40 protein-coding genes and 1 pseudogene (1 of these 41 only partly in view) are annotated in these 40508 nt (G+C 67.5%); 13 read left to right on the forward strand and 28 right to left on the reverse strand.

What is annotated here, in order from left to right:
- The 3 genes in view from ACJH7A_RS02365 to ACJH7A_RS02375 are tightly spaced (each overlapping or abutting the next) and all read right to left on the reverse strand, a layout consistent with a single transcriptional unit that may run on beyond the window.
- A protein-coding gene (locus ACJH7A_RS02365) for an ATP-binding protein (RefSeq protein WP_061001013.1) crosses the window boundary here: on the reverse strand, window positions 1-1716 show its 5' portion. The gene continues 1563 nt to the left of window position 1, outside the view; 1716 of the gene's 3279 nt are visible here — the first part of the coding sequence; it begins with the start codon at window positions 1714-1716; its stop codon lies beyond the left edge, outside the window.
- Window positions 1709-2320: a DUF4194 domain-containing protein gene (locus ACJH7A_RS02370; protein WP_234785328.1), complete on the reverse strand. Its 612-nt coding sequence runs from the start codon at window positions 2318-2320 to the stop codon at window positions 1709-1711. The genes ACJH7A_RS02365 and ACJH7A_RS02370 overlap by 8 nt, the downstream gene beginning before the upstream one ends.
- Window positions 2317-3771: a DUF3375 domain-containing protein gene (locus ACJH7A_RS02375; RefSeq protein WP_061001015.1), complete on the reverse strand. Its 1455-nt coding sequence runs from the start codon at window positions 3769-3771 to the stop codon at window positions 2317-2319. The genes ACJH7A_RS02370 and ACJH7A_RS02375 overlap by 4 nt, the downstream gene beginning before the upstream one ends.
- A gap of 101 nt (window positions 3772-3872) precedes the next feature.
- Here ACJH7A_RS02375 and ACJH7A_RS02380 point away from each other — a divergent pair, with 101 nt between their 5' ends.
- Together ACJH7A_RS02380 and ACJH7A_RS02385 are read left to right on the forward strand one after the other, a co-directional pair.
- Window positions 3873-4112 carry an AbrB/MazE/SpoVT family DNA-binding domain-containing protein gene (locus ACJH7A_RS02380; RefSeq protein ID WP_061001016.1) on the forward strand — a complete coding sequence of 80 codons (240 nt, stop codon included), beginning with the start codon at window positions 3873-3875 and terminating at the stop codon, window positions 4110-4112.
- Window positions 4109-4534, forward strand: coding sequence for a type II toxin-antitoxin system VapC family toxin (locus ACJH7A_RS02385; protein ID WP_061001017.1), 426 nt, complete (start codon window positions 4109-4111; stop codon window positions 4532-4534). The genes ACJH7A_RS02380 and ACJH7A_RS02385 overlap by 4 nt, the downstream gene beginning before the upstream one ends.
- Window positions 4535-4795: 261 nt before the next feature.
- Here ACJH7A_RS02385 and ACJH7A_RS02390 read toward each other — a convergent pair whose 3' ends face one another.
- The 8 genes from ACJH7A_RS02390 to ACJH7A_RS02425 all read right to left on the reverse strand — a co-directional run bounded on the left by ACJH7A_RS02390 (window position 4796) and on the right by ACJH7A_RS02425 (window position 9898).
- A complete protein-coding gene (locus tag ACJH7A_RS02390; RefSeq protein ID WP_406801367.1) occupies window positions 4796-5272 on the reverse strand; it encodes a DIP1984 family protein in 477 nt (158 codons plus the stop codon).
- A 119-nt stretch (window positions 5273-5391) separates the two neighbouring features.
- Window positions 5392-5682: a hypothetical protein gene (locus tag ACJH7A_RS02395; protein WP_406801368.1), complete on the reverse strand. Its 291-nt coding sequence runs from the start codon at window positions 5680-5682 to the stop codon at window positions 5392-5394.
- Window positions 5683-5691: 9 nt separating this feature from the next.
- Window positions 5692-5913 (reverse strand): hypothetical protein, encoded by a 222-nt coding sequence (locus ACJH7A_RS02400; protein ID WP_406801369.1) that lies wholly within the window; start codon window positions 5911-5913, stop codon window positions 5692-5694.
- An 80-nt stretch (window positions 5914-5993) separates the two neighbouring features.
- Complete coding sequence (locus ACJH7A_RS02405) at window positions 5994-6620, reverse strand: dihydrofolate reductase family protein (protein ID WP_406801370.1); 627 nt, start codon at window positions 6618-6620, stop codon at window positions 5994-5996.
- A gap of 78 nt (window positions 6621-6698) precedes the next feature.
- On the reverse strand, window positions 6699-7751 hold the full coding sequence (locus tag ACJH7A_RS02410) for a hypothetical protein (RefSeq protein WP_406801371.1): 1053 nt from the start codon (window positions 7749-7751) through the stop codon (window positions 6699-6701).
- Window positions 7706-7972: a hypothetical protein gene (locus tag ACJH7A_RS02415; RefSeq protein ID WP_406801372.1), complete on the reverse strand. Its 267-nt coding sequence runs from the start codon at window positions 7970-7972 to the stop codon at window positions 7706-7708. Before ACJH7A_RS02415 ends, ACJH7A_RS02410 begins: the two co-directional genes overlap by 46 nt.
- Before the next feature lie 9 nt (window positions 7973-7981).
- Window positions 7982-8863 carry a class A beta-lactamase gene (gene bla, locus ACJH7A_RS02420; RefSeq protein ID WP_406801373.1) on the reverse strand — a complete coding sequence of 294 codons (882 nt, stop codon included), beginning with the start codon at window positions 8861-8863 and terminating at the stop codon, window positions 7982-7984.
- Between the two features lie 117 nt (window positions 8864-8980).
- Window positions 8981-9898 (reverse strand): alpha/beta hydrolase family protein, encoded by a 918-nt coding sequence (locus ACJH7A_RS02425; RefSeq protein WP_406801374.1) that lies wholly within the window; start codon window positions 9896-9898, stop codon window positions 8981-8983.
- Window positions 9899-10030: 132 nt separating this feature from the next.
- On the opposite strand from ACJH7A_RS02425, the gene ACJH7A_RS02430 reads away from it, so the two are divergent.
- Window positions 10031-10885, forward strand: a complete 855-nt coding sequence (locus tag ACJH7A_RS02430) for a helix-turn-helix transcriptional regulator (protein ID WP_406801375.1) — start codon at window positions 10031-10033, stop codon at window positions 10883-10885.
- A gap of 41 nt (window positions 10886-10926) precedes the next feature.
- Here the strand turns inward: ACJH7A_RS02430 and ACJH7A_RS02435 are convergent, their stop codons facing one another.
- Window positions 10927-11532, reverse strand: coding sequence for a TetR/AcrR family transcriptional regulator (locus tag ACJH7A_RS02435; RefSeq protein ID WP_406801376.1), 606 nt, complete (start codon window positions 11530-11532; stop codon window positions 10927-10929).
- Between the two features lie 148 nt (window positions 11533-11680).
- Here ACJH7A_RS02435 and ACJH7A_RS02440 point away from each other — a divergent pair, with 148 nt between their 5' ends.
- Window positions 11681-14848, forward strand: coding sequence for an arabinosyltransferase domain-containing protein (locus tag ACJH7A_RS02440; protein WP_406801387.1), 3168 nt, complete (start codon window positions 11681-11683; stop codon window positions 14846-14848).
- A 3-nt stretch (window positions 14849-14851) separates the two neighbouring features.
- On the opposite strand, the gene ACJH7A_RS02445 is transcribed toward ACJH7A_RS02440, so the two are convergent.
- From ACJH7A_RS02445 to serA, 3 genes are read right to left on the reverse strand one after another with little or no spacing between them, the layout of a single operon-like run.
- Window positions 14852-15421, reverse strand: coding sequence for a hypothetical protein (locus ACJH7A_RS02445; protein ID WP_406801377.1), 570 nt, complete (start codon window positions 15419-15421; stop codon window positions 14852-14854).
- 13 nt (window positions 15422-15434) lie between these two features.
- Window positions 15435-16445, reverse strand: a complete 1011-nt coding sequence (locus ACJH7A_RS02450; protein WP_029118453.1) for a 3-isopropylmalate dehydrogenase — start codon at window positions 16443-16445, stop codon at window positions 15435-15437.
- Complete coding sequence (serA, locus tag ACJH7A_RS02455) at window positions 16442-18028, reverse strand: phosphoglycerate dehydrogenase (protein ID WP_061001149.1); 1587 nt, start codon at window positions 18026-18028, stop codon at window positions 16442-16444. Before serA ends, ACJH7A_RS02450 begins: the two co-directional genes overlap by 4 nt.
- 76 nt (window positions 18029-18104) lie before the next feature.
- Here serA and ACJH7A_RS02460 point away from each other — a divergent pair, with 76 nt between their 5' ends.
- From ACJH7A_RS02460 to ACJH7A_RS02470, 3 genes are read left to right on the forward strand one after another with little or no spacing between them, the layout of a single operon-like run.
- On the forward strand, window positions 18105-19535 hold the full coding sequence (locus ACJH7A_RS02460; protein ID WP_406801378.1) for a phytoene desaturase family protein: 1431 nt from the start codon (window positions 18105-18107) through the stop codon (window positions 19533-19535).
- Window positions 19536-19549: 14 nt separating this feature from the next.
- A complete protein-coding gene (wrbA, locus tag ACJH7A_RS02465; RefSeq protein WP_406801379.1) occupies window positions 19550-20149 on the forward strand; it encodes an NAD(P)H:quinone oxidoreductase in 600 nt (199 codons plus the stop codon).
- A gap of 47 nt (window positions 20150-20196) precedes the next feature.
- Entirely contained in the window at window positions 20197-20526 is a 330-nt protein-coding gene (locus ACJH7A_RS02470; RefSeq protein WP_212811949.1) for a hypothetical protein, read from the forward strand.
- 67 nt (window positions 20527-20593) lie between these two features.
- Here the strand turns inward: ACJH7A_RS02470 and ilvC are convergent, their stop codons facing one another.
- The 3 genes from ilvC to ACJH7A_RS02485 form a co-directional block, all read right to left on the reverse strand.
- A complete protein-coding gene (gene ilvC / locus ACJH7A_RS02475; protein WP_171024507.1) occupies window positions 20594-21595 on the reverse strand; it encodes a ketol-acid reductoisomerase in 1002 nt (333 codons plus the stop codon).
- 65 nt (window positions 21596-21660) lie between these two features.
- The gene (ilvN, locus tag ACJH7A_RS02480; protein ID WP_318985942.1) at window positions 21661-22167 is read right to left on the reverse strand and encodes an acetolactate synthase small subunit; all 507 of its coding nucleotides are present in this window, start codon (window positions 22165-22167) and stop codon (window positions 21661-21663) included.
- A gap of 5 nt (window positions 22168-22172) precedes the next feature.
- A complete protein-coding gene (locus tag ACJH7A_RS02485; protein ID WP_406801388.1) occupies window positions 22173-23951 on the reverse strand; it encodes an acetolactate synthase large subunit in 1779 nt (592 codons plus the stop codon).
- A 330-nt stretch (window positions 23952-24281) separates the two neighbouring features.
- Between ACJH7A_RS02485 and ACJH7A_RS02490 the strand changes: the two genes are divergently transcribed.
- Window positions 24282-24692, forward strand: a complete 411-nt coding sequence (locus ACJH7A_RS02490; protein ID WP_318985940.1) for a PH domain-containing protein — start codon at window positions 24282-24284, stop codon at window positions 24690-24692.
- Window positions 24693-24726: 34 nt separating this feature from the next.
- Here ACJH7A_RS02490 and ACJH7A_RS02495 read toward each other — a convergent pair whose 3' ends face one another.
- Window positions 24727-25632: a DoxX family protein gene (locus ACJH7A_RS02495; RefSeq protein WP_406801380.1), complete on the reverse strand. Its 906-nt coding sequence runs from the start codon at window positions 25630-25632 to the stop codon at window positions 24727-24729.
- A gap of 139 nt (window positions 25633-25771) precedes the next feature.
- Between ACJH7A_RS02495 and ACJH7A_RS02500 the strand changes: the two genes are divergently transcribed.
- Window positions 25772-26947 (forward strand): PQQ-dependent sugar dehydrogenase, encoded by a 1176-nt coding sequence (locus ACJH7A_RS02500; protein WP_217267685.1) that lies wholly within the window; start codon window positions 25772-25774, stop codon window positions 26945-26947.
- 26 nt (window positions 26948-26973) lie between these two features.
- Window positions 26974-28083, forward strand: coding sequence for a hypothetical protein (locus tag ACJH7A_RS02505; protein ID WP_406801381.1), 1110 nt, complete (start codon window positions 26974-26976; stop codon window positions 28081-28083).
- Here ACJH7A_RS02505 and gatB read toward each other — a convergent pair.
- Entirely contained in the window at window positions 28080-29576 is a 1497-nt protein-coding gene (gatB, locus tag ACJH7A_RS02510; protein ID WP_212811952.1) for an Asp-tRNA(Asn)/Glu-tRNA(Gln) amidotransferase subunit GatB, read from the reverse strand. The genes ACJH7A_RS02505 and gatB overlap by 4 nt on opposite strands.
- A gap of 58 nt (window positions 29577-29634) precedes the next feature.
- Between gatB and ACJH7A_RS02515 the strand changes: the two genes are divergently transcribed.
- Window positions 29635-30636 (forward strand): glycerophosphodiester phosphodiesterase family protein, encoded by a 1002-nt coding sequence (locus ACJH7A_RS02515; protein ID WP_406801382.1) that lies wholly within the window; start codon window positions 29635-29637, stop codon window positions 30634-30636.
- Here ACJH7A_RS02515 and ACJH7A_RS02520 read toward each other — a convergent pair.
- Genes ACJH7A_RS02520 through gatC form a run of 3 tightly spaced genes read right to left on the reverse strand, consistent with a single transcriptional unit; the run spans window position 30633 to window position 33504 of the window.
- On the reverse strand, window positions 30633-31664 hold the full coding sequence (locus ACJH7A_RS02520) for an ATP-dependent 6-phosphofructokinase (protein ID WP_029105781.1): 1032 nt from the start codon (window positions 31662-31664) through the stop codon (window positions 30633-30635). The genes ACJH7A_RS02515 and ACJH7A_RS02520 overlap by 4 nt on opposite strands.
- A gap of 59 nt (window positions 31665-31723) precedes the next feature.
- Window positions 31724-33208 carry an Asp-tRNA(Asn)/Glu-tRNA(Gln) amidotransferase subunit GatA gene (gene gatA, locus ACJH7A_RS02525; protein ID WP_212811954.1) on the reverse strand — a complete coding sequence of 495 codons (1485 nt, stop codon included), beginning with the start codon at window positions 33206-33208 and terminating at the stop codon, window positions 31724-31726.
- Complete coding sequence (gene gatC, locus ACJH7A_RS02530) at window positions 33205-33504, reverse strand: Asp-tRNA(Asn)/Glu-tRNA(Gln) amidotransferase subunit GatC (RefSeq protein ID WP_212811955.1); 300 nt, start codon at window positions 33502-33504, stop codon at window positions 33205-33207. Before gatC ends, gatA begins: the two co-directional genes overlap by 4 nt.
- A gap of 113 nt (window positions 33505-33617) precedes the next feature.
- Here gatC and ACJH7A_RS02535 point away from each other — a divergent pair, with 113 nt between their 5' ends.
- Window positions 33618-34283, forward strand: coding sequence for an amino acid-binding protein (locus ACJH7A_RS02535; RefSeq protein WP_318985936.1), 666 nt, complete (start codon window positions 33618-33620; stop codon window positions 34281-34283).
- 3 nt (window positions 34284-34286) lie between these two features.
- On the opposite strand, the gene ACJH7A_RS02540 is transcribed toward ACJH7A_RS02535, so the two are convergent.
- Genes ACJH7A_RS02540 through ACJH7A_RS02550 form a run of 3 tightly spaced genes read right to left on the reverse strand, consistent with a single transcriptional unit; the run spans window position 34287 to window position 39068 of the window.
- The gene (locus ACJH7A_RS02540; protein ID WP_318985935.1) at window positions 34287-34991 is read right to left on the reverse strand and encodes a hypothetical protein; all 705 of its coding nucleotides are present in this window, start codon (window positions 34989-34991) and stop codon (window positions 34287-34289) included.
- A 17-nt stretch (window positions 34992-35008) separates the two neighbouring features.
- Entirely contained in the window at window positions 35009-37066 is a 2058-nt protein-coding gene (gene ligA, locus ACJH7A_RS02545; protein WP_318985934.1) for an NAD-dependent DNA ligase LigA, read from the reverse strand.
- A 28-nt stretch (window positions 37067-37094) separates the two neighbouring features.
- On the reverse strand, window positions 37095-39068 hold the full coding sequence (locus tag ACJH7A_RS02550) for an alkaline phosphatase family protein (protein WP_346415715.1): 1974 nt from the start codon (window positions 39066-39068) through the stop codon (window positions 37095-37097).
- Between the two features lie 111 nt (window positions 39069-39179).
- Here ACJH7A_RS02550 and ACJH7A_RS02555 point away from each other — a divergent pair, with 111 nt between their 5' ends.
- Window positions 39180-39575: an MmcQ/YjbR family DNA-binding protein gene (locus tag ACJH7A_RS02555; RefSeq protein WP_029105782.1), complete on the forward strand. Its 396-nt coding sequence runs from the start codon at window positions 39180-39182 to the stop codon at window positions 39573-39575.
- Here ACJH7A_RS02555 and ACJH7A_RS02560 read toward each other — a convergent pair.
- Together ACJH7A_RS02560 and ACJH7A_RS02565 are read right to left on the reverse strand one after the other, a co-directional pair.
- Window positions 39553-40194 (reverse strand): class I SAM-dependent methyltransferase, encoded by a 642-nt coding sequence (locus ACJH7A_RS02560; RefSeq protein ID WP_406801383.1) that lies wholly within the window; start codon window positions 40192-40194, stop codon window positions 39553-39555. The genes ACJH7A_RS02555 and ACJH7A_RS02560 overlap by 23 nt on opposite strands.
- A gap of 108 nt (window positions 40195-40302) precedes the next feature.
- Window positions 40303-40508, reverse strand: a pseudogene (locus tag ACJH7A_RS02565) (HNH endonuclease); the annotation flags it as partial.

A 40508-nucleotide genomic window follows, 5' to 3' on the forward strand; every position in this document is an offset into this window, starting at 1 on the left:
CGCGTCGGCAACACGGCGGTAGTCGAATCGGGATACGAGTTCGAAATGCAGCCAGTGCTGCCATGGCCCCTCGGCGATCTGGAGCACATTCACGATCGAATCGGCATCGACAGCCGAAATCCGGTGTGTGCGATGCACATCCACGCGCCGCCACACCAGCCGCGTACCCAGATGGGCAGCATCGACGGCAGCGGCGACATCAGCGGCGTGCTCGTCGGCGACCAGCATTGTGCGGCCCAGCCCGCCGAGCACCCGCTCGGCGGCGCCCGCCCAATTCGCATCGATGACGTCGATCAACTCGCCGGCGAACGGCAACGATCGCGCCGGCAGCCCGGTCGCGCGCATGACCAGCTCACGAGCCGCCAGCAGCTTGTGGTCCAGGTTCGACTTCTGCCCGGCGAGCGAAGAGATCTGCTGTTTGAGGTCGGTAACCTGTTCGTCGGCGCGCGCGGCAGCGAGGATCAGGGCGCTGTGGGCGGCGTCGTGCGCACCGGCTCCAGCCTCTAGTTCAGCTGCCTCCCTTGCGATCTGCGAGCACATGGTGGCGAAGCCTTCGGCGGTATCGGGAACGGTCGTGTCCCAGGACCGCAAAGCCACACCTAATCGGGCGCGCTGCGTGACCACCCGACGGACCGCTTCGTCGGCGCTATCCAGGGCATCGGTGAGCTCACGCAGGGACTGATTTCCGTCACGCGCACGCTCGGCGTCCTTCAGCGCGGTGGCAGCACGATGACGGGCCGCACTCGCGTGTTCGTCACGCGTGACGGCGTCAGCGAGCGCGGCCTCAGCGTCGGCGTGCCAACCCTGCGCCAGGTGCAGCTCGAAGCGCGCGGCGAGGCCGTCGAGCGCTGTCTGCTCCTCCCCGAGTTCCTGAGTCCGTTGCGCCTCTCGGTCCCGCGTTTCGGTCCACTCCTCCAGCGGTGTCAGTGCGGCGATCTGCTCACGCGTCTGCACGACCCTGCGATGCGCCTCGTCGAGGTCGGCGAAGAACTCGACGGCGCGACGAGCTTCGGCAAAAGTGTCGGGTTCGTCGAGCATGTAGTCGCGGAACAGCCGGTCGAGGCTGTCGAGCCCTTTGGCAGACATCGCCCGGTGCAGCAACAGTTGCGCGTTCTCGTCGGCGATTCCCAACCGGGCACGGAGCCGCTGACCAAACTGGGGGTAGCTCTTGTTGTAGAGAACATCGGGCCAGCGCTTCTTCAACCCGCGGACGTCGATGCCGTCAGACACCACGTGTCTGAGTTCGGTGATGTCCAGGTCGTGGTCGAAAAGCAGGAACGCGCGGCCCGATTCGCCAAGATCATTGCTGCCGCGTTTGAGGTGGAACAGCGCGACCAAGGTGGTGACGGTATCCCCATCAGGATCGGCAGTGGCCATCGTCAACCCGACGGCGCTCCAGGTCGCACCTTCCCGCAGGTAGCGCGACCGCAATTCGCGGGTGTCCGTGTCGGATCCGCGCGCATACGCACCTCGGATATAGGAGGCCACGGTGCGGCCGCGGCCCTGCGCGGCCGCATTGAAACTGAGCTTCGTCGGGGGCACCAACACCGTGGAGATCGCGTCCAACAACGTGGACTTACCCGAGCCCGAGGGACCGGTGATCAGGAAGCCCCGGCGCGCCACGGACAGGTCGTGATAGCCGTCATAGGTGCCCCAATTGAACAGCTGAACACGTGCCAGGCGGTGCTGACCATGCCGGAACACGTCCTCACTCATCGTCGGCCTCGGTATCGGAGTCCTGGTCGCTACCGGCGTCCAAGAGCCGCTGGTACTCCGCCTCGACCAGGGCAACCTCGTCCGCGTCGAACAACTGACGGAGCACGGGCGATACTTCGAACCGGCCCGCGGTGTCAGCGGCGGCGATCAGCGAGTACTTCTTCATCTTTTCCCATGACGCGTTGATCCGCTTCCGGAAGCCGCCCGCATCGGTGGTGTAGCGCCCGCGGTAGGGCTCCATGTCGGCGGCGATGTCGTCGTAATCGACGATCACCCGTTGTCCAGGCGGTGCCACGAGCAACTGGTAGCGCAACGCGAGTACCACCAGCGTGTCCATGAAGGTCAGCGTCTCTGTCCGAAGTACCTGCGGTGGAGCGAATTTGGGGTCATCGGGTGCGGGCTGCGGCCGGGTGAACGCGATGCCGTCGTCCTCGTCGAGGACGAGGTCGAGGAACACGTCGGCCAGTCGGCGTTCGATTTCGCTGCGGTGGGCGAGAATTGCCGACCATTGCTGTCGATGCGCATCATGCGTCACCACCGGACCGCGGAGCAGTTGGACCAGCGCACGCTTTGCCTCGAACGGAAAGGTCTCTTCGGGATTCACCGGTGATCCTCGAATGCATCGGGGCTGAAGGTGATGGTCGGAAGCACAACGGTGCGTCGGTCCATGGCGACCCGTTCGCTGGTGTCGGCGGAGACGGCACCGTGCTCAGCGCCGAGAACCATCAGGCCGACGATGCTGGCGAGGCCCTGGGTGGCAGGGAACTCGGCCAGGACCTGCCCTGCGGTGACCGGTCCAGCCGACCGGCTGAGGCTGGCGACGATGTTGCTGCGGAGTTCCTCGAAATCGATGTCGGATTCATGTGCCTGCGCAGCGAGTTCGGCGAAGTCGACCTCGTCGGTGTCATGCCGATCGAACTCCGTAGGCACCCGGCCTTCGCCCGGGTTGTGCAGCTTGAGGGCGGCGATCGAACGAACCTGCATGCCAATTCTGGTGAGTTCCAAGTTCATTGACTTCTCGGGTCGGTGCTGTGCACTCACTCGCACAGCCAGCGACTGGCAGCGCTGAATCAGTTGGCGGAGCCGCCGATGTTCTTCGTATTGGCGCGAGAGCACGAAATGTCGCAGCGATCGCGATAGCAGGATCATGGTCTGGCGTACCGTGGCTGCTTCGTTCTCCAGCCGGGTGAGGAGAGTGCTCAGGTCCGTACGCGTCTGAGGGGTCAACTCGGCTGCGAAGTCCCGTGACAGGATGGCGGTGATCGCTTCCTGAAGACGGGTCGACTGTTCGGCATCGAGGATCACGTCGTAGAAGCCGTTCACGGAACGTCCGGCTTCTGAGTCCGCCAACAGATCAACCCCGCGAAAAACGTTGCTCAACGTCGCACCGCCCTCAGCGGTGTCGTCAAGGATTTTGGCCCGGAGGTCCCGGCTCAATTCTTCGATGGTCGACCGCACCCGGGCGAAATCCACGGGTATCTCCTGCGCCAGGCCGAGCGTCTCGGCGACCCGCTCCTTTGCCGTCTCCGCGTCGAGCACAGCGAACTCGCCGCGTTCGACTTCTTCAATGCGCTGCTCGACGGCCTTGCGTTCGGACTGCAGCAGTGCCAGCCGCGATGCCGAAACCGGGTCTGAATCACGTTGCAGTGCAATGAGGTTAGCGGCAATCGACCCCAGCCGTGACGCCGACGCGGCGCGCTGCGGCGCATCGATTCCGTTCACCACTGCGGCAGCGTTCAATGCTGCCGCCGATGGCACCAACGTTTCGGTCCCCCGCGTCTGGCCGGGACGCCGGACCAAGTAGCCGTCGTGCACCCATGCGGCGACGTATCCTGTTGCCGTCGATTCGAATTCAGCTCCGGTCTCGCGGAGGAGTTCGAGATCATGATCGAGTTCGGCTACCACCTCGGCCGCCGGGCGTATACGACGTTCCGGCGGAAAGTAGTCCTGGACCACGGCGATGATGAGCCCGGCGTTTCGGGCCCTCAGCAGCGACCATTCCGGCGCCTCCTGCTGTAGACGCCGGAAGCGCAGGACCGCGGACGTTATCGCCACGCTGCGAGACTAGCCGGAAGGGCTGACAAGGCTCTCCACAGTGTCGAGCGCTTCTGCACAGCGCAAACTCAAAAATGGGATTTCACTGGTACCATAGTCCCATGGAAGCGGTAATCGACTCGGGCGGCCGCATCTTGGTGCCCAAGCAACTCCGCGACGCGTTGGGACTGACGCCCGGTTCGACGGTCGATATTTCGGCATATGGCCCTGGACTGCAGATTGTCCCCGGCGGCCGCTCCGCGCGCCTCGTGCGAAACAAGGACGGACGCCTCGTCGCCAACGCAGACACAGTCGTCACCGATGAAATGATGTTCGCGCTCATCGATTCGGGGCGACGCTGACGTCGCAGCAGGTCACGGCAATCGATACCAGCGTCGCGGTGCCCTTGCTTGTGTCCTCGCATCCGCAGCACGTCGCGGTCTCGCAATGGGCAATGGGCCGACGTCTTGGGCTCAGCGGGCATGCGCTGGCCGAGACATACTCGGTTCTGACGCGTCTGCCCGGCGATGCTCGTGTCGACCCTGCCGACGCGGTGGCGTTGATCGACGACAACTTCCCGGAGCCCCTTCAACTGGGTGCCGACACGGGACGCGGTGCCCATCACGAATTCGCCCGTTGTGGCGTCGCGGGCGGCGCCACCTATGACGGCTTGGTCGCGTTGGCCGCTCGTGAGCACGGTGCAGTCCTGGTCACTCGCGATGCCAGAGCCAAGGCAACCTACGACGCCCTCGGGGTAAACGCGGAAGTGCTGGCCGGCGCCTGACCTGTCTTTGGCGAACGGGCGCGGCCCGACCAGAACCTGGCACTGAAATCGCGGTGTAACCCCGCACCCACCCTCGTTGTCGTAGATCTGCACGTGGTGATGCGTTGTGCCTCGTGCTCTGTCACCTGTGCGCATTGCTGGGCTGCGGTGTGCGCGTGGGAATCGAACCCGTTGCACTGCCCTCCGTGCGCCTGAACGGTTGGAGCCGTTTGCGGTTTTGTGCACGCCTCCGCGACAACTACCTGCTACACCATGCTGCTGTCAGTCCAGCAGCTCGATCTCCCAGTTCGCCTTCTGGATTCGGACGTCGAGCTCGCGCAACTCCTGCGCCACCTGGTCGGCCCGCGCCCGCAGATCGCCAACGGACAAGGCGGACAACATCTTCAGCTCCGAACGCAGCTGCCGCGAGTAGCCGTACTGGCCCGCGCCCGCGCCCGCGGCTGCATCCGCGGCCGTGGTCAGGACGTGGTACCGCAAGCGCAGCGCATCGCGCCGCCCGAGGGCGTCCGTCAGCGTGCCGTCCGCACCGACCGAATTGGCCGCGTTGGTCAGGTTGATCCGCCGGATCAGGGATTCGTATTCGTCCAGCGCGCCGTCGATTTCGACGAGTAGCGCTGCGGCGTCCTCGGCAGGCTCTTCGCCCTCCTGGAACCGGGCATTACCCACAACACGCACGCGCAACTGCTCGATCCGGCGAACCGCGTTCGCACGCAACGACAAAGCCTCTGCCAACTTCATGATTTCACCTCGCTTCTCGTGGCACGGGCCGAGAACATCCGTTTCTCGGCCCGAACCATGATGAGCGCAAAAAGGTTGGCCGGCAACGCATTTTCCGGCGCTCGGCCCGCCGGCCGCGATCAGTTCTGAGCGCCGACAAAGAACAGCACGAGCACCGCAACCAGACCGAACAGGGCGGCGAAGAACGCGCCGCATGCCACGTCGTCAAACCGTGGCCGCACCGTCGCAACCAGCACCGCCGCCGCGGCGACCAGTAATGCGCCTGCCGGCGCGAACAGCCAGTAATACAACAACGGCGCCGGCGACATCACGACCAGGCCGAGCGCGTAGCCACCGAACAGATATCGCGGATCAACGTCCCGCTCGATCCGTGGATCGAGCGTGCTTTCATGCTCGAAGGACATCCCCACCTCCTCTGGTCAGCGACTCATCGTCACCGTGGCAACGGCCTGCAGGTACAGCAGGCCGACAATGAACCAAACGCTCGCGGGTGCGACCACCAGTGCCACGGCAACGCTGGTGAGTACTCGTGCGCGCAACAACAGCGCCGCAATCAGTAGGCATAGCAGCGAAAGACTCACCGCTACCGACAGATTCGTGCCATCGACCCGGTCGAGGTGCGGATCATCACCCGGGCCCATGGCTCCGACCGCCAACAGGCCCCAGCCGACTCCCCCTAAGACCGCGCCGGCGAGTACGCCGCGCGTCAAGTCCCTACCAGTCAAACGTCCCCCCGATCCGGTGCACTCATATCCCCCGTCGCCGGCACGCCCTCGGCCAGCCCGTACTGCAGGTACACGATGCCGGCCGGGCTGGATACCGGGGCCTTGAGCAGCGTCAGATTGGACGGCACTGCGCCGCCGTCGAACACTTTCTTGCCGACCCCCAGCACAATAGGATGCACCCAGAGGTCCATCCGATCAAACAGTTTTTCGCGCAACAGGGTCTGTACGAAGTTCAAACTGCCGACCACCTTCACATGCTCGTGGCGGTCGCGGATTTCCCGCACCTCGGCCACCAGATCCGCGCCGATCTGCGACGAACCCGACCACGACAGGTCCGGCTTGCCGCGCGAGGCGACGTACTTGGGGATGCGATTGAACATCTCGGCGAATTCGTCATCCTGGTGCGGCCAGTACCCCGCGAAGATGTCGTACGTCCGCCGGCCCAGCAGCAGCGCATCGGTGCCCTCGTACGCGGCGCCCACCTGCTCCCCCGACACCTCGTCGATCAGCGGTGCCTGCCATCCTTCGAACGGAAAACCGCCGTCGGCATCTTCTCCGGGACCGCCGGGCGCCTGCCCGACGAGGTCGAGCGTGGCGAACAACGCGAGGTGAATCTGGCCCATTTCTAGCTCCTGACGAGTCGGTGGTGTCTGTCAGTGAGGTAGACCGTCGGGCTCGGCGAAACTCATCGGAGCGGCCGGCTACTTTCCGGACAGCACCCGGTATTGCGCCGAAATCTGTTGGTCCACAGCGGTTTCGTCGTCGGCGAAGACCTGGAACACGAATCTGTCGGTACGCGCGAGGCAGCTGTAGTGCCACCCCAGGATGCGCCACGTCACGGTGGCGTCCGGGCGCGCGAAGTCGCGCAGGTGCTCGAAGCACCGCGCACCGGGGAATCCCGGCACCGGCCCCGCCATCTGCACGTCGGAATCCTTCATGATCAAGACGCTGGTGGCGTCCAGCAGCTGCGCTGCCGAATCGGCGTTGGGCGCCTGGTAGACCCGGCCCCACCGCTGCGTCACCCACTGCACACCGGCACGCTCGAACTGGGTGGTCATGCTCACCGGATCGGCTTCGAAATGCAGCCACGCCCGCGGTCGCCACGTCCCGATCAGGACGCCCTGCTGCCGATCGGGAGTGGTGATCGTCTTCGACAGCAACTGGTCGTCGCTCGGATCTTTGGGCAGGTCAGCGAGTTTCGCCGGTTCGGTCGGCACGAAGCTCTTGATGAGCGATTGCTGCCTGCCGAGCAGGTCCGAGGTCAGCAGCTGAGCCCGCAGCGGTGCCCTGGTCGACTTGGTGGCTTTGGCACTCACGAACTGGTACAGCACGAAGCGTCCCTGCGCGGTGTACGCGGCGACACCGCTGGCCCCCGTGCCGTAGTCCACACCGAGCGCCGGCACCGTGCCGACGCCCACCGAGATCGGGACGGGATACGTCGGGAACGGAGTGGCGACGATGGGGCCGAACTGCGCGGTGAACTCACCCGCGGCCGCCGCCGCTTGGGCGTCGTCCGGGAACATCAGTACCGCGTTCTGGATTTCCAGGTCAGAGTCCTTGGACCCGGATGACCGATACGATCCGAAACCGGCGACCAGGTTGTGCGCCCGGGCAATGCCCTGCATCACATTGTCTTTGGACACCCCGAGGATGTTGTCGACGCCGAACTCGGATGTCATGGTGCCGGTCCCGATCGCGCCCGGCTTCGTCACCGACGCATCGATTTCCCAAGGCCCGACGACGTATTCGGCCATCCGGGTCGACTCGACGATCGACTGGGTGAGCGATTGGGGCCGGCGCTGAAGAACGGGGTGCTCGGCTTGATCTGGTAGTTACCGGTCCGGAGCTGGCTGACGTCGGGTTCCGGGTCGCTCAGTGAGCCGCCGAACCGCGCGGTGCCGGTCGTGGTCGTCGAACAGCCCGCGACCACGCACACGCACGTGACCACGGCCAACGCCAGTTTCCGGATCCCCACGATCCAACACTAACTGTGGCCGAGACGCGCCAGCACCGATCGCACGCACTCCGCGACCGCCTCGTTGAACGGCCCGGCATCCCGCCGCACGGTGCGGGTGCGGATCAACACCGTGAGCATGACCCGCTCGCGTTTGGGTCCGATCAGCATTCCGGCGTCGTTGGTCGATCCGTAGTCACCGCTGCCGGTCTTGTCCGCGCTGGTCCAGCCCGCGGGCACGCCCGCGCGAAAACGCCTGGTCGACGTGGCCGTCTCGCCCATCCACCGTTGCAGCTGAAACTGCGCCGCACCCGGCAACGCGTCGCCGACGAGGATGGCGCGGTACCCGCCGCACAGGGCCCGTGGCGTGGTGGTGTCGCGGAGGTCGCCGGGCGCCGCCTCGTTGAGGTCCGGTTCCCAGCGATCCAGCCGCGTCTGCGAATCGCCGATCGAGCGGGCGAAATCGGTCAGGGCGGACGGCCCGCCGATGGTCCGCAACATGATGTTGCCTGCGGCGTTGTCGCTCTGGGTCAGGGCCGCCGCACAAATGTCCCGGAGCGGCATCCGCGCCCCCACCGCGGGGCCCAGCACCGGCGAGTTGACCACGATGTCCGCGGCGGTGATGGGCACCATGGCATCGAGATTCGCCTGACCTGCCTTGGCCATCTGCAAGATGCGTGCCGCCGCATACGCTTTGAACGTCGAGCAGATCGCGAACCGTTCGTCGGGACGGTGTTCCACCGTTGCCGAAGACTCCAAATCAACTGCGTAGACGCCGATTATCGCCTGGTAGCGATCTTCCAGTTCTTCGAAGCTGGTCGGCTCGTCCGCCTTGGTGGGCCGGCACCCGGCCAGCACGCCCGTGGCGGCCAACCCGACGATGAAATCCCGTCGGCTCAGCGATACCCCCACGCATCCCAGCCAACCATGTATCGACGAAAGACGCCAACGCGGGGTGCCCTCCCGGCACCCCGCCGGCCTGCAGTGCGTTGGGGCCCAACAGATCCCGCGGTGTCGGCAAAGATGACGTCAGGCGATGTGCTTGTCGAACCATTCGATGGCCACCTCGGGGTGGACACCGAAGTAGTTGTAGCCGTCGAATCGCCTGTTGGTTCCTTCGATCCAGTGCAGGCTCTTGTCGGCGACCGGAATCGCATCGTAGATGTCCTGCACATCCTGCGGGCGCGTCATCGTGTCGTCGCGGACCTGGGCGACGAGCGTCGGCACGGTCACGGCCTTGACGTGTTCGAGCGGTGACTGCTCGGCGATCCGGAATCCCGTTCGTTCGTGCACGGCCTGATCGAACTTCGCGTAGCCGTCGGCCATCCCGACGGCCTTGACGAACTCCTCGACGATGTAGCGACCCGACACCGGTTGCAGCATCACCATGGCCTGGATTTCCGCGAACTCCGCGGGGTGCTTCGACCAGGCCACGGCCGTCGAATCAGCGCCCAGGCACACCGAAAGCAGCACCTTCTTCATCGTTTTCGTGTCCGGCCGACTGGCGGCGTACCGCAAGGACCCGATGACGTCGCGGTATTCGGTCAGGCCGATACCGGCGATGCCGCCGTTGCCCTGCCCACTGCGGCCGTGATTACGGATGTCGTACGCGAGAACGTTGTAGCCCGCATCATGCAGGGCCTTGTACTCGGGCAGAAAATTCACCTCGAAGCCGCCGAGGCCGCCGAATTCGGGCAGGTGCCCGGGATAGCCGTAACGGTTTCCGGGAAGAAAGTGGTTATGGATGACGAGCCGGTCGGAGTCGGCCGGGATGAACCAGCCCTCCAGCGGGACGCCGTCCATCGATGGGAAGAACACGTCTTCGTAATCCAATCCGACCTCATCAGGGCGCCGGAGCACCGGCGCGCGCCGCCCGCCCGTGGTCCCGGTGGTCCACATGGCGACGAAGCCGTCGAACGCTTCCTGGGCTGCGGTGTCGTCGGACATGAGCGGTTCCTTCCGTCGAGAGCTGGTGTCAGAGACGACGGTAGGCCGGGCGTGGTCCGGTAGGCAGGGCCGAGTTGTCCAGGGTCCAGCAAACCCTCTCTCGGGGCCGCCGGGCCCATTACTGTCGAAAACGTGGACCAGCGCAAGGACATCCGGGAATTCCTCACGTCCCGGCGCGCCCGCATCACTCCCCAGCAGGCCGGCCTTCCCGACTACGGCGCCAAACGACGGGTCCCCGGCCTCCGCCGGGAAGAGGTCGCACTGCTCGCCGGGGTCAGCGTCGACTACTACACCCGCCTCGAACGCGGCAATCTCACCGGCGTCTCCGACTCGGTGCTCAACTCGGTGGCCACCGTCCTGCAACTCGACGAGACCGAACGCGCGCACCTGTTCAACCTGATCAAAGTCAGCCAAGGGCCGCGGCGGACCCCACGCAAGACCGGCAACAGGATTCGGCCGAGTGTCCAGCTGATCCTCGACGCGATGGTCGGTGTGCCGGCCTGGGTCAGCAATGACCGGCTCGACATCCTGGCCACCAACGCCGTCGGCGCCGAGCTCTACCGCGATGCCATCGATGGAGCCGACGGACGGGCCAACATCGCGCGTTTTCTGTTCCTCGACCACGGGGCCCGGGAGTTCTTCGTCGACTGGAACCAGCAGGCGGACAACGCCGTCGCAATTCTGCGCAGTGCCGCGGCCCGTGATCCGTACGACGACCGGCTGACCCAGCTCGTCGGCGAATTGAGCACGCGCAGTGACGAATTCCGGATCCGCTGGGGCGCCCACATCATCCGGGCGCATGAGTCAGGCCCCAAGGTGTACAAGCACCCTGCGGTCGGCCGGCTCGACCTGACTTTCGACCGGCTCGAGCTCGCCGCCGATCCGGGGCTGACGCTCTATGTCATGACGGCGGAACCCAATTCACCGACGGCAGACCGACTGAAGTTGCTCGGCACCCTGGCGGCAACGCGTCAGTCACACGGCTGACTGCCTACCTGAATGCGCGTATTGCGCTGTCCCCCAAACCGTTACGCCCGTTCATCCGGCTCAGTGGCAGCGAAGGGCGCGAGCAGGAACTCGTCGACGAATCGGGTGAACGTGTCGTCGACAAAGGCCGGGTCGGGTGCGGTGAAGTACTCGATGATCAAGCCCTGGAAGGTGGCCAGCGCGATCCGCGAGCGGGTCTCGGCGACGTGGTCGGGCATCCCCAGGGCGAGCAGGCGCGCCTTCGAATTGCGCGTCAGCAGCGACAGGGTGTCCCAGGTGTAATCCCGGTAGGGACTGTCCACCCCGCAGGCGGCGCCGAAGATCTGCAGCACGATGCGCAGACTGTCGCGGCGGTCTCCGCGCGTGCACTCATACCAGTCGTCGAAGCACCATTGCCGATGTGCGGCAACGGAATCCGGTAGGTCCAGCTCCTCGGTGGCCGGTATCGCCGCGCGCTGTTGCCGGTTCAGGACCTCGAGCATGAGGTTCTCTTTGGTACCGAAGTAGTACACGAGCATCCGCGCACTGGTCCCGAGCTGAGATGCGAGCTCGCGCAGCGAGGTGTCGACCACCCCGGTGCGCGCCAAAATCGCGCCGGCAGTGACCAACAGCTCTTCGCGTTTCGCGTGGTCGAATGGCCTCGGCACGCTTGACTGTAACAGTTGCTTCGGATACTGATGGTGTGGTGGGTGCGAACACGAGGGCGGGGGGCGCTCGGTGAGCCTGGTGCGCGATGACGCCGACTCGGTGACCAACGACGAGACCGAAAACCCACCGACCGGTACCGGCAGGCCGATGCGCCGAACCCGGTGGGTGGCGATCGTGGCCGGCTTGGTGGGATTCGTTGCCAGCGTGCTGATTCCGGTGCTACCGGTCGTGCAGACGACCGCAACGCTGAACTGGCCGCAGGGCGGACAGCTGGGCAACGTCAGCGCACCCCTGCTCTCGTTGACGCCGGTATCGCTGACGGCATCGGTGCCGTGCACGCTGATTCGCGAAGTGCCGGCCGCTGGCGGCCTGATCCTGGGGACCGCACCTGCGGCAGGTAAGCAGGCGATGCTCAACGGGCTCTTCGTCACTGCCACCGAACAGCGCATCGACGTGGTCGCCCGCAACATCGTCATCCTCAGCGTGCCGCGCAGCCGCTTGAACGACCCGCAATGCCGGCAGTTACAGCTCTCGTCGTCGACGGCGGGCACCTTCGCCGCGATCACCGGCCTGAGTGATCCCGACACCGGCGCGCCGCTACGCGGCGGTTTCACCGACCCGAACCTGCGACCCCAGATCGTCGGCCTGTTCACCGATCTGACCGGTCCGGCCCCGGACGGGCTCGCCTTCTCGGCCACCATCGACACCCGGTTCACCAGTTCCCCCTCGGCATTGAAAGCGGCGGCGATGCTGGCCGGTATCGCGGGCACAATCGTTGCGCTACTGGCGTTGTGGCGCCTGGATCGCCTCGACGGCCGTCGGGCCCGGCGGCTCATACCCGTGCGCTGGCGAGCGTTCACCGCGGTGGATGCCACGGTCATCGCGGTGTCGGTGTTCTGGTACGTCGCCGGCGCGGGGTCCTCCGACGACGGCTACCAGTTCGGCATGTCCAACACGGCAAGTCACGCCGGGTACATGGCCAACTACTTCCGCTGGTTCGGCAGCCCCGAGGACCCGTTCGGCTGGTACTACGACCTGATCGCCGCGATGACCCGTATCAGCCACGCCAGTCTGTGGCTGCGCCTGCCGGACCTGATCTGTGCTCTGGTGTGCTGGCTGCTGCTGTCCAGGGAAGTGCTCCCGCGGCTCGGCCCCGCCGTCGCGAGGAGTAAACCGGCGGTGTGGGCGGCCGCCCTGGTGTTCATCGCGGCGTGGATGCCGTTCAACAATGGTCTGCGTCCCGAAGGTCAGATCGCCACCGGCGCCCTCATCACGTACGTCCTGGTCGAACGGGCCATCGCGACCCGCCGCCTCACACCGGTGGGGCTGGCGATCATCGTGGCGGCCTTCACCCTGGGCATCCAGCCGACGGGGATCATCGCCGTCGCCGTTCTGTTGGCCGCCGGGCGACCGATTGTCCGCATCATCGTCACCCGAGCCCGGACCATCGGGATCTGGCCCGCGCTGTTACCGCTTGCCGCAGCCGGATTCGTCGTGCTGACAATCGTCTTCGCCGACCAAACCCTCGCGGCGGTTCGCGAGGCGACCGCGGTGCGTACCGCCATCGGACCCGCTCAACCCTGGTACACCGAGAACCTGCGGTACTTCTATCTGATTCTGCCGACCACCGACGCCGCCCTGTCACGCCGGTTCGGAATCCTGATGACCATCGCCTGCGTCGTCCCCTCGATGCTGATGTTGTTGCGCCGCAAACGAATTCCGGGCGTCGCCAGCGGCCCGGTCTGGCGACTGATCGGCGTCATCTTCGCCACGTTGTTCCTGCTCACCTTCGCCCCGACGAAATGGATTCACCACTTCGGGCTGTTCGCCGCCGTGGGCGCCGCGATGGCGGCGGTGGCGACCGTGCTGCTCGGTCCGGCGGTACTGCGGTCGCCACGCAACCGGATGGCGTTCCTGTCGGCCGTATTGTTCATCCTGGCTTTGTGTTTCGCCTCCACCAACGGCTTCTGGTACGTCTCCAGCTACGGCGTGCCGTTCAACGACAGCAGCCCCCATCTGGGGCCGGTCACCGCGAGCGCCGTCCTGTTCGCACTGTCCGTGCTGACCGCCGGCTACGCGGGTTGGTTGCATCTGGCCGCGCCCGCCGACGGCGAACCTCGCACCACCCGGCTGTTGACCGTCGCGCCCGTGCCGATCGCGGCCGGGTTGATGGTGCTGGTGTGTGTCGGGTCGATGTTGACCGGAGCCATCAAGGAATATCCCAGCTACTCCAATGGCTGGGCCAACCTACGCGAGCTCGCCGGCGGCTGCGGGCTGGCCGACGACGTCCTGGTCGAACCGGACGCCAACAGCGGGTTCCTGACGCCGATTCCCGGGAACTACGGGCCCCTGGGGCCATTGGGCGGTAGCGATCCGATCGGCTTCGATCCGAACGGTGTACCCGAACACACACTGGCAGAGTCGGTTTGGCAGGACCACCCCAAATCAGGGACCGACTACGACTGGGACGCGCCCACTGCTCTCGACGCTCCCGGAGTCAACGGCTCCGGCGTCGTGCTGCCTTACGGCCTCGATCCCGCTCGGGTGCCGGTTGCCGGCAGCTTCGTCTACGGGCCCCAGCGCGTCAGCACGCTCGCATCTGCCTGGTACCGGCTCCCTGCCGCCGATGCCGCGCACCCACTGGTCGTGGTCACCGCGGCCGGCACCATCACCGGCAACAGTGTCCTGTCGGGGCGCACCGACGCCCAGACCGTCGCACTCGAATACGGCACACCCGGCGCCGACGGCACACCGACCGCACGCGGCCGGCTCACGCCGTACGACATCGGCCCGCAACCGGCCTGGCGCAATCTGCGCTTCCCTCGCACCGCAATCCCCGCCGACGCCCGTTACGTCCGCGTCATTGCCGAGGACCAGTCGCTGGACATCGGCGACTGGGTGGCCGTCACCCCGCCGCGTGTCCCCGAATTGCGTTCAGTCCAGGAGTATCTCGGCTCGACGCAACCGATCCTCCTCGATTGGGCGGTGGGCCTGGTGTTCCCGTGCCAGCAGCCCATGTTGCATGCCAACGGCGTCACCCAGGTGCCCACTTACCGCATCTCCCCCGACTATCCCGCCAAGATCGAAATGCCCGACACCTGGCAATCCGGCGAAAACGGCGGCCCACTCGGCATCACCGATCTCCTGCTGCGCGCCCACGTCATGCCCACCTACCTGTCGCGGGACTGGGGACGTGACTGGGGATCACTGCGCAGATACACCCCGGTCGTCGATGCCTCCGAGGCGCATCTGGACCTCGGGACCGCGACCCGCAGCGGGCTGTGGAGCCCTGGCCCGATCCGCATCGGACCGTGACACCTACCGTCTGCGCCGGGGCCGCACCAACAGCGCGGCCACCAGGAAGCACAGCGCCCCGACGAAGGTCCCGAAGTTGGCCAGCCGCTCGTCGACCGTGACGCCGGTCTTGCGGACGAACGCCGCCAGTGCCGAGACCTGGAACGCGACGCAGCCCATCATGTTGATCCACGATGCTTGCCAGGCAACGGATTTCGGCGACCACAGGCCGACAACCAGGACCGCCAGCAGACCGCTGAGCAGGAAGGCCAGCGACCCGGCGGCGTCGGGCGCCCAGACGTAGCGCCGCTCGGCGAGCACGGCGTGCGCCCACACCGCCGCGCCGGTGCTGACGTTGAACAGCACCGTGCCCATGAATTGGATTGCCGCCGACCACCATTGGATCCCCGGCGGGGCCAGCACGTATTGCATCAGGGCGGCCGTGGTGAAGAACCACGACCCGATGAAGCACAGCACGTTCGCCGCTCCGGCCCCGGCCACCGCGGGAAACCCGGGGACCGTGGCCAGCGCGAAGAACGTCGAGCCGATGGCGAACAGCCAGCACTGCCTGCTGAGGGTGGCAAGGCCGGTCATGCCGCTCACGGCATTACAGGAAGCTGCGAATCCGCTCGCCGGTCTCCGACGTCGACAGCTTGGCGTCGCCGCGCGTCGAAAGGTGCTCGGCGACAGCCTTGTCCACGCGGGCCGCGGCGTCGGTCTCACCGAGGTGGGTCAGCAGCAGCGCCACGCTCATGATGGCGGCGGTCGGGTCGGCAAGACCCTGACCGGCGATGTCGGGCGCGCTGCCGTGCACCGGCTCGAACATCGACGGATTGGTGCCCGTCGCGTCGATGTTGCCCGATGCCGCCAGGCCGATGCCGCCGGAGACGGCCGCGGCCAGGTCGGTGATGATGTCGCCGAACAGGTTGTCGGTGACGATCACGTCGAAGCGGCCCGGATCGGTGACCATGTAGATGGTCGCGGCGTCCACGTGCATGTAAGCGGTCTGGACGTCCGGGTACTCGGCCCCGATCTCGTCGACCGTGCGCGTCCACAGCGAGCCGGCGAACGCCAGCACGTTGTTCTTGTGCACCAGGGTCAGGTGCTTACGGCGCGTCCGGGCCTTCTCGAACGCGTAGCGGACCACACGCTCCACACCGAACCGCGTGTTGGTGGACACCTCGGTGGCCACCTCGTGCGGGGTGCCGACGCGGATGGCGCCACCGGTGCCGGTGTACGGCCCCTCGGTGCCCTCGCGGACGACGACGAAGTCGATGTCCGGGTTGCCGGCCAGCGGGCTGTCGACGCCTGCGAACAGCCGCGACGGCCGCAGGTTCACGTGGTGATCCAGGGCGAACCGCATCGTCAGCAGCAGGCCGCGCTCGAGCACGCCGCTGGGCACCGACGGATCGCCGATGGCGCCCAACAGGATTGCGTCGTGCGTCTTGAGCTCGTCGACCATGCCCTCGGGCAGGGTCTCTCCGGTCTCGTGGTAGCGCTTCGCGCCCACGTTGTACTCGGTGCGCTCGACACCGGGCAGCACGACGTCGAGGACCTTCAGTGCCTCGCCGATGACCTCGGGGCCGATGCCGTCACCGGCAATGACGGCGAGCTTCACGACAGATCCACCAGTTCCAGCGTGGTCGCGCCGACGGCCTCGCCGATCGCGCTGAGCACCTCGGCCGGCACCTCGCGGTCCAGCCGCAGCATGACCGTCGCGCCCGAACCGTCGGCGTCCTGCGACATCTGCGCGGCCAGGATGTTGACGTCGGCGCCGCCGAGCAGCGTGCCGATCTTGCCCAGGGCGCCCGGCTGGTCGCCGTAGTTCAGGATCAGGTTGATGCCCTCGGCGCGCAGGTCCAGGTTGCGGCCGTTGATCTGGACGACCTTCTCGACCAGCTGCGGACCGCTCAGGGTGCCCGACACGTTGACGACCGAGCCGTCGGCGGCAACGGCGCGCACGTCGACGACGCTGCGGTGGTTGGGGCTCTCGGTCTCGGTGGTGAGGACGGCCTCGACACCACGCTCGGCGGCCAGCGCCGGCGCGTTGACGAACGTCACCTGGTCCTCGATGACGGCCGAGAACAGGCCGCGCATCGCCGAAAGCTTCAGAATCTCAACATCTTCCGACGCCAGCTCGCCGAGCACCTCGACGTTCAGCGAGGCCGGGAGCGCCGGTGCCAGGGCACCGACCAGCAGGCCCAGCTTGCGGACCAGGTCGAGCCACGGCGCGACCTCTTCACCGACGACACCGCCGCCGACGTTGACGGCGTCCGGCACGAACTCGCCGGCCAGCGCCAGCTTCACGCTCGCGGCGACATCGGTGCCGGCACGGTCCTGGGCCTCTTCGGTGGAGGCACCCAGGTGCGGGGTCACGACGACCTGCGGCAGCTCGAACAGCGGGCTGTCGGTGCAGGGCTCGGTGGCGAACACGTCGAGGCCGGCGCCACGCACGTGGCCGCTGGTGATCGCGTCGGCCAGTGCCTGCTCGTCGATCAGGCCGCCGCGGGCGGCGTTGACGATGATGACGCCCGGCTTGGTCTTGGCCAGCGCTTCCTTGTTGATCAGGCCGGCGGTTTCCTTGGTCTTGGGCAGGTGCACCGAGATGAAATCAGCGCGACCCAAAAGCTCATCGAGGCTCAGCAGCTCGATACCCAGCTGGGCGGCGCGGGCCTGCGAGACGTAGGGGTCGTAGGCGACGATGTGCGCGCCGAACGCGGCCAGACGCTGCGCGACGAGCTGGCCGATGCGGCCCATGCCCACGACGCCGACGGTCTTGCCGTAGATCTCGGTGCCCGAGAACTTGGAGCGCTTCCAGGTGTGCTCGCGCAGCGTGGCGTCGGCGGCCGGGATCTGGCGGGCCGTCGACAGCAGCAGCGCCAGGGCGTGCTCGGCGGCGCTGTGGATGTTCGACGTCGGGGCGTTGACGACCAGCACGCCACGCGCGGTGGCGGCGTCGACGTCGACGTTGTCCAGGCCGACGCCGGCGCGGGCGACGATCTTGAGCTTGGGCGCCGCGGCCAGCACCTCGGCGTCCACCGTGGTGGCCGAGCGCACCAGCAGGGCGTCGGCATCCGGCACGGCGGCCAGCAGCTTCTCGCGGTCGGGGCCGTCGACCCAACGGACCTCTACCTGGTCGCCGAGGGCGGCGACGGTCGATTCGGCGAGTTTGTCAGCGATGAGTACGACAGGAAGGCTCACGCGCACAGACTAGTGGTCCAGGTTGCGCGCTTTCCAATCGCGGTTACCTAGACTTCCCGCTCCCTAGGATCGAGTGGTGGACGTCACCGTAGTCGGTAGTGGACCCAACGGACTGGCCGCGGCCGTCATCTGCGCGCGAGCCGGGCTGTCGGTCCGGGTCATCGAGGGTCAGCCGACCCCTGGCGGCGGCGCCCGCAGCGCCCCTGACCCCAAGTTTCCCGGCGTTTTGCACGACGTCTGCTCGGCGGTGCATCCGCTGGGTGTCGCGTCGCCGTTCTTCGCGGAGTTCGACCTCGCGGCCCGCGGGGTGCAGATGGTGACGCCGGAGATCTCGTACGCCAACCCGCTCTCCGGACGCCCGGCCGCGATCGCGTACCGCTCACTGGACCGCACGTGCGCGGAGCTCGACCACGGCGCGTCGTGGCGACGGCTGCTGGGTCCGCTGGTCGAGCACGTCGACGGTGTCCTCGGCTTCTTCCTCGGCGACAAGCGGTCACTGCCGCCGGATCTGCCGAGCACCGTGCGTGCCGGGCTGCGCGTGCTGGCCCAGGGCAGTCCGGCGTGGCGCCTGCTGCGCGGCGACGACGCCCAGGCCCTCTTCACCGGCGTCGGCACCCACGCCATCCATCCCATGCCCTCGCCCGTCAACAGCGGCGCGGGCATCATGCTCAGCACCGTCGCGCACACCGCGGGCTGGCCCGTTCCCGTCGGCGGCACCCAGACCATCACCGATGCGCTGATCGCCGATCTGCGCGCGCACGGCGGCGAGCTCGTCACCGGCTCCCCCGTCACGAGCCCGCCCGGCGGCGTGGTCATCTACGACACGTCGCCGACCGCCCTGCTCGACATCTACGGACCAGCTGTTCCCGAGCGCTACGCAAAAGCATTGCGCCGCTATAAGTTCGGTCCCGGCGTCTGCAAGATCGACTTCGTGCTGTCCGGTGAAATCCCCTGGCGCGACCCGCGAATGGCGTCATCGCCCACCGTCCACCTCGGGGGCACCCGGGCCCAGATGGCGCACGCCGAGCGCGAGATCTGGCAGGGCCGCCATGCCGAGCACCCCATGACGCTGGCCGCACTGCCACATCTGGCCGATCCGTCGCGCATCGACGCCCAGGGCCGTCGGCCGTTGTGGACCTACTGCCACGTCCCCGCGGGCTCGACCGTCGACCAGACCGAGACCGTGATCGCGTTGTTCGAAGACGCCGCACCGGGATTCCGCGATCTGGTGCTGGCGGCGCGCGCGGTGCCGGCCGCCGAGATGTCGCGGCACAACGCCAATTACATCGGCGGCGACATCATCGTCGGCGGCGCGACGCTCAAGGCAGCGATGATCGGGCCGACGCTGCGCGCCAACCCGTGGACCACGCCGATCCCCCAGGCGTATCTCTGTTCGTCGGCCACCCCGCCGGGCACCGGCGTCCACGGGATGGCGGGCCTCTATGCCGCGCGCACCGTGCTGCGTCGTGAATTCGGAGTGAAGACGCTGCCGTCGCTCGCGCCATAGTGTTGGCTTGGCTCATGGCCAAGCTCTCTGTGATCTTCTACTCCGCGACCGGGCACGGTACGTCCATGGCGCAGCGCATCGCGAGCACCGCACAATCCTGCGGTGCCGAGGTGCGGCTGCGGCCCGTCGCCGAGACCGCGACGCCCGAGTCCTTCGCACACAACCCGGCCTGGACCGCGAATTACCAAGCGACCAAAGATCTTCCGGCCGCCACAGGCGATGACATCGTGTGGGCCGACGCGGTGATCTTCGGCTCGCCGACCCGCTTCGGCTCGGTCGCCTCGCAGCTGCGGGGATTCCTGGACTCCCTCGGCGGCCTGTGGTCCAAGGGCGTGCTGGCGGACAAGGTGTACGCCGGCTACACCTCGACCAACACCGCACATGGTGGCCAGGAGACGACACTGTTGTCGCTCTACATCACGCTGATGCACTGGGGCGGCATCATCGTGCCGCCCGGTTACACCGATCCACTCAAGTTCGCCGACGGCAACCCGTACGGCGTGAGCCTGCTGGCCAATCACGACAACATCCGTCAGTTCGACGACAACACCTACTCGGCGCTGGACCACCTGGCGCGGCGGGTCGTCACGGTGGCAAACCGGTTGGGTGGCTAGGAGAATATGTGTCGGGGCACCCCTGCCGGCCGACTTACGGTTGATGGGTGACATTCGCAGGCACAGCCCGCCTGGTGGGCGCGGTACCCAATGAGCGCTGGTTCGCCGTCGGCGATCTGGAGCTCTATCAGATGCGCCCGCCGTTGTGCGGGTATCACGTGATCGCGGCCGAGCGGAGCATGTGGGCCATGCGCGCCCAGGCCATCTACCCGGATGGCCGCATCGAACCGCCCGAGCCCGATGATCCCGTGTCCACCGACTTCTACGGGGTGGCCGGCGAGGGCCTCGACATCGACCGTTCCGTCAAGCTGCCCGGCAGCGCCGACGGCCGCAACGTCGCCCGCGCGCTGGCGAGCATCGGATACACCGTCTACTGAAAACGACGAAAGGCCGGTTACCGCACGCTGTTTCGCGTGCCGTAACCGGCCTTTCGGGCGTCAGAGACTAGGCGGTCTCGGTGATCGGCCGGTCGACCCAGCTCATCAGGTCGCGCAGCTTCTTGCCGGTGACCTCGATCGGGTGCTCGGCGTTGGCCTTGCGCAGACCCTCGAGCTCCTTGTTGCCGCCCTCGACGTTGGCGACCAGGCGCTTGACGAAGGTGCCGTCCTGGATGTCCTTCAGGATGGCGCGCATGCGCTCCTTGGTGTCGGCGTCGATGACCCGCGGGCCCGACAGGTAGCCACCGAACTCAGCGGTGTCGGACACCGAGTAGTTCATGCGGGCGATGCCACCCTCGTACATCAGGTCGACGATGAGCTTGAGCTCGTGCAGCACCTCGAAGTAGGCCATCTCCGGGGCGTAGCCGGCCTCGACCATGACCTCGAAACCGGTCTTGACCAGTTCCTCGGTACCACCACAGAGGACGGCCTGCTCACCGAACAGGTCGGTCTCGGTCTCTTCCTTGAAGGTGGTCTTGATGACGCCGGCGCGGGTGCCGCCGATGCCCTTGGCGTAGGACAGCGCCAGCGCCTGGCCCTCACCCTTGGGGTCCTGGTCGATGGCGATCAGGGCCGGGACGCCCTTGCCGTCGACGAACTGACGACGCACCAGGTGGCCGGGGCCCTTGGGGGCGACCATGCCGATGGTGACGTTGGCCGGGGGCTTGATCAGGCCGAAGTGGATGTTGAGGCCGTGGCCGAAGAACAGCGCGTCGCCGTCCTTGAGGTTGGGCTCGATGTCATTGGTGAAGATCTCGGCCTGCGCGGTGTCGGGCGCCAGCAGCATGATGACGTCGGCCCAGGCGGCCACGTTCGCGGGAGTGTCGACCTCGAGGCCCTGCTCGGTGACCTTCTCGCGGGACTTCGAGCCTTCCTTCAGGCCGACCTTGACCTGCACACCCGAGTCGCGCAGCGAAAGCGAATGCGCGTGTCCCTGGCTGCCGTAGCCGATGACGCCGACCTTGCGCCCCTGGATGATCGACAGGTCCGCATCGTCGTCGTAGAACATCTCAACTGCCACTTGCTTTTCCTTACCCTGTTGTTTCTGTTGTTGAAGCTCTGTTGTTCGAAGATTTACTTGGCCGCGCCGATGCCACGCGGGCCGCGCGCCAACGAAACCACACCGGACTGCACCAGCTCGCGAATACCATACGGCTCCAGAACTCGCAGCAATGCGTCGAGCTTCTCCTGGGTGCCGGTGGCCTCCACGGTCAGCGATTCGGTCGACACGTCGACGACCTTCGCGCGGAACAGGTTGACGGCCTCGATCACCTGACCGCGGGTGCTGGCGTCGGCCCGCACCTTGATCAGCGCCAGCTCACGGGATACGGAGTTGTCCGGCTCCTGCTCCACGATCTTGATGACGTTGATCAGCTTGTTGAGCTGCTTGGTGATCTGCTCGAGCGGCAGCTGCTCTTCCACGCAGACCACGATGGTCATGCGGGACATGTTCTTCTGCTCGGTGGCGCCGACCGCCAGCGACTGGATGTTGAAGCCACGCCGCGAGAACAGCGCCGCCACGCGGGCGAGCACACCGGGGGTGTCCTCGACGAGAACCGAGAGAGTGTGTGTTGTCGCCATGTCGCTTACACCTGATCCTCGTTGTCGAACAGCGGACGGATATCGCGCGCCGCCATGATCTCGTCATTGCTGGTGCCTGCCGCGACCATCGGCCACACCTGGGCGTCGGCCCCGACGATGAAGTCGATGACGACGGGGCGGTCGTTGATCTCACGGGCCTGCCGGATGACGTCCTCGACGTCCTCGGCACGCTCGCAGCGCAGACCGACGCAACCCAGCGCTTCGGCCAGCATCACGAAGTCCGGGATGCGGTGCGAGTGCGTCGACAGGTTGGTCTGGCTGTACCGCTCGTCGTAGAACAGCGTCTGCCACTGCCGCACCATGCCCAGGTTGCCGTTGTTGATCAGCGCAACCTTGATCGGCGCCCCTTCGAGGGCGCAGGTGGCCAGCTCCTGGTTGGTCATCTGGAAGCAGCCGTCACCGTCGATGGCCCACACCTCGGCCTCCGGGCGGGCGAACTTGGCGCCCATCGCGGCCGGGATGGAGAAGCCCATGGTGCCGAGACCGCCCGAGTTCAGCCAGGTCTTCGGGTTCTCGTACTTGATGAACTGTGCGGCCCACATCTGGTGCTGGCCGACGCCCGCCACGTACAGCGCGTCCGGCCCGGCGATCTGGCCCAGCTTCTCGATGACGTACTCCGGCGAGAGGCTGCCGTCGCTCTGCGGGCCGTAGCTCAGCGGGTAGGTGTCCTTGACGCCGTTCAGGTAGGCCCACCAGTCGGCGAGATCGAGCGTGTCGGCGGCAACGCCGTCACGCCGCAGCGCCGCGAGCAGGTCGACGATGACGTTCTTGATGTCACCGACGATCGGCACATCGGCGTGCCGGTTCTTGCCGATCTCGGCGGGGTCGATGTCCGCGTGGATCACCTTGGCGTCGGGTGCGAACGACGACAGCTGGCCTGTGACCCGGTCGTCGAAGCGGGTGCCGAGGGCGATCAGCAGGTCGCTCTTCTGCAGCGCCGCCACGGCGGAGACCGTGCCGTGCATGCCGGGCATGCCCATGTGCTGCGGGTGGCTGTCGGGGAACGCGCCGCGCGCCATCAGGGTGGTGACGACGGGAATGCCGGTCAGCTCGGCGAGTTCCAGCAGCTCCGCGGACGCCTCGCCGCGGATGACGCCGCCACCGACGTACAGCACGGGCTTGCGCGACGCGGCGATCAGCTTGGCGGCCTCACGGATCTGGCGGCTGTGCGGCTTGGTGTTCGGCTTGTAGCCGGGCAGGTCGATGACCGGCGGCCAGCTGAAGGTGCACTGACCTTGCAGCACGTCCTTCGGGATGTCGACGAGGACGGCGCCGGGACGGCCGGAGGCGGCGATGTGGAACGCCTCGGCGATCACCTTCGCGATGTCGTCACCGTTGCGGACCAGGAAGTTGTGCTTCGTGATCGGCATGGTGATGCCGGAGATGTCGGCTTCCTGGAAGGCGTCGGTGCCGATCAGGCCGCGGCCGACCTGGCCGGTGATCGCGACGACCGGGATCGAGTCCATCTGGGCGTCGGCCAGCGGCGTGACCAGGTTGGTGGCGCCCGGGCCCGAGGTGGCCATCATCACGCCGACCTTGCCGGTGGCATGCGCATAGCCCGACGCGGCGTGGCCGGCGCCCTGCTCGTGCCGCACCAGGACGTGGCGCACCTTCTTCGAGTCGAACAGCGGGTCGTAGACCGGCAGCACGGCACCGCCGGGAATGCCGAAGATGGTGTCGACGTCGAGTTCCTCGAGCGACCGGACGACGGCCTGGGCACCGGTCATCTGTTGCGGGGCAACGGCTTTGGAAGAACCGTTCACAGTGCCGCCGAGGCCGCCGGCGCCGTTGGCCTGCTGCGTCGACTCTGGCGGTCGCGTGGTGGGTGCGCTCACTCTTGTCCTCTTGATCGTGTTGCGGTTTTGGCGTTCCCGGGCAAACAAAAAACCCCCGTCAGCGTCTGCTGCTGTACGAGGGTTGCGCGTCGATGCTTGTAGTCGGCTTAGTCAGCCTGGTCACGCACCAACGCGCCCAGTTACTACAAGCAATGCCGAGGTCTGCATAACGGTGACGGTAGTCCTCGCGGTGCACGCAGGTCAAATCAGTTCCTTGCCGGACACACCCGGCAACCGTCCGACCCGCCGCCTGGGAAGATGAGAGGTGTGAGCCGCCGAACCGCCTCGACCGCACCCCGACCCGTCGTGATCAAGATCCCGGGGGTCGCCCATCTGGCGGTGGGGTTCTTCGCCATCGGCCTGCTGGCCCTGGTGTTCGCCGGGCCGGCCTGGTGCGCGGTGCTGCTCGTCATCCCGATCCTGTTGTCGGCGATGGTGATTCGCTACCGCACGGTGGCCGACAAGAAGGGCGTCACGGCACGGTCGCTGCTCGGCAGCCGGACGGTGACGTGGCAGGACATCAAGGGGCTGCGTTTCGACCGCTCCAAATGGGCCAAGGCCGAACTGACCGACGGCACCGAATTGCGCCTGCCGGGTGTGACGTTCGCGTCACTGCCGGTGCTGACGGCCGCCAGCGGCGGCGTCGTGCCCAATCCGTACAACGAGTGAGCCGGCCCCGCGGCCGATCACACGTCGATCCAGCTCAGTGCAGCGGGTTCGACCCGTTCAGCAGCAGCCAGACGCCGACGCCCGCGCCGATCCCGAGCAGCAGGCACAGGATCGACCCGATGAAGGGCCGGCGGGCCCAACCACGTCCGGCGTCGAAGCCGTAGAGCCCCGGCCCGGTCAGGGTCAGCGCCGCGGCCAGCACGATCAGCGTCACGAGGTACTCGTGACCCTCGGGCAGGAAGTACGGGAAGTAGCCGTGCACCGGCTGTGCGGCCACCTCCACGGCGAGTGCGTTGACCAGGTAGCCCAGCGCGACAGCGGCGGCCACCGGCGTGAACAGCCCCAGGACCAACAGGACACCGGCGCCGATCTGCGCCCCGGTGGCGAGATAGGTCAGGATCCCGGCGTGCTGGAAGCCGGCGGCGGCCAGCGCGTGCTCGTACCCGTTCAGGCCCTGCCCGCCCCACCAGCCGAACGCCTTCTGCAGGCCGTGTACCACCAGCCAGGCGCCCAGGCCGACGCGCAGCACCATGAGTCCGAGGTCCTGGGTGCCGCGGCGCTTGGCGACCCGCACCCGGGCGTCGGTCTCGGGGTCGGGTTCGATCTCGGCGGGGCCCAATGCCTGGGACGCCTGCTCCGCATGCCTCTCCCGGGGTTGCACGTACGGCAGCGGCTCGGGTTCGTGCATCAGGTCGAACGCCATCGAGGACGGCGACGGAGACGACGCTGAGGTCACCTCGGTGACGTCTTCCGATGATGCGGTGTCGAACCGTGGGATGGCGGTGGTCGCCGCCGCCTCACCGCCATCCGCACCGCCACTACCGCGGTAGGTCGTGATGGGCAGGTCGTCTTCGGGATCGACCAGGCGTGCCGACGCGGGCCTGGCGGCCGACTCATCGGGCCGTTGCCATGCACGCGGGTCATGGGAAGTACTGGTCATGATTGCCAGGGTAAGTGCAGTTGCACCGCTGACCGTGGATTTAAAGGGTGGTTTGACCGGCTTGTTCACCGGATTTGCCGCGCCCGGCGCACGGCCCCACCGTGGCGAGCACTGCCGAACAGTCCGTAACCTGGCGGGCATGACATTGCGGCGGTCGACGCAGACTGCGCTGACGAAGCCCCGACGCCGGCCTGAGCGCCCCAGCTCCGCACCCGCTCGACGGGTCCTGGCGCTGTGCGCCATCGCTTTGCTGGCGCTCCCGGGCTGCGCCCGTTTCGATTCGGCCGCCTCCGAGCCGTTCACCATCGAGCCCGACCTCGGTGGTGCCCCGAGCTCGACGCCGCCGCCACCGCCGCCGCTGCCGCCGAACCCGTTCCCGAAGGCATGCCCGGCACCGGCTGTCCTGCAGGGCTGTCTCGAGAGCACCAGCGGCCTGATCATGGGCGGCGACAGCAAGTCGGCCATCGTCGCCGAGCGTGTCACCGGCGCCGTCAAGAACATCGCCACCAACGCGGAACCCAAGGTCAAGACCGTGATTCCGGTCGACGCATCCGGTGACGGCGGCCTGATGGACATCGTCCTGTCGCCGAGCTACCAGCAGGACCGGCTGATGTACGCGTACATCACCACCCCCACCGACAACCGGGTGGTCCGGATCGCCGACGGCGACGTCCCCAAGCCCATCCTCACCGGCATCCCCAAGGGCCCCACAGGCAACACCGGAGCACTGATCTTCACCAGCCCGACGACCCTCATGGTGCTCACCGGGGACGCCGGAAACCCTGCCGCCGCGGCCGATCCGGCTTCGCTGGCGGGCAAGCTGCTGCGCATCGAGCAGCCGACGACCGTGGGCCAGGCGCCGCCGACCACCGCGTTGTCGGGCATGGGCGCCGGCGGCGCCCTGTGCATCGACGGCGCCAGCGGGGCGCTGTATGTCACCGACCGCACGCCGACGGCCGATCGGCTGCAGAAGATCACCAAGGACTCGAAGGTGTCCACGGTGTGGAGCTGGCCCGACCGGCCCGGTGTCGCCGGCTGCGTGGCGACCGACAACACCGTCATGGTCAACCTCGTCAACACCAAGAAGACGGTGGCGCTGCGGTTGGCGAAGGACACCGGCGCAGTGACAGGTGATCCCGAGGCGCTGCGCACCGACACCCACGGCCACGTCTTCGCGCTGAAGCTCTCCCCCGACGGCAACATCTGGGGCGCCACGGTGAACAAGACGGCCGGCGACGTCGAGAAGTTCGACGACGTCGTGTTCCCGCTGTTCCCGCAGGGCGGATTCCCGCGTAGCACGGACGACAAGACGTAATTGGCGCCCGACATGAGGGTCGCTCGATGATGCGCGCCTGCCCGGCCGACTTCGCTCGGCTGGCCGGCTACCTGGGCTTTTCCTGCGACGACGATTCCTGGGTCAAGGTGCGCAACCCCCTGACCCTTGCCCACTGGACCATGCCGGTCGTCGAGCTGCTGATGCTGGTCGGCGCGGCACTGGCCCTGGCCTACGCGCTGCGGCGCGTCCGGCGGGACCCGACCGGCATCGCCATCTGGCTGGCGTCGGTGGTCTATGCGCTGGTGACCGAACTCCCCCGGCATCCACCGGACATCTTCGCCGGCACCCGACTCGGGGTCATGTTGGTGCACAACGTGTTCAGCGTCGATTTCGTCGACGGGCGGCTACCGCTGTACATCGTGGCGCTGTACCCGGCGACCATCACGCTCGCCTATGACATCGTCCGCGCCACCGGGGTCTTCGAACGGCGCGGCGCGGTCATCGGCGCCATCTGCGTCGGCTTCGTGCACGGCTGCGTCTACGGCGTGTTCGACCACCTCGGCCCGCAGCTGCGCTGGTGGGTGTGGAACACCGCGAATCCCCTGAATCACCCGACGCTCGGCTGCGTGCCGGTCAGCAGCTGGGTCAGCCTCGCGGTGGTCGGGCCCGCGGCGGTCGCGTTCCTGGTGCATGTCCTGGTCGGGCGCCAGGTGGCCGCGGGCACACCACCGGGTGCGGTGTCGATGGCCTGGCGCATCCCGGTCATCAGCGTGCTGGCACCGGTGATCATGGGACTACTCAGCCTGCCGACGTTGCTCTCCGCCCAGCACAGCGCGACGCAGTACGCGGTCCTCGGGGTAGAGGTGGCGGTGTTCTTCTTCGTGACGGTGCCCGTCCTGATTCAGGACTGGCGGATCACGCGCCACGTCGGCACGCAGCACCCGAGTCCGTACGTGCGGGTGTTCGGGGTGCTGTACCTGCTCACGTTCACGGTGCTCTGGCTGGCCGCGCTGCCCGACTTCGCCGGCGCCATCGACGGCGTCACCGGTGCGGGCACGCCGACCGGCAATCTGCCCTGCGCTGCGGTGTGTTTCGTGATCGCGGGCTACTGCGTCGCGGGCGTCTCGTCATTGCGTCCGCAGGCCACGCCCGCGCCGCAGCCGGCGCTGCGCTAGCTGCAGGCCGCGATCACGAGTTCGCGCACGCGCGCGGCGTCGGCCTGTCCCTTGGTGGCCTTCATAACCGCGCCGACGATCGCACCCGCGGCCTGGACCTTGCCGCCGCGAATCTTGTCGGCGATGTCGGGCTGGGCTGCCAGCGCCTCGTCGATCGCGGCCTGGATGAGCGAATCGTCGCGCACCACAACGAGACCGCGGTCGTTCATGACCTGCTCGGGCTCACCCTCGCCGGCCAGCACGCCCTCGACGACCTGGCGGGCCAGCTTGTTGGACAGCTTGCCGTCGTCGACCAGCTTGACCACCGCGGCGACCTGGGCCGGGGTGATGGCCAGCGCGTCCAGTTCGATGCCGGATTCATTGGCCTTCTGCACCAGGAAGTTGCCCCACCAGGCGCGGGCCGCCTCGCTGGACGCGCCGTGCTCGACGGTCGCGGCCACCAGCTCGACCGCGCCGGCGTTGACGAGGTCACGCATGACCTCGTCCGAGATGCCCCAGTCTTCCTGAATCCGCTTGCGCACCAACCACGGAAGTTCGGGGATGGTGCCGCGCAGCCGCTCCACCAGCTCGTCGGACGGCGCGATGGGCTCCAGGTCCGGCTCCGGGAAGTAGCGGTAGTCCTCGGCGGTTTCCTTGCTGCGGCCGGCCGTGGTGTGCCCGTCCTCGTGGAAGTGCCGGGTCTCCTGCGTGATGGTGCCGCCGGACTGCAGCACGGCGGCCTGCCGGCGCATCTCGTAGCGGACCGCCACCTCGACGCTCTTGAGCGAGTTGACGTTCTTGGTCTCGGTGCGGGTGCCGAACTCCGCGGCGCCCTTGAGCTTGAGCGAGACGTTGGAGTCGCAGCGCATCGAGCCCTGGTCCATGCGGACGTCGGAAACGTCCAAGCCGCGCAACAGGTCCCGCAGCGCGGTGACGTACGCGCGGGCGATCTCCGGGGCGCGCTCGCCGGCGCCCTCGATGGGCTTGGTGACGATCTCCACCAACGGCACGCCGGCCCGGTTGAAGTCGGCCAGCGACGTCGTGGCCCCGGAGATGCGGCCGGTGTCGCTGCCCAGGTGGGTCAGCTTGCCGGTGTCCTCCTCCATGTGAGCGCGCTCGATCTCGACGCGCCAGGTGCTGCCGTCCTCCAGCGGGACGTCGAGGTAGCCGTTGACGGCGATGGGCTCGTCGTACTGACTGATCTGATAGTTCTTCGGCTGATCCGGGTAGAAGTAGTTCTTCCGGGCGAACCGGCCCCACGGCGCGATATCGCAGTTCAGCGCGAGCCCGATCCGGATCGCGGACTCCACGGCCGCCTCGTTGACGACCGGCAGCGCACCGGGCAGACCGAGGCACACCGGGCACACCAGTGTGTTCGGCTCGGCGCCGAACCGGTTCGCACAACCACAGAACATCTTGGTCTCGGTGGACAGCTCGACGTGGACTTCCATGCCCATGACGGGCTCGTACGTCGCGAGGACGTCGTCGTAGTCGAGAAGGTCTGCGTCAGCCATGCGCCTGATCCTAGTTGTCGTTCACCGGCCATTTCCCGGGGCCGGTTACCCTCCGCGGATGCTCGCACGCATCGGCGCCCTGCTGACCACCTTCGCGCTGACGGCCATGCCCGTCGCATCGGCCGATTCCGGCGACTTCGACCTGCAGGCGCACCGCGGCGGACGCGGCGAGACCACCGAGGAATCGCTGCGCGCGTTCACCAAGGCCATCGAGCTGGGTGTCACGACGCTGGAACTCGACATCGTCCTCGCCAAGGACGGTGCACCGATGGTGTGGCACGACCCGGCCATCCAGCCCGAGAAGTGCACCGACACCGGCCCAGCCTTCCCCGGCGACCCGCAATACCCGTACGTCGGCAAGCTCGTCCACGACCTCACGCGGGCCCAGCTGCACACGCTGAACTGCGGCAAGCTGCTCGACGGATTCCCGGCCGCCGAAGTGGTGACCGGCAACAAGATCGCCACCCTCGATCAGGTTTTCGCGCTCGCGGACGCGCACCACGCGGGCGTCCGGTACAACATCGAAACCAAGATCGAAGCCGACAAGCCTGAAAGTTCGGCCACGCCACAGCAATTCGTCGACGTCATCCTCGCCACGGTGCGGGCTGCCGGCAAGGTCGACAAGGTGGAGATCCAGAGTTTCGACTGGCGCACACTGCCGCTCGTCCGCCAGCACGAACCCGGTATCCCCTTGGTGGCGCTCTGGGACGAGACGACCTGGGTGCCGAACTCGGCGTGGACGGCAGACGTGAACCCCGCCGTCGTCACCGATCCGATTGCGGGGGCGGCGTCGGTCGGCGCGAACATCCTGTCGCCCGGCTACTCGGTGCCCTACGGCCTGACGCCGAAGGATCCGGATTTCGCCCTGGTCGCCGACAGCGCATTCATCGATCGCGCACATGCCCGCGGGCTCAAGGTGATTCCGTGGACGATCAACGACGCCGACACCATGAAGGCACAGATCGCGGCCGGCGCCGACGGCATCATCACCGACTATCCGAGCCGGCTGCGCGCGGTGGAATCCGAATTCGGCATGCCACTACCGAAGGCCTACCGCTAGCCGAAGAACTCGGCCGCGTCGTCGTAACGGCTCTGCGGCACGAGCTTGAGTTGCCGGACCGCGTCGGCCAACGGCACCCGGCCGATCTCCTGGCCCTGCAACGACACCATCATCCCGTACTCCCCCGCGTGCGCGGCGTCGGCGGCGTTGATCCCGAACCGGGTCGCCAGCACCCGGTCATGGGGCGTCGGCGTGCCGCCGCGCTGCACGTGACCGAGCACCGTGGTGCGGACTTCCTTGCGGATCCGCTTCTCGATCTCGATGGCCAACTGCTGGGCGACCCCGGTGAATCGCACATGCCCGAATTCGTCAATTCCGCCGTCGCGCAACTGCATTGACCCCTCGGCCGGCCGCGCGCCTTCGGCGACGACGCAGATGAAATGCGAATCTCCGCGTACGAAGCGCTGTTTCACCAGTCGGCACACCTCTTCGACGTCGAACGGCTGCTCCGGGATCAGGGTCATGTGCGCGCCGGCGGCCATGCCGGCGCCGAGCGCGATCCAGCCCGCATGGCGCCCCATCACCTCGACGAGCATCACCCGCTGATGCGACTCGGCCGTGCTGTGCAGCCGGTCGATGGCCTCGGTGGCGATCATCAGCGCGGTGTCGTGGCCGAAAGTGACGTCGGTGCAATCGATGTCGTTGTCGATGGTCTTGGGCACACCCACGACGGGGACGTTCTCTTCGGCCAGCCAGTGCGCCGCCGTCAGCGTGCCTTCGCCGCCGATCGGGATCAGCACGTCGATGCCGTTGTCCTCGAGCGTCTGCTTGATCTGGTCCAGCCCGGCCCGCAGCTTGTCGGGGTTGACGCGCGCCGTGCCCAGCATGGTGCCGCCCTTGGCCAGCAGCCGGTCGTTGCGGTCGTCGTTCTTGAGCTGCTCGCGGCGGTTCTCCAGCAGGCCACGCCAGCCGTCCCGGAACCCGACGACCGTCGAGCCGTACCGGGCATCGCAGGTGCGAACCACCGCCCGGATCACCGCATTCAGGCCAGGACAGTCACCACCACCGGTCAGCACACCTATCCGCATGACCCCATACTGCCCGCTCGCGGGTTCTCGTTCTCGCCGAATGTGCGGCGGGGTCGCCTCTAGAGTGCGGTGGGCAGGGCGCCGCGGGCGGCTTCGTAGGCCGCGCCGACGCGGTACAGCCGGTCGTCGGCCAGGGCCGGTGCCATGATCTGCAGCCCGACCGGCAGGTTGTCGTCCGGCGATAGGCCCGACGGCACCGACATGCCGCAGTGGCCGGCCAGGTTCAGCGGCAGCGTGCACAGGTCGAACAGGTACATCGCCAGCGGGTCGTCGACCTTCTCGCCCAGCCCGAACGCGGTGGTCGGGGTGGTCGGGGTGACCAGCACGTCGACCTTCTCGTAGGCGCGATCGAGGTCGCGCGCGATCAGGGTGCGCACCTTCTGAGCCTGGTTGTAGTAGGCGTCGTAGTACCCCGACGACAGCGCGTAGGTGCCGATCATGATGCGGCGCTTGACTTCTGGCCCGAATCCGGCGGCACGCGTCAGCGCCATGACCTCTTCGGCGCTGTGGGTGCCGTCGTCGCCGACCCGCAGGCCGTAGCGCATCGCGTCGAAGCGCGCGAGGTTCGACGACACCTCGGACGGCAGGATCAGGTAGTAGGCCGCCAGCGAGTAGTCGAAGTTCGGGCAGTCGACCTCGGTGATCTCGGCGCCGAGCTCGGTCAGCTGGTCCACCGCGGTGTTGAACGACGACAGCACGCCGGGCTGGTAACCCTCGCCGGTGTGCAGCTGCTTCACGACACCGATCCGGACGCCCTTGAGGTCGCCCGCGGCGCCGGCCCGGGCCGCCGCGACCACATCGGGCACGGGCGCGTCGACCGAGGTGGAGTCGCGCGGGTCGTGGCCGGCGATCACCTGGTGCAGCAGCGCGGTGTCGAGCACCGTGCGGGCGCACGGGCCGCCCTGATCCAGCGACGACGCGCAGGCGATCAAGCCGTACCGCGAGACGGTGCCGTAGGTGGGTTTGACGCCGACGGTCGCGGTCAGCGCGGCAGGCTGACGGATCGACCCACCGGTGTCGGTGCCGATCGCCAGCGGCGCCTGGAACGCGGCGAGCGCCGCGGCGCTACCGCCACCGGAACCACCCGGCACGCGGTTGACGTCCCACGGATTGCGGGTCGGGCCGTAGGCCGAGTTCTCGGTGGACGACCCCATGGCGAACTCGTCCATGTTGGTCTTGCCGAGGATCGGGATTCCGGCCGCGCGCAGCTTCGCGGTCACGGTCGCGTCGTACGGCGACCGCCAGCCCTCGAGAATCTTCGAGCCGGCCGTGGTCGGCGCGTCGGTGGTGGTGAAAACGTCCTTGAGCGCCAACGGAACACCGGCGAGCGGCGATGCCAGCGGCTCGCCGGCAGCCACCTGCTTGTCGACCGCGGCGGCAGCGGCGAGTGCCTCCTGGGCACCCACATGCAGGAACGCGTGGTAGGTCTCGTCGGTGGCGGCGATCTGGTCCAGGTGCGCCTGGGTGACCTCGGTGGCCGACACGTCGCCGGCGGCGATCTTCTCGCCGAGCGTGGCGGCGTCGAAACGGATCAGGTCGCTCACTCTGCTTCTCCCAAGATGCGGGGCACGGCGAACCGGCCGTCCTCGGCCCGCGGGGCCTGCGCCAGCGCCTGGTCCTGCGTCAGGCTGGCCACCTCGGCGTCGGGCCGGGTGATGTTGACCTCTTTGAGCGGATTGCCGGTCGCCTCGATACCGGTGACGTCGACGGCCTGAATCTTGCCGACGTGCGCCAGGATGGCATCGAGCTGGCCTGCGAAACTGTCCAGCTCACCATCGGTCAGGGCGAGCCGGGCCAGATTCGCCAGATGGGCGACATCGTCCCGGGAAATCTTCGACACGTCGAAACAGCCTAGTGGGGAGCCCGATGGGCGCCGCGACGGGGAACGTATCCGTGACACGCGCCGCACCGGCACGTCCTGCCATCGCCACGACGCTGTGCAACAGTTGTCGCGTGTCCTCCTATCTGCTGCGGGTGCAGCTCGAAGACCGCCCCGGTAGCCTCGGCTCGCTGGCGGTGGCTCTCGGCTCGGTGGGCGCCGACATCCTGTCGCTCGACGTCGTCGAGCGCGGTCCGGGCTACGCGATCGACGATCTGGTGGTCGAACTGCCGCTCGGGTCCATGCCCGACGCCCTGATCACCGCCGCGGAGGCCCTCAAGGGCGTGTACGTGGACAGCATTCGGCCCCACACCGGGTTGCTCGAGGCCCATCGCGAGCTGGAACTCATCGACCACGTGGCGGCCGCCAAAGGCAAGGCCGCGCGCCTCCAGACGCTGGCCGACGAGGCACCGCGCGTGTTGCGGGTCGGGTGGTGTGTCGTGGTGGCCGGCGGCAAGGACGGCGTGGCGCCCCATCGCATCACCGGCAGTCCGGGCGCGCCCGAGACGCTCGCCAGCTCAGCGCCGTGGCTGCCGCTCGAGCACGCCGCCGCACTGGACGCCACCGGCGACTGGGTGCCGCAGTTCTGGCAGGACATCGACACCACCCTGGCCGCCGCGCCGTTGGGTGACCCCCACACGGCGATCATGCTGGGCCGCCCGGGTGGGCCGGCCTTCCGTCCGTCTGAGGTCGCGCGGCTGGGGTATCTCGCCGGCATCGTCGCGACCATCGTGCGATAGCGGTCAGCGGTAGCGCACCGAGGCGACGAGCACCGCGGTCAGCGCCGCGCTGACCGCCGGCCGAGCAAGGCCGAGCCCACCGGCCTGACTTGCGTTGGTCAGCAGGAAGGCGACCGCCGCGCCCAACGGACGAGTCAGGACAAAACAACCCCAGAAGCCCGCCGTCGACATGCCACCGGACAAGCGGCATGTCACCGCCACACCGGCGATCAGCACTGCCCACAGCACGAGCTGAAGAACCGGGTCGGGCAAGATGCGAGTCGGCGTCATGTGGGTCAGCGCAGTCCCGATTCCGAACGCCGCCAGAGCGGTTGCCCAGAACCAGCATTCGGCTCGCCGGGTGCGGACAGCGATCAACTCCGTCATTCCGACGTGCGCATGCCCGAGCGCCAGCAGTCCCACGACGCCGGCGCAACAAACGACAGCGATCACCAGGTACCGCAGACCGAACGCGACGTGCAACCCGTTCGCGATCTCCGTGCCCACCGCACTGGTCGCCAGCATCGCGAGCCAGAATGCCCACGGCCGCAAGCGGTCTGCGCGCAGTTGAACCAACAGCGCTACGGCGCATGCCGCCACCAGCAGCGTTGTCGCGATCCAGCGGCCCAGGTGGTCGTAGAGGTGGTCCGGCCAGAACACCGATGCGGCGGTGATCAACGTCTTGCTCACCCAGAATCGCGTGGTGATTGCCGGGATTCTGCGGGACATCGGCGCCGCCATCGAGCTCAGAGCGCGTCCGGCCCCTCTTCCAACAACCGCCGGAAGCCGTCTTCGTCGAGAATCGGCACGCCGAGTTCGACAGCCTTGTCGTACTTGGATCCCGGCGCGTCGCCGGCCACCACGTAGGCGGTCTTCTTCGACACCGAACCCGCCGCCTTGCCGCCGCGCACCAGGATCGCCTCTTTGGCCTCGTCCCGCGAGAACCCGGTCAGCGAGCCGGTCACCACGATCGACAGGCCTTCCAGCGTGCGCTCGATGCTCGCGTCGCGTTCGTCGGCCATGCGCACGCCCGCCGCGCGCCACTTGTCGACGATGGCACGGTGCCAGTCGACGGTGAACCAGTCGATCACGGCGGCGGCGATGGTGGGGCCGACGCCCTCGACAGCGGCCAGCCGCTCCTCGGAGGCTTCGGTGATCGCTTGCAGGTCACCGAATTCCGCGGCCAGCGCCCGAGCGGCCGTCGGACCGACGTGCCGGATGGACAGCGCCACCAGCACCCGCCACAACGGCTGTTGCTTGGCCTTGCCGAGGTTGGCCAGCAGCCTGGCTCCGTTGGCCGAGAGCTCGCCCTTCTGGGTCTTGAACAGGCTGGTGCGCAACAGGTCGTCTTGCGTGAGGTTGAAGACGTCGCCCTCATCGGTGATGACGCCGGCTGCCAGCAGTGCGGTGGCCGCCTCGTAGCCGAGGCCCTCGATGTCGAAGGCGCCGCGGCCCGCGACGTGGAAAACCCGCTCACGCAGCTGCGCGGGGCAGGATCGGGTGTTGGGGCAGCGGATGTCGGCGTCACCCTCCTTCGACGGCGCCAGCGTGCTACCGCATTCGGGACACGTTGCGGGCATGACGAATTCACGTTCAGTACCGTCACGCAGATCGACGACCGGGCCGAGCACCTCGGGGATGACGTCGCCGGCCTTGCGGATCACCACGGTGTCGCCGATCAGCACGCCCTTGCGCTTCACCTCGGTGGCGTTGTGCAACGTCGCGAGCCCGACCGTTGAACCTGCGACGGTGACGGGCTCCATGTACGCGAACGGCGTGACGCGGCCGGTACGGCCCACACTCACCCGGATGTCGAGCAGCTTGGTGGTGACCTCCTCGGGCGGGTACTTGTACGCGATGGCCCACCGCGGCGCCCGGCTGGTGGCGCCGAGGCGGCGCTGCAGCGTGCGGTCGTCCAATTTGACCACCAGACCGTCGATTTCGTGATCGACGTCATGACGGTGCTCGCCCCAGTACGCGACGCGTTCGGCCACCGCCGCGATGCCGGTGACGCGGGTTGTGTGGTCCGACACCGGCAGCCCCCATGCCTGCAGCGCACGGTACGCGTCGTGCAGCGATGCCGGCTCGAAGCCTTCGGTGTAGCCCAGACCGTGGCAGATCATGTGCAGCCGGCGACGTGCGGTGACGGCAGGATTCTTCTGTCGCAGCGACCCGGCGGCACTGTTGCGCGGATTGGCGAACGGCGCCTTGCCCTCCTCGATGAGGCTGACGTTGAGCGCGGCGAAATCCTCCACACGGAAGTACACCTCACCGCGGACTTCCAGCACCGCCGGCACCGGGAATTCGTCGGTGCCGGTCAGCTGCTCCGGTACGTCGGTGATGGTGCGGGCGTTGAGCGTGACATCCTCGCCCGTGCGGCCGTCGCCGCGCGTGGCGCCCCGGACCAGCTTGCCGTCGCGGTAGACCAGTGCCAGCGCGACGCCGTCGACCTTGAGCTCGCAGAGGTACTCGAGTTCGCGGCCCAGCTCGTTGGTGAGCCGCGCGGCCCACGCCGTCAGCTCATCGGTGTTGAAGGCATTGTCTAGCGACAGCATCCGCTCCAGGTGCTGTGCCTCGCCGAACTCGGTCGCGAACCCGGCGCCGCCGACCAGCTGCGTCGGCGAATCCGGCGTCCGCAGCTCGGGGTACCGCTCTTCGATCTCCTGCAATTCACCGAGCAGCTTGTCGAACTCACCGTCGGAGATGATCGGTGCATCTTTGACGTAGTAGCGGAACTGGTGACCGCGGACTTCTTCGGCCAGTTCCTGCCATTGCCGGCGCACGTCGGGATCGGGTGAGCTCACCCGGTAAGGCTAGCGAAGGGCTGTGACATCAAGCCGCGATGATCCCCGCCGACGTGCCGCATGCCACGAGGACCGTGCAAGCAGCTGCCGGGGCCGGGTCCTCGGTACCGACCAGCGGCGGCAGCGGCGGGATGAAGATCGGCACGAGGCTGGCCCCGGTGACTCCGGTCAGCCTGGCGACGACCTGCGCGACGACGTTCGTCGCGGCGTACGTCAGGCTGCCGACCAGCTGCACGGGCACGGTCATCGCCTGTGCCAGCGGGCTGATGACGAAGATGTTCTTCTCGGCGATCGACCGCAACTGCGCCGTCACCTGCTGGAACGCCTGGTTGAGGAAGTAGGGCACGGACGCGGCGACGGTGCGCACGCCGAGCGTCAGGTCGGTGCCGATGTTGGGGTACCCGTACTTGCCGATGACGTCCAGCACGGCGGCCCGCAGTGCCGCGTCGTCGTCGATCGGCGTGACGGTGCTGCCGCCGAGGCCCGTGATGGAGACGCCGTCGGACTTGGGCGCCGGCGTGCCGCCGAACAACGTCACGACCGTCGGGGTGACGTCGACGATCTGGTATTTCAGGTTGACGCCACCGGCGGTGAACAGATCGGGATTGTTGGCGATGACGAAAGTCGATGTCTCATTGGGTGATTGGAACCCATGGCCGAAGCCCTTGCTGTCCTGGTGACCGTGGTCGGTGACGACGATGACGGTCCACTGCTCGCCGGTCGCCGCTTCCCAGTCGTTGACCGACTGCATGATCTCGCCGATGTTGCGGTCGACGTTCCGCACCGCCTCGGCGTATGCCGTGGACGCGCCGCCGTAGTTGTGCCCGTTCTCGTCGACGCCGACGAAGTAGCTGAACACGAAGTTCGGCTTGTTCGGGTCGGCGGCGGCGATCGCGGCCTCGGTCGCGTCGCCGACGGCGTCGTCGGTGAGCGACCAGTTGGAGTCACCCGCGATGTGCGAGATGTTGACGACGTGGTCGGCGCCGACCGAACCCGACACGGCGATGGCCGAGATGACGTCCCAGTTCGCGATCGCCGTGGTCTGGATGCCGGGATTGAACGTCTCCAGTTGGTTGAACACCGTCGGGAACCGGTTGTAGACCGCTGGATTGAAGATGTTGTTGATGACGCCGGTCCTCTCACCCCAGACGCCGGTGAGGATGGCGGTCCATGACGGATTGCTGATCGTGGTGTGCCCGACGATGCTCGCCGGTGCCGTGGTGCCGCCCTGCATGAGCTGGAAGAAGTTGGCGTTGGCCGGGTCGGCCAGCACCCGGCTCAGATTGGTGCCGTCGACGCCGATCACCAGCACATTGGGTGTGGTGTCGGCGAGCGTCGAAACCGACTGCGGCGCAACGGCACTGGTTGGCTTGAGGGTCTTGCGTTCCAGTTCGTCGCGCACCGCGGCGAGGGCCACCAGCACCGATGTCGAGCTGAGCGGAGACACCGGCGCCTGCAGCGACCGCAGGGCCCTGGTGAGTTTGGCGATGGGATCTGCCGACACCGCGGCCACCTTGACCGTGGGCTGTGCGGAGCTCGCTTGCGTCGAGATCGCGGCGGTGACTGTCGGCGTGCCGGCAGTCTTGGCCGCGGCCGTCGGGTGCTCTTCGCGGTTGAGGCCGGCGACGCGCGGCGGGGCTGTCCGCGGCGCGGGCTTCGTGCGCTCGGCGGCCTTCATCTGGTTGGCGGCGGGCTGGTCAGCGGCGGGCTTGTCGGCGGTGGGCTTGTCGCGCTTCTTGTCCGGCTTTCCGGCCTGTTCCTCGTTGGCGGGCTTCGACTTCGACTTGGCGGGCTTGCGCTGCTTTTTCGGCTTCTTGGCAGGAGCGGCTGCCGCCTGGGATGCCTGCGAGGTCGAGGAGGTCTGGGATGTCGATCCCGCCCCGGCTCCCGATCCTGTGGCGTCAGCCCAGGCCGGGCAGTCGCTCCACCCCGCGAGCGCGGTTCCGATCCCCAGGGCGACCGCCAGTCCCCCGACCCGGCCAATGCATCTTCCCGCTGTCATCCGGAATGTATAACGCGCGACAATTATCGGCCGCACAGGAATCGCGAACCTGACGCACAGTCATCTCGAAGGTTGGGCACCCTCCGCCCCGCCGCGGGTTACCGTGGCAACGTGCCGCATCCGATCATGTTCGACGATGACGACCCCGGCCTGGCAGAGCTGCGCGCGGTCGCGCTGAGCTTTCCCGAGGCCTTCGAGAAGGTGTCGTGGGGCCGGCCGGTGTTCTGCGCGCCCAAGATGTTCGCGATGTACGGCGGCAATTCGAAGACGACGGGCGAGATGGTCGCCTACCCGCATTCCCTGCTGGTCAAGGTCGACGAGTCCGACCGCGCAGCACTGGAACAGGATTCGCGCTTCTACTACCCCGCCTACATGGGTCCGTCAGGCTGGCTCGGGCTGGATTTCACCGCGGCGAAGGTCGACTGGGACGAGGTCCGAGAACTGCTCGACGCATCGTTCCGGCTCGTCGCGACCAAGCGATTGATCAAGCTGCTCGACGCGCAATGAGGTAGGCCTGCGGCGTGGATTCGGCCGCGTCTTCGTCGGGTTGCCGGACCGTTTCCGCATAGACGCGAAACCCGCTGTCCGACAACACGTCTGCGACGAGCTCGGGCCGCCGGCGGATGAACGTCAAGTGCACCGACTCGCCGTCGAAGTCCGTCAGCACCCGCGGCTCATCACCGACCTGAAATGCCAACAGCAACACCCCGCCCGGCGACAGGACCCGGTGGAACTCGGCGAAGACTCGCGACAGGTACTCATCCGGAACATGGATGATCGAGTACCAGGCACAGAGCCCGCCGACGCTGCCCTCGGCCACGTCGAGGTCGAGCATCGACCCGACGCGGAACTCCAGAGCCGGATTGTGCTGCCGCGCCTGCGCGATCATGTTGGGAGACAGATCGATTCCGGTGACGTCGAGGCCGGCCGCTGCCAGTGCCGCAGTGGCCACACCGGTGCCGCAGCCCACGTCCAGCACGCTGGCCCCGCGGTCCACCAGTTCGGCGAACGCGCCGATCATGGCCCGGTCCACCGGCCGGTCGTCGAGATGGTCTTGGAACCGAGCGACGTAGTGCGCGGCCGCACGGTCGTAGCCGTCGCGGGTCGCGGCCAGGAAACCGGGCATCGGCCAACGGTACGCGGGAATGCCGACACGGTCGACCGGACGCGCAGCTACCGCAGCGCGACCTGGTCTCGTGCTGCCGGGGGTCATCGCGCGTCGATCGGCGCTGAATCACTCTGCAGGACTGTCGCTTTCACCATCATTAGCGTCGCCCTCGGCTGGATACAGTGTCGGACGGTGGTAGTGGTTGGTTCGTGGTTGGCCGACGTCCAGTAGTGGTGGTGGGGTCCAGTGGGTGCGGCCGTGGGGGCCCATGGTGGTGGTCCAGCCGCCGGTGTCGGCCAGGCGGTTGTCGCGGCCGCAGGCCAGGGTCATGG

Source organism: Mycobacterium sp. SMC-17 (assembly GCF_045310915.1).
Taxonomy (GTDB): Bacteria; Actinomycetota; Actinomycetes; order Mycobacteriales; family Mycobacteriaceae; genus Mycobacterium.

What these genes read in the sequence shown, in the direction of transcription:
- ACJH7A_RS02380 (WP_061001016.1), top strand. Translation starts at nt 3,873, where the DNA reads ATGGAAGCGGTAATCGACTCGGGCGGCCGCATCTTGGTGCCCAAGCAA.
- ACJH7A_RS02390 (WP_406801367.1), bottom strand. Translation starts at nt 5,272, where the DNA reads ATGAAGTTGGCAGAGGCTTTGTCGTTGCGTGCGAACGCGGTTCGCCGG.
- ACJH7A_RS02400 (WP_406801369.1), bottom strand. Translation starts at nt 5,913, where the DNA reads ATGGGCCCGGGTGATGATCCGCACCTCGACCGGGTCGATGGCACGAAT.
- ACJH7A_RS02405 (WP_406801370.1), bottom strand. Translation starts at nt 6,620, where the DNA reads ATGGGCCAGATTCACCTCGCGTTGTTCGCCACGCTCGACCTCGTCGGG.
- ACJH7A_RS02410 (WP_406801371.1), bottom strand. Translation starts at nt 7,751, where the DNA reads ATGGCCGAATACGTCGTCGGGCCTTGGGAAATCGATGCGTCGGTGACG.
- ACJH7A_RS02425 (WP_406801374.1), bottom strand. Translation starts at nt 9,898, where the DNA reads ATGTCCGACGACACCGCAGCCCAGGAAGCGTTCGACGGCTTCGTCGCC.
- ACJH7A_RS02440 (WP_406801387.1), top strand. Translation starts at nt 11,681, where the DNA reads ATGCGCCGAACCCGGTGGGTGGCGATCGTGGCCGGCTTGGTGGGATTC.
- ACJH7A_RS02445 (WP_406801377.1), bottom strand. Translation starts at nt 15,421, where the DNA reads ATGACCGGCCTTGCCACCCTCAGCAGGCAGTGCTGGCTGTTCGCCATC.
- wrbA (WP_406801379.1), top strand. Translation starts at nt 19,550, where the DNA reads ATGGCCAAGCTCTCTGTGATCTTCTACTCCGCGACCGGGCACGGTACG.
- ilvC (WP_171024507.1), bottom strand. Translation starts at nt 21,595, where the DNA reads ATGTTCTACGACGACGATGCGGACCTGTCGATCATCCAGGGGCGCAAG.
- ilvN (WP_318985942.1), bottom strand. Translation starts at nt 22,167, where the DNA reads ATGGCGACAACACACACTCTCTCGGTTCTCGTCGAGGACACCCCCGGT.
- ACJH7A_RS02490 (WP_318985940.1), top strand. Translation starts at nt 24,282, where the DNA reads ATGAGAGGTGTGAGCCGCCGAACCGCCTCGACCGCACCCCGACCCGTC.
- ACJH7A_RS02495 (WP_406801380.1), bottom strand. Translation starts at nt 25,632, where the DNA reads ATGACCAGTACTTCCCATGACCCGCGTGCATGGCAACGGCCCGATGAG.
- ACJH7A_RS02500 (WP_217267685.1), top strand. Translation starts at nt 25,772, where the DNA reads ATGACATTGCGGCGGTCGACGCAGACTGCGCTGACGAAGCCCCGACGC.
- ACJH7A_RS02505 (WP_406801381.1), top strand. Translation starts at nt 26,974, where the DNA reads ATGATGCGCGCCTGCCCGGCCGACTTCGCTCGGCTGGCCGGCTACCTG.
- gatB (WP_212811952.1), bottom strand. Translation starts at nt 29,576, where the DNA reads ATGGCTGACGCAGACCTTCTCGACTACGACGACGTCCTCGCGACGTAC.
- ACJH7A_RS02515 (WP_406801382.1), top strand. Translation starts at nt 29,635, where the DNA reads ATGCTCGCACGCATCGGCGCCCTGCTGACCACCTTCGCGCTGACGGCC.
- ACJH7A_RS02520 (WP_029105781.1), bottom strand. Translation starts at nt 31,664, where the DNA reads ATGCGGATAGGTGTGCTGACCGGTGGTGGTGACTGTCCTGGCCTGAAT.
- ACJH7A_RS02540 (WP_318985935.1), bottom strand. Translation starts at nt 34,991, where the DNA reads ATGTCCCGCAGAATCCCGGCAATCACCACGCGATTCTGGGTGAGCAAG.
- ACJH7A_RS02550 (WP_346415715.1), bottom strand. Translation starts at nt 39,068, where the DNA reads ATGACAGCGGGAAGATGCATTGGCCGGGTCGGGGGACTGGCGGTCGCC.
- ACJH7A_RS02560 (WP_406801383.1), bottom strand. Translation starts at nt 40,194, where the DNA reads ATGCCCGGTTTCCTGGCCGCGACCCGCGACGGCTACGACCGTGCGGCC.